The organism is Streptomyces sp. DI166 (assembly GCF_900091315.1).
In the GTDB taxonomy this organism is placed as follows: Bacteria; Actinomycetota; Actinomycetes; order Streptomycetales; family Streptomycetaceae; genus Streptomyces; species Streptomyces fuscus.
This window is the reverse complement of record NZ_FLSP01000013.1, coordinates 1-57,671: the sequence shown is the minus strand read 5'-3', so window position 1 is coordinate 57,671 and position 57,671 is coordinate 1. Positions and strand designations below refer to the sequence as shown.

Sequence of the window (57,671 nt, the reverse complement as noted above, 5' to 3'; positions counted from 1 at the left end):
CCAGCGGCCGGTCGGCGACCGGGGTCTCGGCGAGCAGCGCGGGCACGTCGAGGTGGTCCATCACGGCGTCGGTGACCCGGTTGGCCACCGCGTTCTGGATGTCCTTGTCCCGGGCGAGCGGTTCGACCGTGTCGACATAGCGACCGGTGTCGCCCACGATGCTGGCCGTCCACGCGGCGACCGCGCCCAGCGGGGCGAGAACGCAGCCGAGGACGATCAGCACGGTGGCCAGCGTGGACCGGGCCCAGTGCCGTTTGGGCTGCTCGGCCCGCCGCTCCTCCCGCTCGGCCTCCAGCGCGGCGATGCGTGCCCGCAGTTGCTCCAGCTCCGACCCGGAGCCGTCCGGAACCTCGTCCTCGCCCGCCATGCCGTACTCCCTCCTGCACCCCTGGGCTCAGGAGATCCCGGGGGGCGGGAGGGCGGCGACCGTGGCGGGCCGTCCGGGTGACCGGAGACGACGGTGCCGGCTACGCCAGTCGGTCCGTGAAGGCCGTGTAGGCGTGCTCGTCGAAGAGGACGAACGTCACCTCCTCCACCTGCGTCCGCGCGGCCCGTACGGTCTCCAGGGCGATGCGGGCCGCGTCCGCCATGGGCCAGCGGTAGACGCCGGTGGAGATGGCCGGGAAGGCGACCGTGCGGGCGCCCAGTTCGTCGGCGACGCCCAGGGACTCGCGGTAGCAGGAGGCGAGGAGGTGCGAGCGGTCCTCGCTGTCGCTGAAGACGGGGCCGACGGTGTGGATCACCCAGCGGGCGTCCAGGTTCCCCGCGGTCGTGGCGACGGCCCGGCCGGTGGGCAGGCCCTTGCCGTACCGGGAGGCGCGCAGCTTGCGGCACTCCTCCAGGATGGCGGGGCCGCCGCGGCGGTGGATCGCGCCGTCCACCCCGCCCCCGCCGAGCAGGGAGGAGTTGGCCGCGTTGACGATGGCGTCGACGCTCTGGCGGGTGATGTCGCCCTGGACGAGCGTGATGGTGGTCATGACTGCCTCAGCCTCCTCCAGACGGCCTTCGCCGCGTTGTGCCCCGACATCCCGTGCACACCGGGTCCGGGCGGGGTCGCCGAGGAGCAGAGGAACACCGCGGGATGCGGGGTGCGGTACGGGGACAGCGACAGCTTGGGGCGCAGCATCAGCTGGAGGCCGGACGCGGCGCCGGTACCGATGTCGCCGCCGACGTAGTTGGCGTTGCGCGCGGCGAGTTCGGGCGGGCCCGCGGTGGCGCGGGCGAGGACCCGGTCGCGGAACCCGGGTGCGAAGCGCTCCAGTTGGCGCTCGACGGTGTCGGTGAGGTCGCCGGTCCAGCCGTTGGGCACATGGGCGTACGCCCAGAAGACGTGCTTGCCCTCGGGAGCCCGGCTCGGGTCGACGACGCTGGGCTGGACGGTGATGAGGAAGGGCCTCTCGGGTGCCCTGCCCTCCCGGGACGCGGCGCGCAGGGCGTCGCCGATCTCCGTGCTGTCGGCGCCGATCTGCACGGTCCCGGCGCGCCGGGCCTCCGGCGCGGTCCACGGGACCGGTCCGTCCAGCGCGTAGTCGATCTTGAAGACGCCCGCGCCGTAGCGGTAGCGCTCGTAGTAGCGGCCGAAGCCGGCGATCCGGGCCAGCGCGGTGGGCGAGGTGTCGAAGATGTACGCGCGGGCGGGCGGCAGGTCGTCGAGCCGTTTGACCTCGTAGTCGGTGTGGACCGCGCCGCCGAGGTCCTTCAGGTACGCGGCGAGCGCGTCGGAGATCGACTGGGAGCCGCCCTTGGCGACCGGCCAGCCCCGGGCGTGCGCGGCGAGGGCGAAGACCAGTCCGACGGCGCCGGTGGCGAATCCGTTCAGCGGGGCCATGACATGGGCGACCAGACCGGCGAACAGGGTCTTGGCGCGCTCGCCCTGGAAGCGGCGGGTCAGCCAGGTCGACGGGGGCAGGCCGACGAGGCCGAAGCGGGCGAGGGTGACCGGATCGCGGGGCAGCGCGGTCAGCGGCAGGGACATGAAGTCGCGGGCCAGGGTGTCCCACTGACGCAGGAACGGCTCGACCAGTCTGCGGTAGGCGCCCGCGTCCCGGGCACCGAAGGAGGCGGCGGTCTCGGCGACCGAGCGGGCCAGCACGGCGGCGGTGCCGTCGGGGAAGGGGTGCGCCATCGGCAGGTCGGCGTGCAGCCACTGAAGGCCGTAGTCCGCCAGTGGCAGGGCGCGAAACGCCGGGGAGTTGACACCGAGCGGGTGGGCCGCCGAGCAGGGGTCGTGCCGGAATCCGGGGAGGGTCAGTTCCTCGGTGCGGGCTCCCCCGCCGACGGTGTCCTTGGCCTCGAACAGGGCCACGGAGAAGTCGCGGCGGGCCAGCTCCACGGCGGCCGTCAGCCCGTTCGGCCCCGCCCCCACCACGACCGCATCGAGCATCGACGGCACGTCTCGGTCCCCTTCGTCCGGTGGCCACTCACGGTCAGCATATGCCTGCCTCGCGCGCCCTTCGGCGGGTCAGACCGCCCCTCGCACCAGAAGCTCCCGGATCCTGCCCGCCGTCTCCGCGTCCCGCGCGGCCGTGAACGGCAGGGCGTTGCCGCCGGTCACCCGGAAGGGCTCACCGGTGAGCGTCAGGTGGGCGCCGCCCGCCTCCTCCACCAGCAGCAGTCCCGCCGCGTGGTCCCAGGCGGCCTCCCAGCTGAAGGCGACCGCGTCGGACTCGCCCCGGGCCACCGCCAGGTACTCCAGGCCCGCCGAGCCGCAGGCGCGCGGGGCGACACCGTCGGTCCACAGGCCGAGCAGGGCGCGCTTCTGCTCGTCGGTGGTGTAGTCGGGGTGGGAGGTGGCCACGCGCAGGTCGCGGCCGGGCTCCGGGGTGCCGGAGTTCAGCGGTTCGCCGTCGAGGCGGGCGCCCCCGCCGCGTATCGCGACGGCGAACTGGTCCAGGGCCGGGGCGTAGGTCCAGGAGGCGAGCACCACGCCCTGCCGCACCAGCGCGACCAGGGTGCAGAACCCGGTCTCGCCGCGCACGAACTGGCGGGTGCCGTCGACGGGGTCGACGATCCAGACCGGCGCGGCCTGCTGTATCGCGTCGTAGGTGGCGGGGTCGGCGTGCACTGCTTCCTCGCCGACCACCACGGAGCCGGGCAGCAGCGCGCCGAGCGCCTCGGTGAGGTACAGCTCGGCGTTGCGGTCCGCGTCCGTCACCAGGTCGTGCGGTCCGCTCTTCTGGTCGATCTCGTGCGCGGCGAGGCTGCGCCAGCGCGGCATGATCTCCTGGGCCGCGGCCCGGCGTACGGCTTCCTCCACGTCACCGGAGTGCCGGGCGAGAAACTCTTCGATGGTTTCCGTGTTCACGATCATGGGTCCATGAGAGCACGCCCCACTGACATTCCCCGCCGGGGCGGTTGAAGACGGGGTGGAATCGGCGTGAACAGGCGGATTCGCGCACATGGGGGGATTCGCACGCATGAGCGGATTCGCGTCAGGCGCGGTCCGTGACCGTCGGCTCACCGTCACCGTCACCGTCCGCCCATTCCTTCGACGTCCAGCCCATGGCCCCGGAACGCAACGGCCCGATCGGCTGCCGGCCCCAGCCTCGCTACCGCCAAACCGCACCCTCGGTGGCTGCCCTGGCCACCGAGCTCGGGCAAGAGGCATTCACACCTGTGACCTGGCGCAATGACCCGCGAGGGGAGTTACGCCCCTGCTTCGCCGCCCTGCACGGGTTCACTGCGCGCGTGGTGCCTGCGCTGTCCGATGGCAATGCGGACGAACAGCCAGCGGCGGCGGCGAGGGCCAGAGCGGCAGCTGTGCTGCGGTACCTCACCAAGTCAGGATGGCAGGGATCAACGGCCCATATTGCGTTTCACTGCCGCCCTCCCCAACGACTCGAGCTGCTCCACCGATCGGACGCTGACCCGCAGTTCCTTCGCAATTACCGTGTTCTTCTCACCCTCGCAAAGTTATCGGCGGCCAATACCCGCACCAAAATGCGCCGCAACTAGATCGGAGTTAACCTGAAATCCGAGGTGGCGCGTTCCTTAGAGGCGATCAGCGGCAGGAACGCCGGCTTGGGAACCGGAGTTGACTCTCCCTTCGGGCCCAGAAGGACCCCGATGCAATAGGCCGGTTATCCCTGGCGGGAGTGAACCACAATTTGGACGCCCGGCTAGTGAGCGACCGAAGTAGCCATACTCGGGATATCCCTAGATCAGGCATCTGCCAACAATTAGGGATGGACCGCCGATCACGCCAGGCGGCCCCCAGGAAGGTTTGACGTGACGGACACACTTCCCAACCCGGCAAGCGACAATACGACCCGATTCGAAGCGGCGCCCGAAAACGACGGCACTCTGATCCCGATACCCTCAGAAGCGCCACAGGGCAAAGCAATTCGAGACGACGCCCAGATCACCGTCAGTGCGCGTCAGGGAAACGGCTACTACGTGACAATCTACAACGGTCCGCCTGACCGGCCGAGCGAGGTCGACGACGTAATCAGTGAACTCCTCACCGAGGCAGGCATGAAGGAAATCGAAGACGCGCTCGGCTTCGGTGCAGCGCCAGCGATCCTGCGGTACGTCAGTTCTGCCGCTGGCGTTTTGGCCTCGGTGCTCACAACCTCACCCTTGCTGAACGAACAACTGTTCAGAGGCACCATGGACGATGGAACAGCAGTGACGTATATGGTGCTTACTCCGCACAGCTAGCTCCATCAGCTGTTCATGCGCTCCCCCAACGGCGAAATGGGCGGCTTCTGCACCCACCTCACCAACGTCCCCGGCGGGCTGGGCGTCAGCACACAGGTCTCCCGCGGGGATGTACTGGGCCAGGTCTGCGACAACTCCATGCCGAAGGTGCCCTGGAAGGTGGGACGGGGTCGCGGAGCTCACCCGCCGGGCGCCTGCCTCCCCCGCGGCGCCGTCGACTGCGCGGCCTCCGCCTCCGCCTTCGCGTCGCTGACCGCGGCCGCGGCCTGCTTGCCCGCCTCGTCGGCGGCCTCGGCGGCGTTGAGCGTGGCCGACCAGCCGGTGTCGAGTTCGGGGGTACGACGCTCCTCCTCCGCCGGACCCGGCTCCTCGCCCTGCGCGGCCGGCGCCGGGGCCTCTCCGGCCTGTTCCCCGAAGGCGCGGCTGACGGTGCGGATCGCCTCGGTCAGCTCACCGGGGATCACCCAGAAGGTGTTGTTGTCGCTGCCCGCGAGGTGCGGGAGGGTCTCCAGGTACTTGTACGCGAGGACCTTGGCGTCGGCGTTGTTGCGGTGCACGGCCTGGAAGACCAGCTCCACGGCCTTCGCCTCGCCGTCCGCCCGAAGGATCATGGCCTGCTGCGCGCCCTGCGCCTCCAGGATGTCCTTCTGCCGGGTGCCCTCGGCCGTGAGGATCTTGGCCTGCCGGTCGCCCTCGGCGTGCAGGATGGCCGCGCGCTTGTCCCGCTCGGCGCGCATCTGCTTCTCCATGGCCTCCTTGATGGTGGCGGGCGGGTCGATGGCCTTGATCTCTACGCGGTTGACCCGGATGCCCCACTTGCCGGTCGCGTCGTCGAGGACCGCGCGCAGCCGGGAGTTGATCTCCTCGCGGGAGGTGAGGGTCTCCTCCAGGTCCATGGAGCCGATGACGTTGCGCAGGGTGGTCACGGTGAGCTGGTCGATGGCCTGGAGGTAGTCGGCGACCTCGTAGGCCGCCGCCCGCGGGTCGGTGATCTGGTAGTAGAGGACGGTGTCGATGTTGACCACGAGGTTGTCCTCGGTGATCACCGGGCGCGGGTCCGAGGAGTAGACCTGCTCGCGCACGTCGAGCCGGGTGTTGATGCGGTCGGCCACCGGGATCACCAGGTTCAGCCCGGGTTGCAGCGTGCGGTGGTATCTGCCGAACCGCTCGATGTTGTAGCGGCGCGCCTGCGGGACGATCCGCACAGTGGCGGCCACCAGGAAGACGACCACGAGGGCCGCCACAAGGGCGAGGATGACGACGGGATCCACTGTGCCTCCGTTGCTGGACGGTCAACCGATCACGGAAGGAGCTCGCGGGGGTAGACGATGGCCGTGGCGCCGTCGATCTCCATGACGTCCACCAGCGCACCGACCGGGATGACCAGGCTCTCGTCCAGGGAACGGGCGGTCCACTCCTCGCCGGAGAGCTTGATCAGGCCGTGGGTTGCGGTGACCTCCCGCACGACCTCGGCCCGTCTGCCGATCAGCGCGTCGGTGCCCTCGTGGGAGAGGGACGGCTGCGCCATCTGCCTGAGCGCGACCGGACGGACGAGCAGCAGGCCCGCCGCCGCCGTAGCACCCAGGGCCAGCAGCTGGCCGAGCAGGCCGACGCCCACACCGGCCACCACCGCGGCGACCAGCGCTGCTCCCGCCAGCAGGCCGAGGACCAGCGTCAGGGTGAAGAACTCCGCGGCACCCAGTGCCGCGGCGGCGAGCAGCCAGACGAACCACGGCATCGAATCGCCCTCCTTCAGGGGCCTTGTCAACCAAGCTACCTCCCGGCCCTGGACGAGCGGATACGGCAGCCGTGGCGCTCGGCTCCTTGTGCGCTCAGTGTCCCCCGCCGACGGCCCGTCGTCACTGCCCGGGTCCGGCAGTTTCGCGCCGCCCGAACTGCACGAACACCGCAACTCGCCCAGGAGGGGCGGCGGCAACGGCATGCCGGTGTCGGCGGCCGGGGCGGACAGGGCATGGTGGGGGCGGACACATGAAGATCGTTCGCAGTCGGAGGTGCCGTCCAGCATGGCTTTACTCGATCGGCCCGCCCGGCCCGCCGAGGGCCCCGGGCACATGATCGTCTGCGGGAACGACACACTCGCCGAGCGGCTGGCCGCCGAACTCGCCTCGGTCTACCGGGAACGCGTGACGCTCGTCGTGCCGGGCGAGCCCAGGGCCTCGGCGACCTCGTCCGCGGCGGCGGCGCTGTTCGCCCGGCTGCAGGCCGCGATGCGCCGCGGGGGCGGCGGGGAGGCGGACGGGCCGCGGGTGCTGCAGGCGCCCGCGCTGGACGAGTCCGCGCTCGTGGAGGCGGGGGTGCGGGAGGCGGCGGCGCTGGCGCTCGTGCATGACGACGACGAGACGAACATCCACGCCGCGTTGGCCGCCCGCCGCCTCAATCCCCGGCTGCGGCTGGTGATCCGGCTGTACAACCGCAAGCTCGGCCAGCATCTGGAGCAGGTCCTCGACCAGGCGGCGGCGCTCGCCGTGCCCGGCCTCGACCCGCACGCCCTGGACACCTCGACCACCGTCCTGTCCGACGCGGACACCGCGGCGCCCGCGCTCGCGGCCACCGCCATCGCGGGCACCAGCAAGGTCGTCCAGGCCGACGGGCTGCTGCTGCGCGCCGTGGAACGCGACCCGGCGGGGTCGGACCGTGCCGATGACCCCGGGCTGTGCACGCTCGCGCTGTTGTCCTCGACCACCAACGACCCCGCGGGGTCGGAGGGTTCGGACGCCAGCGGACGGGAGGGCCCGACGCTGCTGCCGGACGACGACGCGGTGGCCGCGGCCGCCGGACGCGGCACGGTGGTGCTGGAGACGGTCACGCACTCCGCGCCCACGTCCCCGCCCCGGCTGCGGATGGGCCCGGTCGCACCGCTGGGCTCGCTCTTCTCCCGCCGGCTGCGCTGGTCGGTGGCCGGGCTCGCGCTCTGCGTCCTGGGGTTGGGCGTGGCGACCCGGATCACCACCGGCGACCATCCGCTGCACGCGGCGTACGTCGTCCTGCTCGACCTCTTCGCGATCAACGACCCGGCGCACGGCGAGTCCACGTCCCGCCAGGTGCTCCAACTGCTGTCCGCGCTCGCGGGTCTGCTGCTGCTCCCGGTGCTGTTCGCCGCCGCGCTGGAGGCCTTCGGCGCCTTCCGCACCGCCGCCGCGCTGCGCCGCCCTCCGCGGGGGCTGTCCGGGCATGTCGTGCTGCTCGGCCTCGGCAAGATCGGCACGCGCGTGCTGGCGCGGCTGAGGGAACTCGACATCCCCGTGGTGTGCGTGGAGGAGGATCCCGAGGCGCGCGGCATCGCGCTGGCCCGGCGGCTGCGCATCCCCACCGTCATCGGGGACGTCACCCAGGAGGGGGTGCTGGAGGCCGCGGGCGTCCGCCGCGCGCACGCCCTGCTGGCCCTGACCAGCAGTGACACCACGAACCTGGAGGCGGCCCTGTACGCCCGCTCGGTGCAGCCGGAGCTGCGGGTGGCGCTGCGGCTGTACGACGACGACTTCGCCGCCGCCGTCTACCGCACCCTGCGCGCGGCGCACCCCCGGGCGCTGACCCGCAGCCGCAGCGTGTCCACGCTGGCCGCACCCGCCTTCGCGGGCGCCATGATGGGCCGCCAGATCCTGGGCGCCATCCCGGTCGAACGCCGCGTCCTGGTCTTCGCCGCCCTGGAGGTCGCCGGGCACCCCCAGCTCGAAGGCCGCACGGTCGCCGAGTCCTTCCGCCCCGGTGCCTGGCGGGTCATCGCCCTGGACACCGCCGACGCGGCCGACCGGGTCCCCGACCTCGCCGCCACTCCCCACCCGGAGAACCGCCACGCGGGCCTCATCTGGGACCTGCACCCCGGATACGTCCTGCGCGGGGAGGACCGGGTGGTCCTCGCGGCGACCCGTCAGGGGCTGGCGGAGCTGCTCGGGCGGCGGCCGAGCCGGACGGTCACGGAGCCGCGGCGCGGGGGTTCCTGAGCGGGGCCCGCGCTCATGGACCGCCGGTCGCGTCGTATCAGCAGGGCCGTGGAGGCCGCCACGATCAGCAGTGCGACGGTGAGGGGGACGAGGAAGGGGGTCATGGCCGCTCCTGGGGTCGGTCGGCGTGCCGGGCGTGGGGGTTCGCCAGGAGGTTGCGGGGGTCCGCGGCCCGGGTGATGGCGGATTCCACCGCCGCCACCCGGTCGGCGAGGAGGCCGAGGGCGGCGACGGCGCGGACCACGGGGTCCTCCTCCGGGCCGCCCAGGGCCTGGGTGCGGACGTAGGCGGACTTGAGCTCCGCCCAGCGGGCGGCCTGCTCCGGGGTCCGGGTGCCGCGCAGCTCGGCCAGCTTGAGCAGGTTCGCCTCCGCGCCCTCCGTCAGGGTCTGGGCCTCGGCCGTGAAGTGGTCGGTGACCACGGCGGCGACCTCGGCGTCGTTCATGACGGGACGGATCCGCTGGGCGATCTTGTTCATCGTGCGGTAGGAGCCCTGGAGCTTGAACGGCGGCTCGGTGCGGGTCGTGTCCGACTGGGCCGCGGAGGCGATGTACGCGGCGTTGACGGCGAGCACCGTCTCGCGCACCCGCAGCAGGTGCCGCAGTACGGCCCGGATCTGCTCGACCTCGACCGGCGCGTAGGGGTGGGTGAGCTGGTCCGGCAGCGCCGTGGGGTCGTCGGCGGCGAGGCGGACGAACACCTCCAGGTCGCGGCGGTCGCGTCCGGCGAGCGGGGCGAGCACCGGGTTGGAGGTGAGCGCGTTCTCCAGGAAGCTGTACGCGAAGGCGTCGTCCTTGCCGGTCAGTACGTCGCCGAGGTTCCACACGTCGGCCCGGTTGGCGAGCATGTCGGGCACCTGGAAGCGGGCGCCGGACTCGGTGTAGGGGTTGCCGGCCATGCAGACGGCGAAGCGCTTGCCGCGCAGGTCGTAGGTGCGCGGCTCGCCGTCCCGCACACCGTCGATACGGCGGGTCGCGTCGCACAGCGGGATGAACTTCTGCAGCAGCTCGGGCGAGGTGTGCTGGATGTCGTCCAGGCACAGCAGGGTGTTGTTGCCCGCCGCCAGCGCGAAGTTGATCTTCTCGATCTCCTGGCGGGCGGTGGCGTTGGGCGCCTCGGCCGGGTCCAGCGAGGTCACGCCGTGGCCGAGGGCGGGTCCGCTGATCCTCACCAGCATCAGGCCGAGCCGGTCGGCGACGTATTCCATCAGCGTCGTCTTGCCGTAGCCGGGCGGGGACACGAGCAGCAGCAGTCCGCCCGTGTCGGTGCGCTTGGACTCCCCCGTGGTGCCGAGCTGCTTGGCGAGGCTGTCGCCGATGAGGGGCAGATACACCTCGTCGATGAGGCGTCCGCGCACGAAGGCGGCCAGCGAGCGCGGCCGGTGGTCGTCCAGGCGCAGGCGTGCGCGCTCGGCGGTGACCAGCTCGGTACGGCGGCGCTGGTAGGCGCGGAAGGCGGGCACCTCCTGCTCGGCGAACCGGCGGGTGCGGGCGAGGAAGTCGTCGACGCGCAGGCGCAGTCGGCGGCCGTCGATGCGCGGGTGGCTGCCGAGCAGTCCGTCCACGGTGGTCTCCAGCGCCGCCTCCGACACGTACCGGGGCAGGTCCGGGCACAGCTCGGCGGCCACCGCCTCGGCCAGGTCCCCGGCGCTCACCTCCTCGCCACTGGCGGCGGCGTACGCCGAGAGCCACCCCTCGACGAGCTGGTGCCGGGCGGCCGGGTCGGCCAGCGCCGCCAGGTCCTCGTCGTAGGCCGAACCGCCCGTGGCGCGCCGGAACTTGTCCAGCAGCGTGCGCGTCCCGGCCGCCAGGACGAACCCCTCGGGGCCGGTGGTCAGCTCCTCGAAGAGGTAGGCCGCCGCCTCCGGGCCGCCCGCCGCCTCGGCCAGTTCGGCCTGGAGGTCGGCGATGGCGGGCGCGAGCCCGAAGGTGTCGCGGGCGCGGGCCATGGACACCGCGCGCCGGGTCCAGGCCGCCCGCTCCTCGGGGGCGGTGCCGTGTGCCCAGTACAACTGGGCGGCGGCGCGGGCGGCGGGCTCGTGGCGCAGGGTGCCCGCCTGCTCGTACAGGGGCAGCAGGGCGGTGAGGATCGCGGTCGCGTCGTGGTCGTGGACGCCGCGCTCGTAGCCCTCGTCGTACGCCTCCTGCGCCGCGGTGAGCACCAGGGCGGGCAGGTCGGCGGCGGCCAGCGCCTCGGCGTCGTGCTCACGCAGCAGGCGGGCGGCGAGGTGTTCGGCGCGGTAGACCTCGGGCGACTCCGAGAGCAGGTGCCGGTCCCAGTAGGGGCGGGTGTCGGCGAACGCGGGGTCGGTGACGGGGGCGCGGTAGTCGGTGCCGGTGACGGCGTAGGCGAGGCCGTCACCGTGCGGGACGAGGGTGAGGTCGAAGGGGTCGGTGGTGACGGCGAAGCGGTGACCGCCGAGGCGGATGGTGCGTCCGCCGTCGCCGAACAGGTCGGCGCGGTCGCGCAGGGCGCGCAGCGCCTCCTGGTGGGCGGCCTTCAGGCGGCCGTCCAGCTCCTCCGCCCGTACCCCGTCGCCGAGTTCGCGCAGTTCCTCGGCGGTGCGGCGGACACGGGCGACCATCGGGTCGGAGGCGAAGAAGGTGCTGACCGCGTCGGCGTCGGCGAAGGTGGCCGCACGCCGGGCGACCGTCCCAAGAATGCGTCCGGCGGCCGTGGTGAGCTGTTCGGCGCGGCGGGCGCGGGCGTCCACCAGGCTCTGCTTGCGGCCCGCGAAGGCGTCGTGGATCTCGGTGCGCCGGTCGGCGAGTTCGGTGAGGAAGTCGTCGAAGTCGCCGAAGCGGGACTCCAGGTTCTCCACCCGGGCCAGCACCCGGGCGAGGTGGTCGTCGCAGGCGTCCGGGGTGTCGGCCTCGGCGAGGGCGCCGGTGACCGTCTGGCCGAGCAGGGTCAGTTCGGCGGCGAACTCGGCGCGGCCCTCGCGGTCGCGCAGTTCACGGCGGCGGGCGTCGAGCAGGGCACGGACCCGGTTGACGCCGCCGAGGACTTCGGCGATGCGCTCCAGCACGGCGGTGCGCACGATGGCGTCGGCGATGTCGAGGCCGGAGACGACCTCGGTGACCGTGCGCAGCGCCCCCCCGAGGGTGTCGAGCCGCTCCTCGACCGGCGCCGCGGCGGCCACGCCGGTCAACGCCTCCGCGTCGGCGGCCAGTTGCTCGACCTCGTCCAGGTGCGCGGCGAAGGCGTCCTCGCGGCTGAGGTGGGTCACCGCCCGCTTCCCGAACGCGGCGAGGTCGGCCTCGGCCCCGGCGGCGAGTTCGTCGATGCGGTCGGTGTCGGCGTACTTGAGGTCCTTCAGGGTGAGCAAGTGCCCCTGTGCCTGGCGCAGTTCGGTCAGTCCGGTCACCCACGCGGTGGCCTCGCGCGGGGCCTCGCCGCGCAGTCGGCGTACGACGGCGGCGAGCCGGTCGGCGGCCTCGGTGAGCGCGTCGGCGGCCTGCCGGGTCAGCGTCTGTACGGTCTCGAACTCGGCGAGTACTTGGGCGCCGGTGTTCTGGATCTGCCGCAACGGCCCGAGCAGATCGCCGAGTTCGGGCTCACCCAGCCAGTGGTGGGCGTCGGCGGTGCGGGCGCAGTCCGCGGTGAGGGCGGCGTACACCTCGGTGGTCGGGGTGGTCTCTGCGACGGCACGGGTGACGGCGAGGCAGTCCGCGATACCGCGTACGAGGTCGGCGTTGCCGATGCGGGCCAGCGGCCCCTCGCCCACGGGCCGGGCGGCGGCGTAGGTGTCGGAGACGTAGGGCGAGCTCCACAGCTGCACGGGGTGCACGCGTCCCGGCTCGTCGCCGTCCGCCCGCAGCACGGCGAGGGCGCCGTCCTCGAACAGGGTCCAGCCCCGGCACACGATCGGGGCGGCGATCTCCTTGCGGATGGTGTTGTACGACAGCAGCAGGCCGCGCCCCTGCGCCCGCGCGTGGAAGGCGTAGAGCACGTCCTCGCCGTACGGCGAACGCACTTCCGCCGCGAACTCCAGTCCGGCGCTGTCGAGGTCGAAGACCTTGTGGGCGCCGGTGGCCAGGCAGTAGCCGCCGGGGAAGACGATGCCCTGGTCGTCGGGGAGGCGGCGGCAGGCCAGTCCGACCGCGTCGAGGCGCAGGACGGTCCTGGTGAGGGTGTTGAAGACCAGGTACCGGTCGGTGTCCTCCTTGTAGGGGCGGACCCGCAGCAGGAGCAGGGCGCCGACGCGCGCGTGCGCGATGCCGGCGTCGGCGAGGGACTGCAGGGGCTCGTCCACCGGCTCGGTGAACAGGTCCTCGTCGTCGGTTCCGGCGCGGACGGTGAGCGCCCCGCCTACGGTGGAGACCAGGACCTCGCCGCCGACGCGGACGTGCGGGCGGTCGGCGCCGGGGACGTGGTCCTCGCGGGTGGCCTCGGTCCAGGTGAAGTCGTGGGAGGGCGGCAGCACGTCGTCGCGGTCGCCGCGCGCGTCCAGGAAGGACAGGCTGCCGTCGTGGGCGACCGCCCAGCGCAGTACCCGTACGTCGCCGGTCTTCTCACCGGTCTGGAAGACGGCGAGCAGGCGGCCCTCCAGGCGGCGCAGGCCGAGCAGCTGGGCCTGCCGGAAGTAGCGGAAGAGGGCCGCGAACTCCCGCCGGAACTCGGGGTCGTCGAGCAGTCCGGGCACCGCGTCCTCGGGCAGCCGGTTCAAGTCCCGGTCGTACAGGGCGAAGACATCGCCGACGGCGGGTTCCGCGCGGACGCCGGAGACGTCGTCGGCGCCGAACAGCAGGGTGTCGCCGACGGCGACGAGGTCGCGGGCGAGGCCCGCGTGCTCGGTGCGCAGCCGTTCGGTGCCGGTCAGTTCGAGGCGGGTGGCGCCGAACTCCTCGACGCGGCGGGCGTTGAGCGCCTCGGCGCGGCGGGCGAGTTCGGCGGCCTGCGCGGTGAGCCGGTCGCGCAGCACCTCGTAGGCGCCGTTGTCGACGGCGTACGCCTGGGTGTCCGGGCCGGTGGTCATGGTGTCCCCTCGCAATGTGTTCCGTGGCGGGCCGGAGCTGCCGCCCCCCGCGCGGCAGCTCCGTCGGCGTCCGGCCGGTTCAACCCCTCGCGGCGCCGTTCACAGCCGCGAGCGGGGTGTCGGCCAGGCCCAGTTCGCCCGCCCGGTCCAGGAGCTGCTGGAGCTGTCCGGCGTTCGGGCCGCCCGCCTTCATGAGCTTCATCAGCAGCGCGGAGACGGTCAGGTCCCGTACGTCACCGGTGGAGACGGAGCCGAGGACCCGGGTGAGGTCGTCGGTGAAGCTCGACGTGCCGTCCAGCCAGGGCTTGGCCAGGGCCTGCGCGGTGCTGGAGTGCTCGACGAAGGAGTCGACGCCCTTGCCGAGCGCGATGGAGTTCACCAGCCGGTCGAAGAAGACCGACTCGCCGCCGACGATGTTGATGTCGGCGCTCTCCAGACCGGTGGCGAGCACGGTGGCCTGCGCCTCGGCGACCTGCCGCTGCACGTCCAGGCCCGCGAGCCGGATGTCCTTCTCGGCCTCCAGCCGCAGCCGGTACTCCTCGTGGGCGCGGGACGCCTCGTCCAGGGCGGCCATGGCGGCGGCCTTCTCGGTGAGACCGGCGGCCTCGGCCTTGAGCTTCTCGCCGATGGCGTCCGCCTCGGCGAGCGCCTTGGCCTTGGCGCCCTCGGCCTCGGCCAGCATGCGCGCCTGGGTGGCCTCGGCCTCCGCGCGGCCCGCCTTCTCGATGACGTCGGCCTCCTTGTCGCGGACCTGCACGGCGGCGAGCCCTTCGGCGGCGGACTCGGCCTGGATGCCCTCGGCGAGCCTCAGCTTGGCCTGCGCGTCCAGGTCGGCGCTCTTCAACCGGGCCTCGGCGAGGGTGAGTTCCTCGGCGGCACGGTGCACGGCGGCCTGTTCGGCGGCCTCGGCGGCCTTGATGTCCTTGACCAGCTTCTCCTGCGCCTCCGCCTCGGCGGCGATGATGACGGCCTGCCGCTGCCGCTCGGCCTCCTCGACCGCGCGCAGCTTCTTGATGGACTCCTCCTGCTCGGCGACCGTACGGTCCACGGCGACCCGCTCGCGGACGACCTCGGCGATGTTGCGCTTCTCCGCCTCGACCTCCTTCTCCGCGGCGATCCGGGTCAGTTCCGTCTCCCGGTCGCGGGCGATGACCTCCAGCATCCGGTCCTTCTCGATGCGCTCGTTCTCCACGGCGATGACCCGCTCGCGGTTCTTCTGCGCGACGGCGACCTCGCGGGCCTGGTTCTCCCGCTGGACGCCGAGCTGCTCCTCGGTGCGCAGGAACGCCGACTGCGCCCGCAGCCGCTCCTCCTCCACCACCCGCGCCGTCTCGGCCTCCTCACGGGCCCGGACGGTCTCGATCTCGCGGCGCTGCTTGATCTCGGCGTCCGCCTGCCGGCGCTCCAGCTCCAGCACGGCCTCGCGGGCGTCGACGTTCTGCCGGGTGATCTCCTTCTCCTCGTTGCGCTGCGCCTCGTTGGTGCGGACGTGCTCCACCGCGGTCAGTTCGGTGATCTTGCGAATGCCCTGGGCGTCGAGGACGTTGGCCGGGTCGAGGTGGGTGAGCGGCGTCTGCTCCAGGTAGTCGATCGCCGCGTCCTCCAGGTGGTAGCCGTTGAGGTCGACGCCGATGACCTCGATGATCCGGTACCGCAGCTCCTCGCGCTTGGTGTAGAGGTCGGTGAAGTCCATCTGCTTGCCGACGGTCTTCAGCGCCTCGGAGAACTTCGCGTGGAACAGTTCCTGAAGGGTGTTGCGGTCGCTGGCGCGTGCGGTGCCGACGGACTGGGCGACCTTGATCACGTCCTCGACGGTCTTGTTGACCTTGACGAAGAACGAGATGCGGATGTCCGCGCGGATGTTGTCGCGGCAGATCAGGCCTTCCTTGCCGGCCCGGGTGATCTCGATGGTCTTCACCGAGATGTCCATCACCTCGGCCTTGTGCAGCACGGGCAGCACGACCTGGCCGGTGAAGGTCACGTCGACCTTGCGCATCTTGGAGACGATGAGCGCCTTGCCCTGCTCCACCTTGCGGAACAGCCTGGCGACGACGAGCAGGACGAGCAGCAGGGCGGCGACGAGCACGCCGACGCCCACGATCATGGCAATCATGGCGAAGGTCCTTGTGGCGTAAGGGAATGCAAGGGAAGTAAGAGGTGCGGACGAGGTGCGCGCGCGGCCGGTCAGACGGCGGGTGGGCGCGCGCCGGGCAGGGCGGTACTGCGTTCGTCCGGGCAGAGGCGGTGTAGAGGTCGTACGAACGGGCACGACGGGCCGGCGGCGGGGGCCGGCAGCGCGGGGGCCGGGGCGACCGGTACGAGGGCCGCGGCGGCGGCTGTCATGAGAAGGCGCACGGTCGATCCCCCCTGTTCTGCGTCGCGTCGAGCTGCGCCGGCGGGGGCACTGTCGCGGCCGGTGATCGTGCCGGGCACCTGCCGGTACCCGGCACCTGAACCATCCGACGTGCTCCCCGCGAGCCATGCTGCCTGACTGACCGTCACTGCCGCATTGCCGGATCCCGGCAATGTTGTCGGGGCCCTGTATGCCGACGGCGCGCTAGAAGTCCTGGCGGAGAATTTCCTCGCGCAGGGCGTCCCGGTCCAGTTCCAGCGCCGGGGGCAGGTGCTCGTTCCAGCCGTCGGCCAGGCTGTCGAGGGCCTGGGCCAGGCCGAGTTGGAGGCGGCGCCGGGCCAGCGGGAGCACGAGGGCGAGGAGGGGGCGCAGAAGTCCTCTGCCCCGGCCGGTCAGGGTGACCTCGACCAGCCAGTGGCCGTCCTCGGACGGCCGGGGAACGGCCCGGATCTCCGCCTGGACGGGTTTGCCGCGCAGCCTGATCCGGAGGGGTGCGGAATGCGCGTCGGGTTCGCCCCCGGCCGCCGCCCACCAGTCGTCGAACCTCAGCCGCACCGACCCCGCCCAGGCGGACAACATCCTTGGGGTGCCGGTGAATTGGGCCTCGCCCTTGGCCTCGGCGCGCCGGGGCCGGTCGGTGCCGCGCAGGGCGGCCTCCCACGTCATGCGGCCCTCGGGATGCTCGACGTCGCCCACCGCGCGCAGGGTCCGGCGGCGGTCCCACTCCTTGACGGTGACGAGGCAGGTGGCGCTCTCGTCGTCGACGGAGTACCGGGCGCCGCGCCGCAGATGACGCCCCGTCACCAGACGTACCCCTTCGGCCTCCTTGCCGTCGGGCAGCAGGATCCGCCCGTTCTCGGCCCGGGAATCCTCGGCGAGTTCTACGAGCACGGCGACGATCCCGCCGAACCAGTCGTACGGAACGGCGTGCACGAGCACGGAGTGAGAGACGGCGACCATGGGCCCACGATGGCGGACGGCACCGCCCTCACCACCATGCCCGTGCACGGCAGTCCCGCCCGCCCCGGGGTGCCGGGTCCCGGCAAGGGCGGTGGGTCAGCGCACGCCCGTCTGGTAGACGTCGGGGATGCCGTCGGCGTTGTCGTCGCGGTTCTCCTCCTCCCACAGCCGCCGGTAGACGCGGTTGCGGCGGCGCAGGAGGACGGCGGCGAGGACGGCGGCGGTGGTCGAGCCGATCAGGACGGCGGCCTTGACGTGCTCGGTCTGCTCGGGGTCGGTGAAGGACAGTTCGCCGATCAGCAGGGCCACGGTGAAGCCGATGCCCGCGAGGACGGCCAGTCCCAGGACGTCCGCCCAGGCGAGGTCGGGGTTGAGTCTGGCCTTGGTGAAGCGGGCGGCGGCGTAGGTGCCGAGGAAGACGCCGAGGATCTTTCCGGCGACCAGTCCGACGAAGACCGCGAGCGGTTCCGGGTCCGTGAAGACCTCCAGCAGCGCGGCGCCGGAGACGCCGACCCCTGCGGCGAAGAGCGCGAAGAGGGGGACGGCGACGCCCGCCGAGAAGGGGTGGACCAGGTGGGAGACGCGGGCGGCCGGTGCCTCCTCCTCGCCGCTGTCGCGCCTGGTGCGCAGGATCAGGCCCATGGCGACACCGGCGACGGTGGCGTGGATGCCGCCGTTGTACATCAGCGCCCAGATCGCCACGCCCAGCGGCACGTACCACCACCAGCCGCGTACGCGGAGCCGCTGGAGCAGGTAGAAGACGACGAGTCCGGCTCCGGCCCCGGCGAGCGCCCACGGGTTGAGGTCGCTGGTGAAGAAGACGGCGATGATGAAGATGGCGCCGAGGTCGTCGACTACGGCGAGGGTGAGCAGGAACGCCCGCAGCGCGGCCGGGAGATGGGTGCTGATGACCGCCAGGACGGCCAGTGCGAAGGCGATGTCGGTGGCCATCGGCACCGCCCAGCCGTCCGTGCTGCCGCCGCCGAGGGCGGCGGTGAGCGTGTAGAGCCCGGCGGGGACGGCCATACCGCACAGGGCGGCGATCACCGGGAGCGCGGCCGTGGCGGGGGTGCGCAGTTCACCGAGGACGAGTTCACGCTTGAGCTCGATACCGGCGACGAGGAAGAAGACGGCCAGTAGTCCGTCCGCGGTCCAGTGGCCGACCGAGAGGTCGAGGCCGAGGGCGGGGATGCCGAAGTGGAGGTCGCGTACGGACTCGTAGGCCGCGGACCACGGGCTGTTCGCCCAGACGAGGGCGACGACGGCCGCGGCGAGCAGCACCAGTCCGCCGACCGTCTCGGTGCGCAGGGCCTCGGCGACGGCCTGGCGCTCCGGCCAGGGGAGCAGTCCGAGGACGGTCCTTCGGGGGCGTGCCTGGGTCATGGGAAGAAGCCTCCGGGGCAGTTCGGCGGCTGCTCCCCCGGAACGGACGCGAGGGTCCGCCCCCACCAAGGCGCGAGGTGGGGGCGGACCCTCGTGGGGAGCCGGGCCGCCGGGGGGGCGGTCAGACGGTGGTCTTCGCCGGCTCCTCGTCCTCGTCCGTCTCAAGACCGGCGTCACGCCGCTTGACGAAGTCGAGGAAGGAGTTCAGCTCCCGCTTGACGACCGGGGCGAGCAAGTACAGGCCGATGATGTTGATGACGGCGAGCAGGAAGAGCATCGCGTCGGCCATGTCGATCAGCGTCTGCAGCGTGAGCAGGGAGCCCGCGACCGCGAAGACGGTGTAGAGCACCTTGAAGGTCATCTCGCTGGTCCGGCTGTGACCGAACAGGTGGGTCCACGCCTTCATGCAGTAGTAGCCCCAGGTCAGCACCGTGGAGATGGCGAACAGCAGGACCGCGAGGGTCAGCACGTACGGGAACCAGGGCAGGACCGTCTCGAAGGCCGCGGAGGTGATGGTGACACCGCCGATGTCGCCGCCCTCACGCGCCTTGACGTAGGCGTCCGGGTTGGCGATGACGATGGTCAGCGCGGTCATGGTGCAGATGATGACCGTGTCGATGAACGGCTCCAGCAGGGCGACCAGGCCCTCACTGGCGGGGTGCTTGGTCTTCACCGCGGAGTGCGCGATGGGCGCGGAGCCGAGACCGGCCTCGTTGGAGAACGCGGCCCGCTTGAAGCCGATGATCAGCGCGCCGAGGACACCACCGGCGACGCCCTGCGGGTTGAACGCCTGCTCGATGATGGCGCCCAGGGCGGAGGGGACGGCGTCGACGTTGACGAGGATGACGACCAGGCAGGCGACGATGTAGATGCCGGCCATCGCGGGGACCAGGCGACTGGTGACCGAGGCGATGGAGCGGATGCCGCCGAGCAGCACGACGCCGACCAGCGCGGCGATCAGGATGCCGAAGAACAGGGCGCCGGCCGAGGAGCCCAGGGCGCCGTCCTCGCCGCCGGAGACGGAGACGAGCTGCGCGTAGGACTGGTTGACCTGGAAGAGGTTGCCGCCGAAGAGGCCGAAGAACAGCACGAAGAACGAGGCGAGGAGGGCGAGCACCTTGCCGAGGGTCTTGCCGTTCTTGCCGAAGCGCTCGGCCAGGCCCTTGGGCAGGTAGTACATCGGGCCACCGGAGACGGAGCCGTCGGCGTGCACCTCGCGGTACTTCACACCGAGGGTGACCTCGACGAACTTGGTCGCCATGCCGAGCAGACCGCAAATGATCATCCAGAAGGTGGCGCCCGGTCCGCCGATGGAGACGGCGACGGCCACACCAGCGATGTTGCCGAGGCCGACGGTGCCGGAGACCGCGGCGGTCAGCGCCTGGAAGTGGTTGACCTCACCGTCCGATCCCTTCTCGTCGTACTTGCCGCGCACGACGGCGACGGCCAGCCGGAACTTGCGCAGCTGGACGAAGCCGAACCAGCCGGTGAAGACAAGACCGGCCAGGGCCAGCCAGGTCACGATGAGCGGTACCTCGGCGCCCGCGATGGACACCGTGTAGAAGACCTTTTCGCCGAGCCAGGTCGCGACAGGTTCGAAGAATCCGCTGACGGCCTTGTCGACGGACTGGGTGATGGAATCGAGAGACACGATGGGGGGACCTCGTTGCGCAGGGCCGGCACACGGGGACGTGTGCGCCGACGGATGTGCGGTCGGTGAGCGAACGCCGTTGTCCGGACCGGCTGTTCGAGCGATCGAACTCCGCGGACTCGGAGCGTGATCACCTCGGTCGTGCTGCCGGCGGATGGCCGACGGCTTCACGGGGTGGCGAGGGGTGGTGCTACCTGCGAAGCTGGGCATTCCTAACACGGACCGCACACGGCGCAAGGTGATCCAGCTCACAACACCGTGGGTAACTAGGGAAAATCCCAGGAGTCGTGACACGACCGTTATTCGGACACCAATGTCCGTTCACCGGACATCTATTTGTTACCGCTGCGTGCAGTCACGAGTCCTGACTCATAGGCGAACACCACCAACTGCGCGCGGTCCCGGGCGCCCAGTTTGGTCATGGCACGGCTGATGTGCGTTTTGGCGGTGTACGGGCTGATCACCATGTGCTCGGCGATCTCCTCGTTGCTCAGTCCGCGCGCGGCCAGCGCGGTCACCTCGCGCTCGCGGTTCGTCAGGCACTCCAGGCCGGGGGCGGTGGCCCGGTCCGGCGGCCGGGCGACGAACTCTCCGATCAGGGTGCGGGTGACCGACGGGGAGAGCAGCGCCTCGCCGCGGGCCACGACCTCGATCGCCTGGAGCAGGTCGGCCGGTTCCGTGTCCTTGAGCAGAAAGCCGCTGGCGCCCGCGCGCAGCGCCTCGAACACGTACTCGTCGTGGCCGTAGTTGGTGAGGATGACCACGCGGACGTCGGCGAGGTCCGGGTCGGCGGCGATCAGGCGGGTGGCCTCAATGCCCGTCATCACCGGCATCTGGACGTCGATCAGCGCGATGTCGGGCACCTCGGCGCGGACCAGCTCCACCCCGCGCTCCCCGTCGGCCGCCTCGCCGACCACCTCGATGCCGTCCTCGGCGTCCAGCAGTGCCCGGAATCCGGCCCGCATCAGCGCCTGGTCGTCGACCAGCGCGACCCTGATCATCCCTCGCCCCCCGTGCTCATGCCGCTACCCCGAGTGGCAGCCGCGCCCGTACCGCGAATCCGCCCTCCTCGCGCGGGCCCGTGTGCAGGGTGCCGCCCAGGGCGGTGACGCGCTCCCGCATGCCGGTGAGGCCGATGCCGGGCACGGGCGGATGCTCCGGGTCGGCGTTCCCGTCGTCCTCCACGCGTATCTCCAGCTCCTCGTCCCCGTAGTCGAGCGTGACGGACACCTTGGCCTGGCCCGCGTGCCGGGCGGCGTTGGTCAGAGCCTCCTGGACGATGCGGTACACGGCCCGGTCCACGGTGGCGGGCAGGGGCCGCTCCTGGCCGCTCACGGTCAGCTCCGCCGCGAGACCGGCCGCCCGTGCCCGCTCCACCAGCAGCGCCGGGGTGCCGGTGGGCTCGTCGGTGCGCAGTACCTCCAGGGTGGAGCGCAGTTCGCGCATCGCCTCGCCGCTGGCCTCCTGGATGGCCAGCAGCGCGGGCGGCACCTCCTCCCCGCGCTTGCGGGCGAGGTGCACGGCGACCCCGGCCTGGAGCTTGACAATGGAGATCGAGTGGGTGAGCGAGTCGTGCAGCTCACGGGCGATGCGCAGGCGTTCCTCGCCCGCGCGGCGCAGGGCGGCCTCCTCGCGGGTGCGCTCGGCCTCCAGGGCGCGCTGTTCGGTCTGGCGCAGGTATGCCTGCCAGTTGCGGTCGGCGAGGCCGGTGATCACCGCGCACAGGAACCAGCCCGCGAGCAGCGCCGCCTTCTCCAGCACCTCCCGGCTGCCGGGCCCGGTAGCCACGTACGCCGCCAGGTACACCCCGCCGCCCGCCGCCGCGACCGCCCGGTGGCCGACCCGGGCCGCGGTGTGCACGGCACCGATGACGGGCAGGGCGGCCAGGGTGCCGGGCTGGGCGTGCAGGGTGTACGCGGCGCCGGTGAGGGCCGTCACGGCCAGCACGGCCCGGGGTGCGGCCCGGTAGAAGCCGAGGGCCGCGCAGGACAGGGCGATGAGGACGTAGTCGATCGCGGAGGCGTCCCCGTCGAGGGCGGCGGAGGTCAGCACGAGGGCGCCCACCACGACCGCCAGGGCGGCGTCGGCGAGGTGCCTGCGGGTGACCGGGATACCGCTCATGAGCGCACAGTAGACGCTCGTACCGACACCGGCGTCAGCCCTGTGGACAACTCCGGGACTACTCCCCACGCAGTAGTTCCGGCCCCGGTCCGGCCCCATCGGCGCAGCCCCAACTCCCTCCGGCCGTACGACGACCGGGCCCCCTCCCCCGGCGCACGCTGCTGCCCATGACCTCACTGTTCCGATACACCGAGCCCCTGCCGCCCAAGGCGGCCACCGGACGCGTCGCGGAGGTGTACGAGCAGATCTCCCGCGACTTCGGCATCGCCGAACCGCCCACCTTCGTGGTGCTGTCCGCGGCGCCCGAACTGCTCACCGCCACCTGGGCGTTGATGCGCGAGTCCCTGATCGCCGGCCCCGGCGGCCGGACCGGCAAGGAGATCGCCGCGTTCGGGGTGTCGAAGGCCAACGAGTGCCCGTTCTGCGTCTCCGCCCACACCGTGCTGCTGCACGCCACGGGCGACCACGCCCTTGCCGAGCGCCTCGCGCGGGGCGAGCGCCCGGAGAACGAGGAGCACGCGCGCGTGCTGGAGTGGGGCAAGAGGACCCGCATCCCGAGCCCCCAGTCCAAGCCCTTCCCCTTCCCCGCCGAGCACGCCCCGGGCTATCTCGGCACCGCGCTGGCGTTCCACTTCATCAACCGGATCGTCTCGGCGCTGCTGACGGAGAAGCTGATGCCGGGCAACGTCCAGCGCTTCCGGTGCGTCCGCAGCCTCGCGGGCCGCACCCTGTCCCGTACCGTGCGCCGACCCGCCCGGCCCGGAGAGGCGCTGCCCCTGCTGGAGGCCACCGACCCCGGCGAGGCCCCCGCGTGGGCGGGCGACAGCGCGGTGGGCCCGGCCTACGCGGCGCTGCTGAAGGCGGCCACGACGGGCGCCGCCCTCCTCGACGCCGACGACCAGGACCTCGTACGGGCGACGATGTGGGAGTGGGACGGGCGGCACCCGGGGCTCGGTCTTCAGGGCATCCCGGACCGCCGGGAGCGGCCCGGGGCCCGGCTGGCACTGCTGGCCGCGCTGGCGCCGTACCGGATCACCGACGAGGACGTGGCGGCGTGGCGGCGCCCGGAGCACACCGATCACTGTCTGCTGCACTTGGTGGCCTTCGGCGCCTTCACCGCCGTCGACCGGATCGAGTCGGCGCTGAGCCGGTCGATCGCGCGGGCATAGAGACCGTGCGGACAGAGACACCCCCGCGGACATAAACGGACATTCAACTCGCCTTTGGTTGGGCTCAGTCACCGCGCGCGCACGGAGCGAGTTGACACTTCCGCCCCACACATTGACGTGCAACACTGCGGTCCCGTCCGCAGTGCGGACTCCTCCGCACCGTCCCCCACGAAAAGTGCGCCGTGCGTCAACTTTCCCTGCCGCTCGCCCTGACCGCCCGCCTCTCGCCCGTCGTGGTGCTCGCCGCGGCGGGCTGGGCGCTGACGTCCGGTCCGTTCGCCCCGGCATCGGACGCCCAGCCCCAGGCGCGCGGTCAGAACCAGGAACAGACGGAGAACAAGTCCGCCTCCGCGCCGTCCACCTCGGCCGCGTCGAAGACGTACACGGCCGCGCCCGACCCCTGTGACAGCGTTGCCGCCAAGACGGTGACCGCGCTCGTCCCGGGCGCGAAGAAGGACGGCAAGGAGATACCGTCCACGGACACCAAGCTGCGCCGCACCTGCTCCTGGAACGCCCTCAAGGGCTACGACTACCGCTGGCTCGACGTCTCCTTCGAGATTAAGGAGACGGACGAGGCCGCGCAGAAGGCGTTCAAGGACCGGGTCGCGGACAAGAGCGGCGGTGGCGATGTCCCGGGCGTCGGGGACGCGGGCTACTCGGTGGTGAACCTGACCACCGAGGACAAGCAGGAGACCCGCGAGGGCGTGGTGCTGGTCCGGGTCTCCAACGCGCTGGTCGTCGTCACCTACAACGGCAGCGACTTCGAGACGAAGAAGGCGCCGAGTACGGACGAGATCAACAAGGGCGCCATCAAGGCCGCCAAGGACGCGGTGGCGGCGCTGGGGAACGGCCAGTAGGGCCGACCGTTCCCCGGTCACCGGGTCAGACGGTGTGCTCCCTGCGGCGGCGCGGCAGCATCAGGGCGAGGTACAGCACCATCGAGGTGCCGAGACCGACCGCCCAGCCGTAGTCGGCCAGCGACGACAGCGCCGGGATGGGTGTGCCGTCGATCAGCGGGTCGAAGTCCGCCCCGCCGATGGCAAGGACGCCGCCGACGAGGAAGGCCACCACGGCCCGCCAGTTCCAGCCGCCCTCGTACCAGTACCGGCCGCCCGTGCGGTACAGGTCGGTCAGGTCCAGGCGGGAGCGGCGCAGGATCCAGTAGTCGGCGATGAGGATGCCGGCGACGGTGCCGAGCAGACCGCCCACCAGGCCGAGCCAGGTGAAGATGTAGCCCTGCGGGTCGGAGTACAGCTTCCACGGGAAGATCAGCACGCCGAGCACACAGGTGGCGAGCGCGCCGGTGCGGAAACTGATCCTCCGGGGCGCGATGTTGGAGAAGTCGAAGGCCGGGGAGACCAGGTTGGCGGCGATGTTCACCGACAGGGTCGCCACCAGCACGGTCACCAGGGCGAAGAGCAGCCCGACCACGTTGTCGGTCTTGGCGGCGAGCTGCACCGGGTCCCAGATCGGCTCGCCGTAGACGGCGGCCGAGCCGGAGGTGACCATCACCGACAGGAACGCGAACAGGGTCATGGTGGTCGGCAGGCCGAGGGCCTGGCCCCAGGTCTGTGCCTTCTGGCTCTTTCCGTACCGGGTGAAGTCGGGGATGTTCAGCGAGAGCGTGGACCAGAAGCCGATCATGCCCATGAGGGACGGCCAGAACAGCGCCCAGAAGTCGCTGCCCCAGCCGAGCTTGGACGGCTGGTCGAGCAGCGGGCCGAAGCCGCCGGCCTTGTCGCTCATCCACCACAGCATCACGAACGCGCCGACCAGCACGAACGGCGCGGCCCAGTTCTCGAACCGGCGCAGCGTCTCCATGCCCCGGTAGATGATCGCGACCTGGATCGCCCAGAAGATCGCGAAGGACAGCCACATCGTCCAGGCGTACCCGCCGATCTTCCCGGCGTCCGCCCAGCCGTCGCCGATCAGCTTCCCGGCGAGGAAGAAGATCGCCTCGCCGCCGATCCAGGTCTGGATGCCGAACCAGCCGCAGGCCACCAACGCCCGCACGACAGCAGGGAGGTTGGCGCCGCGGATGCCGAAGGAGGCACGGGCGAAGACGGGGAAGGGGATGCCGTACTTGGGCCCGGCGTGCCCGGTGAGCAGCATCGGCACCAGCACGATGACGTTGGCCAGGGCGATGGTGAACACCGCCTGTTTCCAGTCCATGCCGACCGCGATGAGCCCGGAGGCGAGGGTCCAGGAGGCGGTGTTGTGGGCCATGCCGACCCACAGCGCGGAGAAGTTGTACGTGGTCCAGGTGCGCTTCTCCACCGGGACCGGCAGGAGGTCGTCGTTGGCGTACGGGCCGCTGGGCGGCGGGGACCCCGGGGCGAGCTCCACCCGCCCGTCGGCGAGGGTGACTTGGGAGGACGACGGTATCGCTGTGGAAGCGGTGTCTGTCATGGGCAGGCCAATCAAGGGACGGTGGGACGGGAAAGGCCGTGCGGGTGTCGCCGAGGGGGGTGCGCTGCTTGAGCGTCCTGTACCCCCTTCCCGGGACGGCGGGAAGGGGGAGACACGGGGAGGGAGTTCAGCCGTTGAGCGCGGGGATGACATGCGCCCCGTACGCGTCGATGACGGCTTCCTGGGCGTCGTGCATGTCGTAGACGGCGAACTGGTCGACTCCCAGTTCGCGCAGGGCGTTCAGCTTCTCGATGTGCTTCTCGACCGGGCCGATGACACAGAACCGGTCGACGATCTCGTCGGGCACGAAGGCGGTGTCGGGGTTGTCGGCGCGGCCGTGGTGGGAGTAGTCGTAGCCCTCACGGGCCTTGATGTAATCGGTCAGTTCCTCGGGGACGGCGCCGGTGTGCTCGCCGTACTTGGCGACCAGGTCGGCCACGTGGTTGCCGACCATGCCGCCGAACCAGCGGCACTGCTGGCGGGCGTGGGCGAGCGCCTCGGGCGAGTCGTCCTCGGTGACGTAGGCCGGGGCGGCGACGCAGATCGTCACCTCGTCGGGGTCGCGTCCGGCGGCCCGCGCCGCGTCCTTGACCGCCTTGACCATGTACTCGGTGAGATACAGGTCGGAGAGCTGCAGGATGAAGCCGTCGGCCTCCTCGCCGGTCATCTTCAGCGCCTTCGGCCCGTACGCGGCCATCCAGACGGGGAGTTCGGCGCCCGGCTTGATCCACGGGAACTTGATCACCGTGCCGCCGAGGTCGGCCTCCTCGCCCCGGCCGAGGGCGCGGATGACCTTCATGGCCTCGCTGATCCGGGCGAGCGTGTTGGGCTTGCGCCCGGCCACCCGCATCGCGGAGTCGCCGCGGCCGATGCCGCAGACCGTGCGGTTGCCGAACATGTCGTTGAGGGTCGCGAAGGTCGAGGCGGTGACCTCCCAGGTACGGGTGCCCGGGTTGGTGACCATCGGGCCGACCTTCAACCTCTCGGTATGGGAGAGGATCTGACTGTAGATCACGAACGGTTCCTGCCAGAGCACGGCCGAGTCGAAGGTCCAGCCGTGCGTGAAGCCGTTGCGCTCGGCCCGCTTCATCAGGCTGACGACCTTCGAGGCGGGCGGGTCGGTCTGCAGGACGAGTCCGAAGTCCATGTGCGCCACTCCTAGTTGAGGTACTGACAGGTGGAGCGGGGCGTGTAGGTTCCGTGCCCGGCGCGGCCGGTGTACTCCCGCTCGTTGATGACGACTTCGCCGCGCGAGAGGACCGTCTCCACCCGGCCGGTGGTGCGCTTGCCCTCGTAGGCCGAGTAGTCGACGTTCATGTGGTGGGTCTCGGCCGAGATGACCTGCTCGGCGCCGGGGTCGTAGATGACGATGTCGGCGTCGGAGCCCGGCGCGATGGTGCCCTTCTTCGGGTACATGCCGAACATGCGGGCCGGGGTGGCGCAGGCGATCTCGATCCAGCGGCGGCGCGAGAGGTGCCCGTCGACCACGGCCTGGTGCAGCAGGTCCATCCGGTTCTCCACGCCCGGCATACCGTTGGGGATCTTGGAGAAGTCGCCGCGGCCCAGCTCCTTCTGCCCGACGAAGCAGAACGGGCAGTGGTCGGTGGAGACCACCTGGAGGTCGTTGGTGCGCAGGCCCTTCCACAGCTGTGCCTGGTGCTCGCGCGGGCGGAGGGGCGTGCTGCACACGTACTTGGCGCCCTCGAAGCCGGGCTCGGCGAGGTTGTCGGTGGACAGGAACAGGTACTGCGGGCAGGTCTCACCGAAGACGTTCAGCCCCTCGTCACGGGCCCTGGCGAGCTCCGCGACCGCCTCCATCGCCGAGACGTGCACGACGTACAGCGGCGCCCCGGCGACCTGGGCGAGCCGGATGGCCCGGTGGGTGGCCTCGGCCTCCAGCAGGGCCTTGCGGACCTCGCCGTGGTAGCGCGGGTCGGTCTCGCCGCGCGCCAGGGCCTGTTCCACGAGCACGTCGATGGCGATGCCGTTCTCGGCGTGCATCATGATCAGCCCGCCGTTCTCGGCGGAGCGCTGCATGGCGCGCAGGATCTGGCCGTCGTCGGAGTAGAAGACGCCCGGGTAGGCCATGAACTGCTTGAAGGAGGTGACGCCCTCCTCCACCAGCAGGTCCATCTCCTTGAGCGTGTCCTGGTTCACGTCGGAGACGATCATGTGGAAGCCGTAGTCGATGGCGCAGTTGCCCTCGGCCTTGGCGTGCCAGGCGTCGAGCCCTTCCCGAAGCGAGTGCCCGACGCTCTGCACGGCGAAGTCCACGATGGTCGTGGTGCCGCCCCAGGCGGCGGCCCTGGTGCCGGTCTCGAAGGTGTCGGAGGCGAAGGTGCCGCCGAAGGGCAGCTCCATGTGGGTGTGGGCGTCGACGCCGCCCGGGATGACGTACTTGCCCGTCGCGTCGATGACGCGGTCCGCGCCCCACTCCTGGGTGCCGGGCACGGCGAGGGCGGCGACCCGGCCGTCCTCGATCAGGACGTCGGCGTGGACCTCGTCGGACGCGGTGATGACGAGACCGCCACGGATGACGGTACGAGTGCTCATGGTCCCTCTCCTCCCTAGGTCGGCGACGGGTCAGGGCGCGGTCAGCGGCGTGTACGCCCCCGGTGCCCGGTCGCGGTAGAACTGCCAGCGGTCGCGGACCTCGCGCAGCTTGGCCAGGTCCAGGTCGCGGACGACGAGTTCGGTCTCCTTGTCGCTGGCCACCTCGCCGACGAACTGGGCCTCGGGGTCCACGAAGTAGGTGGTGCCGTAGAAGTCGTTGTCGCCGAGGTCCTCGACGCCGACGCGGTTGATCGCGCCCACGAAGTACTCGTTGGCGACGGCGGCGGCCGGCTGCTCCAGCTGCCACAGGTAGCGGGACAGGCCGCGCGAGGTGGCCGAGGGGTTGAAGACGATCTCGGCGCCGTTCAGGCCCAACGCCCGCCAGCCCTCCGGGAAGTGGCGGTCGTAGCAGATGTAGACGCCGATTTTCCCGACGGCGGTCTCGAAGACCGGCCAGCCGCTGTTCCCGGGGCGGAAGTAGAACTTCTCCCAGAATCCCTGGACTTGGGGGATGTGGGTCTTGCGGTACTTGCCGAGGTAGGAGCCGTCGGCGTCGATGACGGCGGCGGTGTTGTAGAGGACGCCGGGCTGTTCCTCCTCGTACATCGGCAGCACCAGCACGAGGCCCAGTTCCTTCGCGAGCGCCTGGAAGCGCCGCACGGTCGGGCCCTCGGGGATCTGTTCCGCGTACTCGTAGAACGCCTTGTCCTGCACCTGGCAGAAATAGGGCCCGTAGAACAGCTCCTGGAAGCACAGGACTTGAGCGCCTTGCGCGGCCGCGTCGCGGGCCGCCTGCTCATGGACCTGGATCATGGATTCCTTGTCGCCCGTCCACGCGGTCTGGAAGAGGGCGGCGCGGATCACTCGGCTCATCGGGACCTCCGGTCGCTCGGTGTGCAGTGAGCGTAGGAAGTCGCGAGGGCGGGCTTCGATTGGCACGGTGTCACGTCTGCGGCCCTGCGGCGTGCCACCGTGTCACCCTTTCCCGGACGCATGTTTCACCGCCGTTTTCCCAGGTCGTGAGGTGTTTCAGCCTTGTTGCGCGTCGTGTGCGAGCAGGGCGATGTGCACGGAGGCCGCCTGCTCGAAGTCGTCGAGGTCCACTCCGAGCCGGGCCTGTATCGCCTCCAGGCGGCGGTAGAGGGCGGGGCGGGAGACGTGGTGGAGCTGGGCGGTGCGGGACTTGTTGCGGCCGGTGGCGAGGTAGGTGCGCAGCACGGCGAGCAGGTCCTCGTCCGGGCCGCACAGCAGCCCGTCCAACTCCCGTTCCGCGAAGGACTGCACATGCGGGTCGTCCCGCAACAGCCGGACCAGGCCGCGCAGATGAACGTCCCGCAGCCGCACCACGTCGGGCAGGTCGAGGGCGTCGGCGACCGCTTCGGCCACGTGCCGGGCCTCGCGCAGTCCGGCCGGTACGTCGTCGAAGGCGGTGCGCGGGTCGGCGGCGGCCACGACGGTGCCGGGCGCCTCCGCGCGCAGCCGGGCGGCGAAGTTGGCGGTGAGGACCCCCGCGTCCTGGTCCCGGGCGAGGCTGAGCAGCACGGCGGTGGCCGAGTCGGCGAGTTCGGCGACCAGTCCGGGCAGGCCCAGCATCCGCAGCACGCGGTCGAGATGGGCGGGGTCGCCGTCGCGGACGACCAGGGGCACGAAGGTGCGCCGGTTGACGGGCAGTCCGGCCGCCCGTGCCCGCGGCAGCAGGTGGCGGGCCGGTACGACACCGCTGACCAGGTCGGTGAGCAGGCTCTGCGCGGACTGCTCCTCCCAGCTGCCGGTGGCGGTGCCGCCGAGCATGTGGTGCAGGACCAGCGCCTCGGCGGCGCGGTCGGCGAGCAGGCGGCCGGTGGCAATGTCGCCGCGGTACCCGCACAGCACGATGCGGCCCCAGCGTTCGCCCCGGCCGCCGAGTTCGGCGCGGATCCAGCCGTCGCCCTCGCTGCCGCCGGCCTGCCGGGAGATGCGTTCCCAGTCGCGCAGCACGTCGTCCACGGCGGACCGCTCCCCTGCCGTGGCCAGCACCCGGTGGGCGAGGTTGGTGACGACGACCGGGCAGGCGCTGTGCTGGGCGACCTCGTCGAGGAGGCGTTGCAGCGGGGCGCCCGCGGTGATCAGCCCGGTCAGCGCGGTGCGCACCGACTCCGAGAGACTGACGGCGGCGAACTTGCGCCGCACCAGCCGGGACTGGACCTCCTCGGTCAGCTCCGCGAACGGGAACGGCCGGTGCAGCACGACCAGGGGCAGCCCGCAGCGCTCGGCGGCGCGGCGCATGACCTCCGGGGCGGCCGGGAAGGCGCGGCCGAGCCCGAGGACCACGGCCGCGGCCTCCGCGCGGTGCAGGGAGCGGATGTACTCGGCCTGCGCGGCCTCGTCCCCGGCGAGCAGCACCCCGGTGGTGAGCACCATCTCGCCGCCGCTGAGCATGACTCCGACGTCGGCGGCCTCGGCCACGTGCACCCAGCGCACCGGACGGTCGAGCTGTCCGGCACCGGCCACCACCTCGGGCTCCCCGGCCAGCACCCTTTCCAGGCCGAGGACCTGACGGACCGACAGGGCGGGTTCCAGGGTGCTGGTCATGGTCGTGCCGTCCCTTACTGAAGGCTCCTGAGAGCGCGCTCCAGGATCGCGGCGCCCTCCTCGGCCTCCGCCACCGTCAGCGACAGCGGCGGGGCCACTCTGAGCGCGCTGGTGTCGTGCCCGCCGCCCTTGCCGATCAGCAGCCCGCCCGAGCGTGCCTCCTCCAGGACTGCGGAGGCCGCCTCCGGGGCTGCCGCGCCGGTGGTGGGGTCGGCCAGCTCGATCCCGATCATCAGCCCGCGCCCGCGCACTTCGCGTACGTACGGCACCTGCGCGGCGACCGCGCGCAGCCGCTCGATGAGCAGCCCGCCGACCCGACGGGCGTTGCCCTGGAGGTCGTGCTCCAGCAAGTAGGTGAGGTTGGCCAGGCCCGCCGCCATGGTGATCTGGGTGCCGCCGAACGTCGAAATGCTGTTGGCGTCCAGGCAGTTCATGATCTCGGAGCGGGCGATCACCCCGCCGATGGACATGCCGTTGCCGATGCCCTTGGCGAAGGTGACGATGTCCGGCGGGCCGTTGTGCCCGTGGGCCTGCCAGCCCCAGAAGTGGTCGCCGGTGCGGCCCCAGCCGGTCTGCACCTCGTCGGCGATCCACAGGATGCCGCGCTCGGCGAGGACCTCGCGGAAGGCCGCGTACAGGCCGTCCGGGCCGGAGGTGAAGCCGCCGACGCCCTGGATGGGCTCGGCGATCAGGGCGGCGGGCGGGCGGGTGTGGCCGAGGAGGTCCTTCAGGTCGTCGACGCAGGCCGCGATGAAGGCGCGGTCGTCGAGGTCGGCGTACGGGCCCCGGGTGCGGACGCCGCCGTGCACGTACAGCGTCTGGAGCGGGGACAGGGAGGTTGGGGACCAGCCGCGGTTGCCGGTGATGCCGACCGCACTGAAGGAACGGCCGTGGTAGCTGTTGCGCATCGCCAGGATCGTGTTGCTGCGGCGGTACGTCGTGGCGAGCAGCAGGGCGGTGTCGTTGGCCTCGGTGCCGGAAGTGGTGAAGAAGACCCGGGCGTCCGGGATGCCGGACAACTTCGCGATCCGCTCGGCCAGTTCGACCATCGGGCGGTTCAGGTACAGGGTCGAGGAGTGGACGATCCGCCCGGCCTGCTCGCCGACCGCCTTGGTGATCTCGGGCAGGGCGTGGGCGGTCATGGTGGTGAGGATGCCGCCGAAGAAGTCCAGGTACTGGTTGCCGTCGGAGTCCCAGACGTGGCGGCCCTCGCCGTGGGTGATCTCCAGCGGGTCCTCGTAGTAGAGGGCGAGCCAGTCGGGCAGGACCCGGCGGTGGCGTCCCAGCAGATCGTCGGTCACGGCTGCACCAGCCCTTCGTAGGCGTCGGGACGGCGGTCGCGGTAGAAGGCCCACTGCTGCCGTACCTCTTCGATGACGTCGAAGTCGAGGTCGCGGACGATCAGTTCCTCCTTGCTGTCGCTGGCGGCCTCACCCACGAACTGTCCACGCGGGTCGACGAAGTAACTCGTGCCGTAGAAGTCGTTGTCGCCGTACTCCTCGACGCCGACGCGGTTGATCGCGGCGACGAAGTACTCGTTGGCGACCGCTGCCGCCGGCTGCTCCAGGCGCCACAGGTAGGAGGAGAGCCCGCGGTGGGTGGCGGAGGGGTTGTAGACGAGCTGGGCGCCGTTCAGGCCCAGTTGCCGCCAGCCCTCGGGGAAGTGCCGGTCGTAGCAGATGTAGACGCCGACCTTGCCGACGGCGGTGTCGAAGACCGGCCAGCCGAGGTTTCCGGGCTTGAAGTAGTACTTCTCCCAGAAGCCCTTCACCTGCGGGATGTGGTGCTTTCGGTACTTGCCGAGGTAGGAGCCGTCGGCGTCGATCACGGCGGCGGTGTTGTAGTAGAAGCCGGACTGCTCGATCTCGAAGACCGGTACGACGATCACCATGCCGGTCTCGCGGGCCAGTTCCCGCATCCGGGTCACCGTCGGGCCGTCCGGGACCGGCTCCGCCCAGCGGTAGTGCTCCGGCTCCTGGACCTGGCAGAAGTAGGGGGCGTTGAAGACTTCCTGGAACCCGATCACCTTGGCGCCCCGGCGGGCCGCCTCACGGGCGTGCTCCTCGTGCTTCGCCACCATGGACTCGGTGTCGCCGGTCCAGGTGGCCTGGACCAGAGCGGCGCGGACGACGTTGGCCATGAGCTGCTCCTTCGACGGGACGTCAGAGCCTCTACGCCCGTAGACGCAGGTCGTAGAGGCACGAACGTAAGCCTCCCGGACGGGCTTGCCAAGACCATCGTCGCCAACCCGCTGAGTCGGGGCGGTTTCACACTCCTGTGGGTGAGTGCCCGCCCCGGCCGGGGCCCCGGTCAAGCGGCGAATCCGGCGACCCTCAGCGCGTGGACGAGGTCCCAGTGGCGCTCCTCCGACACACCCCGGGCGGCCTCCAGCAGCAACGGTACGAGGGTATGGGGGTCGGGTGCCACGCTGCGGGCCGCTTCCTCGGGGGTGCGAGCCCGGACGTAGACGTCGAGTAAAGCGGAGATCTCGCGCCTGCGGCCCGCCCCTACCAGGTCCAGTACGGCCTGTCCGATCTCCTCCGGGGGCCGGGCGACCCCCTGCCGCAGGATCTGCTCCGCGTCGGCGTCCCGCCCGGCGGCGGCCAGGGCGTCCGCCGCGGCCACCAGCCGGTCGGCGGGCAGCGAGGCGGCCTCCCACAGCAGGGTGGCCCAGTCGGCGCCGAGCCCGGCCCGCTGGAGTTCCACGGCGAGCAGCGGGAAGCGGGCGGCGGCGGAGTAGGTGATCTCGGCGAGCAGCGCGTGCGCCTCGCCGCTGCGGCCCTCGCGGCGCAGCCGCATCAGCCGCCCGACGGCGTCCACGACCTCCCGCCGGTCGGCGCCGTCCAGCTCCGCGGCCCGCGGCGCCGCCTCCTCCACGACCTCCGCGGCCCCGGCGAACCGCGCGCCCCGGGGCGTGACCCGCCCGACACCGTCGGCTTCGGCCACAACCGGTGCGGGGGTGGGCGGAACGACGACGGGCGGCGCCACGTCCTCCTCGATCCCGGCGAACCGTGCGCTCCCCCGGCGGCGCTTGCGTTGTTTGGGGGCGGGGGGAGGTGAGGAGTCGGCGGGAGGTGGTGTCGAGGGGGGAGGGGCCTGTGCCGGCTGCGGGGCTTGCTGCGGTTGTGGGGCGGGGGGATGGAAGGGCATCCCTTGGAGTGACGGGCCGGACGGGGTCTCCGGGGCCCAGGAGTGCCCGGGTCCGGCAGCCGCTCCAGGACCCGCCGCGCGCCCGGACTCGGACGGGGCACCCGTGGCCCACGCGTGCCCGGGTCCGGCAGCGGCTTCCTGAGCCAGTGGGCGCCCGGGTTCGGACGGGACGTCCGAAGCCCAGGACCCCCCGGGCCGAGCCGCCGCTCCAGGACCCGACGGACGCCCGGACTCGGCCGAAGCACCCGAGGCCCAGGATCCCCGGGATCGAGCCGCCCCTTCAGGACCCGACGCGCGCCCGGACTCGGCCGAAGCACCCGTGGCCCACGCGTGCCCGGACTCGGCCGCCGCTCCCGGAGCAGACCCGCGCCACGGCCCGGACGGGACGTCCGAGGCCCAGGAGTGGCCCGCTCCCGACGACGTATCCGGCGCCGACGGGCGGCCGCTCCCCGACGGTGCCCCCTGCGCCGGGACCCGGCCGCCGGTGACGTACCCGGTCCGGTCCGCGTCCCGCTCCGCCCTCGGCCCCGGCCTTGCCCCCTGCCCCTGCTCCGGCCCTGGCCCTGGCCCCGCCCCCGGGCCTGGCCCCGTCCCGGCTCCGGCTCCGGCTCCCGCTCCCGCTCCCGCTCCCGCTTCCAGCGCAGCCGCCCGCCCAGGCATCGCACGGCGGTCCCGTTCGGCCATGCGGGCGCGGAGTTCGGCGCAGCGGGCGGTGGCTCGGGCGTGGTCGTCCTGGGCCCAGGCCAGGTCGAGGCGGAGGGCGTCGGCCTCGTCCTGCGTGGTGGCGTGGGACAGGGCCCGGTTCAGCTGGGCCTGCCGTTCCACGGCGTACCGCTGCTCGCGGAGCATCACGTCGAGCCGGTCGCCGAGGGCGTCCCGCCCGCCGGGGCGGGCGTCGTAGGCGAGCAGCGCGGCGGTGTGCAGGGCGCGGGCCCGTTCCGCTTCGGCCTGGACGGCCGGGGCGCCGTACCGCGCCGCGAGGTCCTGGAGCAGCGCCTCCACCACGTCCCACGGCGGTACTTCCCGCCCGTCGAGGCAGGCCCGCATACCGTCCGGGTCGCGCTGCCAGAACACCCCGCACCAGCCGCCGCCCTGATCGAGGCGCGCCATCAGGTCGTTCAGGTAGTTCGCGAACTCCCCCACGCGTGCAGGGAGTTGTTCCACAACCATGCCCAACACTCCCGCCAGAACGGAGCACTACCGTCCGCCAGGCAACACCAGTCGTGTTACGGGGAGGCTACGGGGAGTTTTCCATAGGGACGCAGAGTGCACCGGTCCTGCCGGAACGTGACACGGAGGGCGGCTACGCCGCGGCCGGCACGCACAGCCCGGCGAGTTCGTCCATGGACAGACCGAGTACCCGGGCCAGCGCGGCCACGGTGAAGAACGCCGGGGTGGGCGCCCGGCCGGTCTCGATCTTGCGGAGCGTCTCGGCGGAGATCCCGGCCAGCGCCGCGATCTCCGTCATGCTCCGCCCGCCGCGGGCCTCGCGGAGCAGACGGCCGAGCCGTTCGCCGCGCTCGCGTTCTTCCTGGGTGAGAGGGGTGCGCACCATGACCCCATTCTAATACCGGTATAGTAATTGGCATGGTGGAGCTGAAGACCAACACATCGATCGATGCCATGCACGCCGCCGGACAGGTGCTCGCCCGCGCCCTGACGGCCGTACGACAAGCCGCTGACGTGGGCGTTTCCCTGCTGGAGCTGGACGAGGTGGCGCGCGGGGTGCTGCGCGAGGCAGGAGCGGACTCACCGTTCCTCGGCTACCGGCCCTCCTTCGCGCCGACCCCTTTCCCGGCGGTCATCTGCGCCTCCGTGAACGACGCGATCGTGCACGGCATCCCGACCGCCTACCGCCTGCGCGACGGCGACCTCGTCTCCATCGACTGCGGCGCCCGGCTCGACGGCTGGGCCAGCGACTCGGCGATCAGCTTCACCGTGGGCCGGCCGCGCCCGGCGGACGTCCGCCTGATCGAGACCGCCGAGCGGGCCCTCGCGGCCGGGATCGAGGCGGCGGTGGTCGGCAACCGCATCGGCGACATCGCGCACGCCATCGGCACGGTCTGCCGCGGCGCCGGCTACGGCATCCCGGACGGCTTCGGCGGCCACGGCATCGGCCGCCAGATGCACGAGGACCCCTCGGTCCCCAACGAGGGCCGCCCCCACCGCGGCATGCGCCTGCGCCACGGCATGGTCCTGGCCATCGAGCCCATGCTCATCGCGGGCGGCACGGACGGTTACCACGCGGCCCCCGACGGCTGGACCCTCAAGACCAACGACGGCAGCAGAGCGGCCCACGCGGAACACACGGTGGCCATCACGGAGGACGGACCGAGGGTCCTGACGGACAGGGGCTAGCAGTCCGCACCCGAGGGCCGCCTGAACGTGCCCCGCCGTACAGAACATGCCATCGTTGCATGAACGCACCATGTCCGGTTTACCCGACTCCGGTACGTCGTCAACGAAGGTACGAACCGATGAGCAACGGCTACAAGCCCCCGGAGGGCTACGGCTCGGAGGGCTACGGCGACCCCTTCGGAGAGTTCCTCGCGCGCTTCTTCGGCGGCCCCCGCCCCGGCCCCCGCCAGATCAACATCGGCCAGCTGCTCAGCCGACCGGCCAGGGACCTCGTCCGCGGCGCCGCCCAGTACGCCGCCGAGCACGGCAGCCGTGACCTGGACACCCAGCACCTGCTGCGCGCCGCGCTGTCCGCGGAGCCGACCAGGAGCCTGCTGAGCCGGGCCGGGGCCGACCCCGACTCGCTGGCCTCGGCGATCGACGAGCGCTCGGGCCCCGTCCAGCACCCGCCGGGCGAGGTCCCGCCGCCGACCTCGCTGTCGCTCACCCCGGCCGCCAAGCGCGCCCTGCTGGACGCGCATGACCTGGCGCGGTCCCGCGGGGCGGGCTACATCGGCCCGGAGCACGTGCTCAGCGCCCTCGCGGCGAACCCGGACTCGGCCGCCGGGCACATCCTGAACTCGGCGCGCTTCGAGCCGCCCGCCCCGCCCGAGGCCCCGGAGACGACGCAGCGGCCGGAGCGCCAGCACACGGGCGAGACGCCCACGCTGGACAAGTACGCCCGCGATCTGACCGACCTGGCCCGTCAGGGCCGGATCGATCCGGTGATCGGCCGGGACGAGGAGATCGAGCAGACCATCGAGGTGCTCTCCCGGCGCGGCAAGAACAACCCCGTGCTGATCGGCGACGCGGGCGTCGGCAAGACCGCCGTGGTGGAGGGCCTGGCCCAGCGGATCACCGACGGGGACGTCCCGGACGTACTGCTCGGGCGGCGGGTGGTCGCCCTGGATCTGACGGGGGTGGTGGCGGGCACCCGCTACCGGGGCGACTTCGAGGAGCGCATGAACTCCATCGTGGGCGAGATCCGCGCCCACTCCGACCGGCTGATCGTCTTCATCGACGAACTGCACACCGTGGTGGGCGCCGGGGGCGGCGGCGAGGGGGGCTCGCTGGACGCGGGCAACATCCTCAAGCCCGCGCTGGCCCGCGGCGAGCTGCACATCGTGGGCGCCACCACGCTGGAGGAGTACCGGCGGATCGAGAAGGACGCGGCGCTCTCCCGCCGCTTCCAGCCGATCCTGGTGCCCGAGCCGACTCCGGCGGACGCCATCGAGATCCTGCGCGGCCTCCGGGACCGCTACGAGGCCCACCACCAGGTCCGCTACAGCGACGAGGCCCTGGTGGCCGCCGTGGAGCTGTCCGACCGCTATCTCACCGACCGCAGACTGCCGGACAAGGCGATCGACCTGATCGACCAGGCGGGCGCCCGGGTCCGGCTGCGCTCGCGCACCAAGGGCACCGATGTACGGGCCATGGAGCGCGAGGTGGAGCGGCTGTCCCGGGACAAGGACCAGGCCGTCGCGGACGAGAGCTACGAGCAGGCCACGCAACTGCGCGACCGGATCGTGGAGTTGAAGCAGCGCATCGCGGACGCAGAGGGCGGTGACGCGGCCGACGAGGGCAACCTGGAGGTGACCGCCGAGGCGATCGCGGAGGTGGTGTCCCGGCTGACCGGCATCCCGGTGGCCAGTCTGACCGAGGAGGAGAAGGACCGGCTGCTGCACCTGGAGGAGCATCTGCACGAGCGGGTGGTCGGCCAGGACGAGGCGGTCCGGGTGGTCTCCGAGGCGGTGCTGCGTTCGCGGGCCGGGCTCGCCAGCCCGGACCGGCCGATCGGCAGCTTCCTCTTCCTCGGCCCGACCGGCGTCGGCAAGACCGAGCTGGCCCGCGCGCTGGCGGAGGCGCTGTTCGGCAGCGAGGAGCGCATGGTCCGGCTCGACATGAGCGAGTACCAGGAGCGGCACACGGTCAGCCGGCTGGTGGGCGCCCCGCCCGGCTATGTCGGCCACGAGGAGGCGGGCCAGCTCACCGAGGTGGTGCGCAGGCACCCGTACTCGCTGCTGCTGCTCGACGAGGTGGAGAAGGCGCACCCGGACGTCTTCAACGTGCTGCTCCAGGTGCTGGACGACGGGCGGCTCACCGACTCCCAGGGCCGCACGGTGGACTTCACCAACGCGGTGATCGTGATGACCAGCAACCTCGGTTCCGACGCCATCACCCGGGGCGCCGGCGGGATCGGGTTCGGCGGGGGCGACGCCGAAGCCGACGAGGAGGCGCGCCGGGAGCGGATCCTGCGGCCGCTGCGGGAGCACTTCCGGCCGGAGTTCCTGAACCGGATCGACGAGATCGTGGTGTTCAAGCAGCTCGACGCCGAGCAGTTGCGGCGGATCACCAACCTGCTGCTGGACCACACGCGCCGGATGGCAAAAGCGCAGGAGGTGTCGGTGGAGTTCACCGACCGGTCGGTGGACTGGCTGTCCGAGCGCGGCTACCAGCCCGAGTACGGCGCCCGGCCGCTGCGCCGCACCATCCAGCGCGAGGTCGACAACCGGCTCTCGCGGCTGCTGCTGGACGGCCATGTCACCAAGGGCGGCCGGGTGACGGTGGACGTCGAGGACGGGCGGCTGGCGTTCCGGACCGACGGCCCGGACACCCAGCGGGTACAGGCGCCGCCCGCCCCCGAGTCCTGACTACCGCGCCGGGCGCACCACCATCGCGGAGCCGCCGCCGCGGCGTTCCTTCTCGGCGGCGGCGAGCCACTTGCCGCCCGGCAGCCGCTGCACGCCGGTGGCCGCGCCGATCTCGGGGTTGAGCCGGAAGCCGTGCCCGATGGCCTCCAGCTTCGTGCGCAACGGACTGTCGTACAGGCCCGGTTCGAGCTCGGTGGTGGTCTGGTTGCGCTGGCTGGCACGGGGCGCGGCGATGGCGTCGACCAGCGGCAGGCCCCGGTCCAGGTGGCCGGTGAGGGTCTGCAGCACGGTGGTGATGATGGTCGCGCCGCCCGGTGAACCGAGCGCCACCACCGGCTTGTCGTGCCGGTCCAGGACGATGGTCGGCGACATCGACGAACGCGGCCGCTTGCCCGGCCCCGGCAGGTTGGGGTCGTGGACGTCCGGGCTCGCCGGGGCGAAGGAGAAGTCGGTCAGTTCGTTGTTGAGGAGGAAGCCGCGGCCCGGCACGGTGATGCCGCTGCCGCCGGTCTGCTCGATGGTGAGGGTGTAGGAGACGACGTTGCCCCACTTGTCGGCGACGGTGAGGTGGGTGGTGCTGTCGCCCTCGTAGGTGGTGGGGGCCGCTGTTCCCCTCGCGTCGCAGCCGGCCGGGTCGCGCGGGTCGCCGGGCGCGACCGGGCTGGTGAGCACCGCGTCGTCCTTGATGAGGCACTCGCGCGAGTCGGCGTACCGCTGCGAGAGCAGTTCCTTGGTCGGTACGTCCTCGAAGGCCGGGTCGCCGACCCAGCGGCCCCGGTCCGCGAAGGCGATGCGGCTGGCCTCGATGTAGCGGTGGAGGTAGCGGACCTCGCTCGCCCTGGACAGGTCGGAGTGCTCCAGGATGTTCAGCGCCTCGCCGACGGTGGTGCCGCCGGAGGAGGAGGGCGCCATGGAGTACACGCCGTAGCCGCGGTAGGAGGCCTTGCTCGGTGCCTGGAGCTTGGTGCGGTAGGCCGCCAGGTCCCGGGTGGTGAGGTCGCCGGGGCGGGCGTTCCAGCCAGAGGCGGGGTCCACGGGCGGGCGGTTGACGGTGTCGACGATGTCGTGGGCGAGCCTGCCCCGGTAGAGGGTGTCGACGCCCTTGCGGGCGATCTCCGCGTAGGTGCGGGCGAGGTCGGGGTTCTTGAAGGTGGAGCCGACGGCGGGAAGCCGCCCGCCCGGCAGGAACAGGTCGGCGGTGTCGGGGAAGTAGCGGAAGCGGGTCTCGTTGGCGGCGGTCTGGGCACGGAAGGTCTCGTCGACGGTGAAGCCCTCGCGGGCGAGCCGCTCGGCGGGCTTGAGCACCGACTTCAGGCTGCGGCTGCCCCACCGGTCCAGCGCCCGCTGCCAGGTGGCGGGCGTGCCGGGCGTGCCGACGCTCAGTCCGCTGCTGACGGCCTCGGCGAACGGGATCGGCGCGCCGTTCTCCAGGAACAGCCCCGGGTCCGCGCTGAGCGGGGCGGTCTCGCGGCCGTCGATGGTGCGTACCGTGCGGGAGTCGGCGTCGTAGTAGACGAAGTAGCCGCCACCGCCGATACCGGCGGAGTAGGGCTCGGTGACGCCGAGCGCGGCGGCGGTGGCGACGGCCGCGTCGACGGCGTTGCCGCCCTTCCTGAGCACCTCGATGCCCGCGGCGGAGGCGTCCGCGTCGACGCTGGCGACGGCACCGCCGTACCCGACGGCGACGGGGACCTTGCCGGTGGCCTTCCCGGCAGCGGCGGGCGGCGCCGCGGCCCCCACCGACACCACGGCGGCCGAGACCGCCAGGACCGACAGCTTGCGTGCGACTAACCGACGCATCCGCACCTCCAGTCAGGGACCGTTCGCGCAGCCTAGTGGATGGACATGACCTCGTCAGGAGCACCCGCTACCATGCGCGCCCATGAATGACGACGTACGCAACATCGTCCTCGGCCTGGTCGCCGCGGGCATCAGCGCCACGCTGGGCTGGCTGGCCCGGACCTATCTGTGGAAGCGAAAGCTCCGCCGCAAGCAGAGGTTCTTCGGGCTGCCGGAGAACTCGGAGTCCCTGCTCGTCGTCAACCGCGACCCGTCCACCTCCGAACCGGCCGTGCACCGCTTCGACGTGTTCACGCTGCTGGAGCTGGCCGCGCTGATCAAGGACTGCGGGGCGCACACCCAGGTGGTCACCCAGGACACGGTCCACCAGGGATTCGGCGAGCGCACCGAGTTCTGCGTGGGCGGGCCGGCGTCGAACCGGCGCATGCTGGCCCACATGTCGGCGATGCTGCCCGGCATACGCGTCAACGTCGATCCCGAACCCGGCCCGGACCGGGGCGCGTTCCAGATAGGCGGCGAGCGCTACCGGCTGGAGGCGGGCGTCGCCGAGTACGTCCTGCTGGCCCGGCTCACGGCGGGCGATCCGAAGACGAGCCGTCCGGTCTTCCTCTTCTGCGGCCAGCGCGCCATCACCAACCAGGCCGCGACCCGCTATCTGGCCCGCAACCACGAGCGGTTGGCCCGAAAGTACGGCAGCAACTCCTTCGTCCTGCTGCTGAAGGTCATCAACTCCCAGGCGTACGGGCCGGACGTGGTCGAACTCGTCGGCGATGTCACGAAGGCCGCGCAGGCACCCCTGCCGGCCCCGGAGAAGACAGCGACCTCCCACCGCGCCTCCTGAGGTCGCATACCCTTCAACAATCGTTACTGGCACGTAACTTACCCGCGGGTTACTTGCGGTAAGGGATCTTGGTTAACGTCGGGTCACTTTGCACCGAATCGAGTGAGGAGTGACTCGTGGGACACCGCAGGGCTCTGCGCACCACCGCCGTCGGCATCGTCTCGGCCGGCCTGATCGCCGGCCTCGGCCCCGTCGCGCCGGCCTCGGCCTCGACGGGCGGCGTCAGCTTCGTCGACATCACCGGCGACGGCGGTACGACGCTCCGGGCGAACGTCTTCACCCCCGCGGGCGCGGGGGACGGCCGCCGCTACCCGCTGCTGGTGCTCCCCACGGCCTGGGCGACACCGCAGGTCCAGTACTTCGCCCAGGCACAGCGGCTGGCGAACTCCGGCTACGTCGTGGTCAGTTACAACGTGCGCGGGTTCTGGCAGTCCGGCGGCGAGATAGAAGTGGCCGGTCCGCCGGACATCGCCGACGCCTCCCGGGTGATCGACTGGGCGCTCGCCCACACCCCGGCCGACGCGGAGCGGATCGGCATGGGCGGGATGTCGTACGCGGCGGGCATCAGTCTGCTCGCGGCCGCGCAGGACAAGCGGATCAGAGCGGTCGCCGCGCTCAGCGGCTGGGCCGACCTCATCGACTCCATCTACTCCGGCCGCACCCAGCACACCCAGGCCGCCGCGCTGCTGAACGCCACCAGCTCCCTCACGGGACGGCAGAGCGCCGAACTGGAGGAGATATTCGGCGCCTTCCGCACCGGCGACCTGAGCCGGGAGAAGGAGATGGTCGCCTGGGGAAAGAAACGATCCGTCACGACCTACCTGGACCGGCTCAACGCCCACTCCCCCGCGGTGTTCCTCGCCAACGGCTGGAGCGACTCGGTCTTCCCGCCCAACCAGTACGCGGACTTCTACGAGAAGCTGACCGGGCCCAAGCGGCTGCAGTTCCGCCCCGGCGACCACGCCACCCCCGAGGTCACCGGTCTGCTGGGGGTGCCCAACGACGTCTGGACCGACGCCGTGCGCTGGTTCGACTTCCACCTCAAGGGCGAGGCGAACGGCGTCGACCGCGAGCAGCCGGTCCGGCTGATGTCACGGTCCGGCGGCGGCTACGAGACCTACCCGGACTGGAAGTCGGTCGGCGCGGACACCCGGAAGATCGCCCTCGCCGGTTCCCCGACGATCCGCGCGAACGTCAACTCCGGCGCGGACGGCGGACTGGTGATCCTCTCCGGGCTGCTGGACCAGTTCGCCAAGGTGCCGCCGCTGGCGTCCATTCCGCTGCTGCCGCGCCGCTGGGCGGCCGTATGGCAGTCGGAGAAGTACCCCACCGCCCAGCGGGTGCGCGGCACCGCCCGGCTGCACACCACGGTCACGCCCACCGAGGAGAGCGGAACCTTCGTCGCCTACCTCTACGACGTGGGTCCGCTCGGCATCGGCAGGCTGATCAGCAACGCGCCGTACAGCTTCCACGGCCGCACGCCCGGCAAGCCGTTCGGCGTCGACCTGGAGCTGTTCTCCACGGCGTACGACGTCCCGGCCGGCCACCGGCTCGCCCTGGTCGTCGACACGGTCGACCCGCTCTACGCCGAGCACAACCCGACCGGCGCGCAGCTGACCTTCTCCTCGCCGGCGACCGACCCGTCGTTCGTGTCGGTCCCGTTGCGCGAGCAGTGATCTCCGGCTGCCGCCGGACGGGTATGGCTCTGTGTGACCCCAGGGGACGAACCGCCCATCGTAGTGCAGGATCGTCGCGCCGCACCCCCCGGGCGGGGGCGGGGCTTGAGCAACCGTCGTCCTGGGTCGTCGAGGGCACACGTGTGGTACACGGCGTGGAATCGCGCTCCCTGTTCGGTGCTCGGGATCTCGTCAGTGCTTGAGGATCTTGGACAGGAAGTCCCGGGCGCGCTCGCTCTCCGGGCGGGTGAAGAAGTCCTCGGGCGCGCGGTCCTCGACGATCCGGCCGTCGGCCATGAAGACGACACGGTTGGCGGCCGACCGGGCGAAGCCCATCTCATGGGTGACGACGACCATGGTCATGCCCTCGCGGGCCAGTTGCCGCATGACTTCGAGGACTTCGTTGATCATCTCGGGGTCGAGCGCCGAGGTCGGCTCGTCGAAGAGCAGCGCCTTGGGCTCCATGGCGAGGGCGCGGGCGATGGCCACCCGCTGCTGCTGGCCGCCGGAGAGCTGGGCGGGGTACTTGTCGGCCTGGTCGGCGAGGCCCACCCGGTCCAGCAGTTCCCGGGAACGCCGGTCCGCCTCCTCCTTCTTGCGGCGGCGGACCTTGACCTGCCCCAGTGAGATGTTCTGCAGCACGGTCTTGTGGGCGAAGAGGTTGAAGGACTGGAAGACCATGCCCACATCGGCGCGGAGCCGGGCGAGGGCCTTGCCCTCGGCGGGGAGCGCCTGGCCGTCGATGAGGATCGTGCCGGACTGGATCGGCTCCAGCCGGTTGATCGCCCGGCACAGGGTCGACTTGCCCGATCCGGACGGGCCGATGACGACGACCACCTCCCCCTTGCCGACGGTGAGGTTGACGTCCTGGAGGACGTGCAGCTCCCCAAAGTATTTGTTGACGTCACGCAGTTCGATCAACTGATCGACGACCATGCCCAGCCCTACCCACTCTCAGCTGTGTCGTGGCTGCCGCAAACTATCGGGACACGACAGGAGTTAAGCCGCGACACGCACTTGCCGGGCATTAGCCGTATTTAACCCGCGGCTTGGGCCAGGGGTTCATGTCTCGGCGACCTCGGCGTAGAGCTGCGAGAGTTCGGGCACACCGCTGGCGGCCCACTCGTGCCCGGACTCCACGACGTCGAACTCCCGGCCCGAGGCCAGCCGTACCACCGGCTGCCCGTTGGCCCGCAGCTCCCACTTGGCGCCGGGGACGGTGCGCACGATGACCGTACCGAGGTAGAGACCGGCGTCGTTGCCGAGCCAGGACAGCTCCTCCTCGTCGTCCCGCCAGCGCGGCACCAGCTGGTCGAGCGCCTCCAGGGAGGCCGCCGAGTCGTCCAGCGCGACCCCTTCCCGGGCGGCCCGGGAGCGCAGCAGCTCGCACTCGGAGAGCAGCTCGGCCAGGCCTTCGCCCGAGTCCTCGCCGTCCGAGAAGACGGCCACTCCGCGCGCGGGTCCGCGCCGTTTCCGCCAGGCGTCCAGGAAGGGGATGTTCATACCTTCACCCTCGCACCGACCATGCCACCGGCACCACCGGCACGCGGGAACCGACCGCCCGGATACCTCTTGCCAAAGCTTATTCATTCTCCGTAGAGTTCATCAGGTCATGAGTTCAACGAATGTTGACTTTGGCCTTCCGGGAGGCGGGGACCGGTGCGGAAGATCCCATTCCAGGTGAACGAGGGCGGACTGGTCGCCCTCCTGCCCAACGGCCATGTGGAGTTCCTCGCCGACTCGGCGCGGACGCTGATCCTCCGTCACAACGCCGGACGGCCGGTGTCCGCCGAGGAGTTGATGGAGCACGCGCTCAGCGATCCGCTGGTGACCCTGGACCGGTTCCATCTGTCCGCCCCGGCGATCGCGTTCGTGGAGACCACGAACCTGTGCAATCTGCGCTGCAAGCACTGCTACGCGGACTCCGCGCTCAAGCGGCCCGACGAGATGTCGACCCCGCGGATCAAGGCCCTGCTGGACGAGTTCGCCGAGCTGGGGGTGCTCCAGGTCTTCCTCACCGGCGGCGAGATCTTCTCCCACCGGGACGCGGTGGAGATCATCCGCCACGCCCGCAGCAAGCCCTTCAGCACCCAGATCTTCACCAACGGCCTGCTCATCACCGAGGAGAAACTCGCGGCGATCCCGCCCGGCCAGTCCTTCTTCATCAGCTTCGACACGGCCGACCCCGAGCGCACCGTGCGCGGACGCATGGACTTCCCCAAGCTCCAGCACGCCTTCGAGATGATGCGCAAGCACGGCCATGTCTTCCGCACCGCGATCTCCGTCCACCGCAACAACGTCCAGGACGCCGAGGAGATCTTCGAGTGGTGCGCGGAGCGCGGCTACCCGCGCCCCCAGTGGCTGGAGACCCACCCGGTGGGCCGTGCCCTGCTCCACCCCGACATGCTGCTGCGCCCCGAGGACGTCGACGAGGTCTTCGAGGTCTACCGCAGGTGCATGGAGCGGTACTCGACCTCCCCCGAGGCCGACTCCGGCACCGAGCCCGCGGGCGCCCCCGGCAGCCGGCCGGGCCGGCGCGCCGCGGACGAGATCCGCGGGGTGGACACCATCCAGTTCTGCCAGCGCCTGGAGCGCGCCGTAGGCCAGGAGAAGTGCGGCCGCTCGGTCGTCTACGTCAACTCCCGCGGCGACGTCTACCCGTGCAGCAACTGCATGTCGGGCCAGCTGCACCGGGCCGGGAACCTCGCCGAGCGGTCCTTCGCGGACATCTGGGAGAGCGGCTTCGACGCCTTCCGCGACATCCGGTTCAGCGACCACACCGTGTGCGGGAGCTGCCCGGTGGCCGCGGAGGACATCTGGTGCCAGTTCCGGTGCCCGCCGCTGGCCCGCAATCTCACCGGTGACCCGAAGGGGTGCGGGGCCACCGAATACCTCCAGGAGTTCATGCTGCGCGCCGGCCGCTACTGGCGCGAACGCAAGCAGCGTGACGTACGCCTGACCCTCACCCCGCGCCAGGCGCGGCCCGAGAGCCGCACGCCCGGAACACCGGGCCCACCGACCCCGCTCCCGACGACGTGAGCGGGACCCGTCCGCGGGCGGCGCGACCGCTGCCGCCCCTCATCGAAGGGAACACGGACATGCCCGAAGAGAAGAAGGTCATCCGTATCCACCTGGAGCCCGGCCAGGAGGGCGTGACGCTCAGCGCCGTCGGCGCCGCCTCGGCCACCGCGCCCAGCGAGACCCTCCTGGTGGAGGCCACCAACATCACCGAGGCCACCGTGATCGAGGTCGAGGTCTAAACCACAGCAGTGGCAGGACCGAGCGGAGCGCAACCGAACCGTGCCGTCCGGATCGCCCCTCCACCTGGGCCGGTCCGGACGGCAAGTCACAGACCCCCCGGGCTCGTAGAGGGACGGGCTCGCGGAAGAGCGCTCATGGGGCTCCCGGGACCGCCGAGGGATCGGAAACGGGGGCGAGCGCTGCACGGCCTTCCCGGCCCGTGAGGGACGGGCCGGGAAGGGCCGCGCGAACGTCAGGCGCGGCGTGACCGGAGATACGGGGGCCGACCCCGGACAGGAGACGAGGTCGCGATGAGCAAGACGGTTGCTTCAGCCGGCACGACAGCCGTGCGCCCCGGCACAGGACTCGCGCGGCTGCTCCAGGAGAACCCGGCCCTCAGGATCGGCCAGGACGACTACAACATCAACGTGACGGCCAACTACGGCGACCGGCTGGACGCCTCGGAGGTCGCCGACGCGCTGCGCGCCCACCCGGGCGCCGGCCGGCCCGCGCACCTGTACTTCCATGTGCCGCTGTGCGCGTACATCTGCCACTTCTGCAACTACGTCAAGCGCAAGGCTCCCGGTGGCGCGGAGGGCGAGCGCACCGCGCGGATGTGGACCGACCTCCTGCTGGAGGAGTCGGCCCGGCGGCTGGCGCACGCGCCCTGGCTGGCGGAGGCGCGGATCGAGTCGGTCTATCTGGGCGGCGGCACCGCCTCGCTGCTGGGCACCGAGCAACTGGCGCGGCTGGTGGCCCATATGAGGGACAACTACGCCCTCACCGACGACTGCGAGATCTCGCTGGAGGGCAACCCGGACAACTTCCAGCACGCCGAGCTCGCCGAGGCCCACGCGCTCGGCTTCAACCGGTTCAGCGTGGGCGTGCAGTCGTTGCAGAGCGAGGTCAACGCTTTCGCGGGGCGCGGACACGACGCCGCGATGTCGCTGACGGCGATCGACAAACTCCGGGCGACCGGGCGGCCGTTCAACGTGGACATGATGTTCGGGCTGCCGCACCAGACCCCGGAGAAGGTCGCCGAGGACATCCGCACCCTGACCGGTCTTGAGGTGCCGACCATCACCATCTACCGGCTGCGCAACGCGGACCGGGCGAAGATGGGGATCGGCAACCGCGCGCTGTGGAACGTGGAGAGCGTCCGCGACCGGCTGCGCGAGGAGCACCTTTTCCCGGGCCTGGACGAGACGTACGCGATGCGCGAGGCCATCGTGGAGCTGCTGCTGGACGCGGGCTACCACCCGAGCCCGTGCGGCTGGTGGAACCGGCCCGGTCTCTACCCGGAGGGCAACATCCCGCGCGTCTCGCGCAACAAGTGGCAGCGCCACGACTCGATGATCGCCTACGGTCCCGGCGCCTACGGCTGGCTGACCGGCGCCGACGACACGGTCGTGCAGACCCACAACATCGCCGACATCGGCGGCTACGCCAGGCTGCTGCAGAACGGCCCCGAACTGCCCCTGGCGTTCGGCCGGCGGCTGGCCGGACTGGAGGCGGCCGGGCTGGTCCTCGGCTTCAACTTCAAGGCCAACCAGCCCATCGACGCGGGCCGGTTCAGGCGCCGGTTCGGCGTCGAGCTGTTCCACGACGAGCCGTTCGCGGGAGTGTTCGCCGAACTCCTGGAGCGCGGCCTGGTCGAGCCGGTGCCGGGCGCGGCGGAGAGCGTCATTCCCACGCTGGACGGCGAGGCCCTGCACGAGGAGATCATCAGTGTCTACTTCCACCAGCGCATCGGCTCCTTCGCCGAAGCCGTGTGCCGGAGGTGAGACGGTGCGCGTCCACCACCGACTCCAGTGGCGCCGGGACCCGGACGGGACCCCCTACCGCGCCCGGCGGTCGTTCCCGGCCGGACCGGCGAACGCGACCGTGCTGCTGTCCGGTCCCGGCACGGTCTCCGTCCTCGACGGCACGGGCCGCGACGACGTCCTGCTGGACCGGCTGACGGCGACGCTGGTGGCCTCGGGCGCCCAGGTGCTGCGGTGCGACATGCCCGTACGCGATCCCGAAAGGCCCGCCTCGGCGGACGACGAGCGACGGCGCGCCGAGCGGCTGGGGCGGCTGCTGGCCGGCAACCGGCATGTGATGACCGGCCCGCTGTCGCTGATCGGGTTCTCGCTCGGCGGCCAGGCGCTGCTGCGGCTGCTGGAGACCGGGGAGCCGCCGCGCGCCGACCGTGTCGTGCTGATCGGCACGGTGGTGGAGGCGGACGCCTTCCTCACCTCCCGCGTCCCCCTGATCGAACTGGTCTACGGCAGCCTCGACCTGGTCGGCTATCTCGCCGACGAGAACGACGACAAGCTGCCGCCCGCGGTGTTCGAACCGGCCATGTACGCCGACTGGTCCGCCCGCCATCTCATCGGCACCCACTCACCCGCGGTCCGGGTCCATGTGCTCGACGGACTCGGTCACACCCTGCACCCCTGCGGACCCGGCCCGGCCCGGGACCCGCTCCCCGCGCTCACCTCCCTGGTGGGCGCCGGCTTGTGACGTCACGTCAGCACACAGCACGACATCGAAAGGGAACGACATGCCCGCGAGTGAGACTCTCTCCAGCCGCCGGTTCGACAAGATCGCCGAGAACTTCGCCACCAGCGAGGTGCACCGCTCCAGTCCGACCATGGCCGCCCTGCACGAGACGCTCGGTCCGCAGAAGGGCAGCGCGATCTGCGACGTCGCCTGCGGCGCCGGGCATCTGGCGCTCTCCTTCGCCGACCAGGACCCGGCCCGTGTGGTGTGCGTGGACCCGGCGCCGTCGATGCTGGAGTCGGTGCGCAAGCTGGCCGCCGAGCGGCAGGCGGCGGTGGAGACCGTGCAGTCGGTCGCCGAGGAACTGCCCTTCGAGGACGCCTCGTTCGACCTGGTGGTCTCGCGGCTGGCCCCGCACCACTTCCAGGACATCCGCAAGGCGGTCGGCGAGATGGCCCGGCTGCTGCGGCCCGGCGGACGGCTCGCGGTGATCGACCTGGAGGGCAACGCCGACCCGGAGATCGACGCGCTCAACCACGAGCTGGAGATCCTCCACGACCCGACCCATGTGCGCAGCTACACCCTCGACGAATGGGTCGGCTTCCTCCAGGGCGCCGGGCTCAACGTCCCCGTGGCGCGCGGCGGTCAGGCCGAGAGCCGCACCGGGGTGCCCGTCAGGCGCTGGTGCGAGATCGCCTCCTCCGGCGCCGAGGCGGAGGCGGCGATCCGGCGCAGGCTCGCCGAGGTTCCCGCCGCGCACCGGGAGGCGCTGGGCATCCGCCAGGAGGGCGAGGAGTTCTTCATCCCGGTGCGCACCTGCATGGTGATCGGCGTCAAGCCGCTCGCCGGGAAGGAGTGACATGCCCGTCATCCGGCTGTTCTCGCCCGACGCGAGCCCCGGCCCCGCCGCCCTGGAGCAACTCGCCGCCGACGTCACCGAGTTGCTCGGTCTGCCGGCCGGGCACTGCTGGGTGTGGTGGCAGCGCCTGGAACCGGGCACCTACCACCGGCCCGAGTGGCGCGACGCCCCCGACGCCCCCGCGGCCCCGGTCGGGTTCGTGGTGTGCAAGGCGAGCTACGACAAGGAACAGGTGGGCGCGCTGCTCAGACTGCTGCAGAGCCGTCTGTCGCGGATGCTGGACGTGCCCGCCGACCAGATCTTCCTGACCGTGCAGCGGGCCGTCTCGGGCGAGTTACTGGTCCGCGACGAGGTGTGGTTCGCGCATCTGGAGGAGCCCCGGCCGGGCGCCGTCACCGACCTGGTGCCGATCGGGCGCGTGCACACCGACCGCAGCGACCTGTCCGACGACTACTGGGGCGATGTCACCTCGGTGATCCGGCTGGACGGCACCCGGTTCGACGCGGATGCCCTGCTGGGCCTGGACACCTTCTCCCACCTGGAGGTGGTGTTCCACTTCCACCGGGTGGCCCCGGAGAAGATCCACACCGGTGCCCGGCATCCGCGGGGCAACCCCGACTGGCCGCGCACCGGGATCTTCGCCCAGCGCGCCAAGAACCGCCCCAACCGGATCGGGGTCTCGCGCTGCAAGCTGCTGAAGGTGGACGGGCTCGATGTGCACGTACGCGGGCTGGACGCCGTGGACGGCACCCCGGTGCTCGATCTCAAGCCGTATCTCACCCAGTTCGGTCCGCGTGAGGACGTCGTACAGCCCCACTGGGTCGACGACCTGATGCGGGACTACTACTGAACTCCCGCCGAACGGAGCCGACATGAAGAAGTCCGCCGACCGGGAGCGGCTGCCGCGCAGCGCGCTCGCCCTGCTGACCGCGGTGTTCGTGGACGCCCTCGGCAGCGGGCTGTACATGGCGGTCTCCGTCGTCTTCCTCACCCGCTACCTGGACCTGGGCAGCAGTGAGGTCGGACTCGGTCTGGGTGTCGCGGGCGCGGTGTCCTTCGCGCTGCTGGTGCCCACCGGGATCCTCGCGGACCGGGCCGGTCCGCGCCGGATGCTGATCGCCGCCCATGTGACCCGGGCGGCGCTGCTGGCGTGCTTCCCGTTCGCCTCCGACTTCGTGCCGTTCCTGTGCGTGGTGTCCCTGCTGGCGGTGGCCGACCGGGCCGCCTCCCCGCTGGTGCAGGGGCTGTTCGGGGCGGCCGTGGACGTCGGGCAGCGGGTACGCGCCATGGGGATGGCGCGGTCCCTGCAGAACCTGGGTCTCTCGCTCGGCGGGCTGGCCGCCGCCGGGGCGCTGCTGTGGGACAGCGACGGGGTGTACCTGGCCGTCGTGTTCGGCAATTCGCTGTCGTTCGTGCTGGCCGCGGTGCTGGTCACGCGGTTGCGGGCGGGCGACGCGGGCGGGGGCAGGCCGCTGCCGTGGCGGCGGCGCCTGGCGGTCTTCCGGGACCGCCGGTTCACCTGGCTGACCGTGCTCAACTCCGTGGTGAGCCTGCATGTGACGGTGCTGACGGTCGGCATCCCGCTGTGGGTGCTGGCCCACGACGACCTGCCCCGGTCCGTGATCGCCTGGACGCTGGTGCTGAACACGGTGGTCGTCGTGGTGTTCCAGGTGCACGCCACCCGCGACGTGGAGAGCGCCGCGGACGGCGGGCGGGCGCTGAGACTGAGCGGGCTGCTGCTGACCGCCTGCTGCTGTCTGCTGGCCGTCACCGGTGAACTGCCCGCCGCCTGGGCGGTGGCGGTGATCCTCGCCGCGGTGGGCCTCCAGGCGTTCGCGGAGATGCACCAGCAGGCGGGCGCCTGGGCGATCTCCTACGACCTGGCGCCCGAGGACCGACGCCAGGTGTATCTGGCCTTCTTCAGCCTGGGCAACGCCGCCCGCAACACCTACGGCCCGCTGGTGGTCACCTTCCTGGTGGTCCAGCGCGGCGCCGTCGGCTGGCTGCTGCTCGGGGCCCTGGCGCTCGGCTGCGGCGCCTGGGCGGCGCGGTCCGGCCGGCCGTCCGCCGTTTCCGGTGCGCCGTCCGCACCGGCCGTATCGCTGACCGATGTCCAAGGAGAGACCCATGGCACCCACCCCTGAGCAGTCCGTCATCATCGTCGGAGCGGGACCCACCGGACTGGCGCTGGCCTGTGAACTGGCCGCCGCCGGAGTCTCCTGCACCGTCCTGGAGCGCCGTACCGCACCCTCCGCGCAGTCCCGTGCCATGGCCCTGTACAGCAGGACGATGGAGGTGCTCGATCTGCGCGGGCACGCCGACGTGCTCACCGCGGTGGGCCGTCCGGTCGGCCGGATGCGGCCCGCGCGAGGCGCCTCGATCGACTTCACCGGGATCGACAGCCGCTTCCCCGCGCTGTACGTGGTCCCGCAGAGCCGCACCGAGGAGGCGCTCCAGCAGCGGGCGGTCGACCTCGGGGTGATCGTGCAGCGCGGCGCCGAGGTGTTCGGTCTGGAGCAGGACGCCACGGGCGTACGGCTGAACGTGCGCACCGAGTCCGGGGAGTGGGAGGAGACCGCGGACTACGTGGTGGGCTGCGACGGCGCGCACAGCGTGGTGCGCGAGCTGTCCGGGATTGCCTTCCGCGGGCACACCTACGACATCGCGCCGATCCTCGCGGACGTGCGCCTTGAGAGCCCGCCGCAGGACGGGGTGACGATCCTGGGCGAGGGCGGCGCGATGATGGTGTCGGTGCCGTTCGGGGACGGGTACTGGCGGATCGCGGTGGGGCACCGGGACCACCCGTGGACACGGGACGAGGTGACGGTCGAGGAGCTGTCCGAGCGGCTCACGGAGGTCCTCGGCTTCGACCCCAAGCCGTACGACGCGCGCTGGCTGGCCCGGTTCAAGATCCACCAGCGGCTCGCCGACCAGTACCGCACCGGGCGCGTGCTGCTCGCCGGGGACGCGGCGCATCTGCACTCGCCGCTCGGCGGGCAGGGCCTCAACCTCGGTATCCAGGACGCCGTCAACCTCGGCTGGAAGCTGGCCGCCACGCTCCAGGGCTGGGCGCCCGCCGGGCTGCTGGACACCTACCAGGCCGAGCGCAGGCCGCAGGCGCAGAAGATCCTCAAGGCCACCGACCACGCCACCCGGATGGCCACCCACCGTTCCCCGGTGGTGAGCGGCCTGCGCCGGGTGGTGCTGTCCGGGCTGCTCGGGCGGCGCCGGATCAACCGGTTCGCGGGCGAGGCGATCTCCGGGCTGCGCGCGGGATATGCGGGCCGTGGCCGTCCGGCCGCGCTGGGCGGGTCCGGTCTGCGCCCCGGGCAGCGGGTGCCGGACCTGGCGGTGGAACGGACCGAGGGCGCGCCGGTGCGGCTGTACGAACTGATGCGGGACGGCCGGTTCCTGCTGCTGGACCTGGCCGGGGACGGCGTGGCGAGCGAGGTCTGCGAGGGCTGGGGCTCGCGGGTCTGCCCGGTCCGGGTGGCCGGTCCGGTGCCCCGACTCGACGGTCTCGGCGTGGTGTTGGTCCGCCCCGACGGCTACGCGGCCTGGGTGGACGGCTCCTCGCCCCAGGGCCGCGAGGAGCGGGTACGGCAGGCGCTGCACCGCTGGTGCGGCACCGAGGGCCCGACCCCGCACCGCGACACGGCCCCCGCCGCCGGGGCCACCGCCCCGGCCCGTGCGGGCCGTAAGGAGCAGTCCGAGGAAGCCGCCGACTCCGAACCCGCCCGCGCCGACCGCACGTGACGGGAGGCCGTCGTGGAGGTCCCCACGGGCCCGGCCGTGCACCAGGAACCGTTTCCCGCGCGGCGCTCCGCCACCGCGCGGGAGCGTGCGCGGACCAGAGGAAGAAAGGCTCGTCGCCATGGCACAACAGCTGATGTCGGGGCGTTCCCAGCGCACCCGGGAGGCCATACTGCGGGCGGCCCGGCTGCACTTCGCCGCCGACGGCTACCAGCGGTCGACGATCCGGGCCATCGCGGCCACGGCGTCCATCGACCCGTCCATGGTCATGCGTTACTTCGGCAGCAAGGAGCAGCTGTTCGACGCGGCCCTCGACGTCGACCTGGGTTTACCCGACCTGACGGGCACGCCCTTGGAGCTGCTTCCGCAGGCGCTGATCACGCACTTCCTCGCGCCCTGGGAGGACGACCTGGACGAGGGCTCGATGCGGCTGCTGCTGCGCTGCGCGGCGACCAACGAGCGGGCGGCGGAGCATCTGCGGCAGATGCTGCACGAGCAGTTCACCAGCAGTCTGCGCGGCGCGCTGGGGGCGGAGCGGGCGGCGGCGTGCAGCGGGGTGCTGGCGGCGCAGTTGCTGGGGGTCGCGTTCACCCGGTACGTGCTGCGGCTGCGGCCGATCGCCGACCTGCCGGTCGCGGCGCTGGCCGATCTGGTGGCGCCGTCGATGCGGACGGTACTGGCGGAGGAGTGAACGCAAACGGTCAAGGTAAGGAAGAGACCAAGGACTGCGTATGTTCGTGGCCTGACCGGGTCCGACCTGATAGGGTATTTTCACTGTACAATGAATTCATTGTTCCGTTGCCCCTCACCCAAAGTGCAGTGATCTCATGAAATCCAGGCGCTCAGACGGTTCCGCATCTACGTCCGGGGGGGCCGAAACGAACGAATCGACTGGTGTTCCACCGGCCCGGACAAGACGTAAACCAGCCCGAAGCGGACGTCGGCCCGGCGAGAGCGGGACCCGCGAGCAGATCCTCGAAGCCGCGCTCCACCTCTTCGCCGACCGCGGATACGTACGGACGACCATCCGGGCCATCGCGGAGAACGCCGGCGTCGACCCCGCCCTCGTGCACCACTTCTTCACCAACAAGGAAGGCGTGTTTGACGCGGCGGTCAACTCCCGGTTCAGCGTGGCGACGGCGTTCGACGCCATGCCGTTCTCCGAGGACACCACCTCGGAGGCGGCCTGGCTGGCCCAGACCTACTTCTCGTTCTGGGAGAACGAGACAACGCGTTACGCCATGACCGCGATCTACCGCGCGGGTCTCGCCGACAGCGTCACCTCGGAGTTGCTCAGGTCCCGGATCGAGGCGAGCACCAAGTCGTGGGCGAGCGCCAGCGGTTACCGGGACGTCGTGGGCTCCGAACCCCGCGCCGCACTGGCCTCGGGGCACATCGTCGGGCTGGCGCTGCTGCGCTACGTCCTCAGAGTCGAACCGCTGGCGAGCATGAGCTACGAGGAGTTCCTCGCCTGGGTGGTGCCCGCCCTGGAACTGCGCCTGTCCATCGACGTGGGGCCCCGCCGGATGGGCGGCCGGGCCGAGGACTGACAGCCCGCGCGCTCGTTCTCGAAGCCCCGCAGAACACCGACCCGGACGGCCTCCACCGAGGCCGTCCGGGTCACTTGTGCGGTCCGCCGCGCGCCGCGGCCGGCCGGCGCGTCAGACGTCGCCGCGCCAGACCGCCCGCACCGCATACATCACGATGCCCGGTCCGAACGCGAGCAGAAGTCCGTTGGCGCCCTCGGCAGGCGGCTTGGCGAAGGTGCGCTCCATGACCTCAAGTACGGAGGCGGAGCCGACGTTGCCCACGTCGCGCAGTGAGTCCCGGGTCAGGCCGAACAGTTCGGGCGGGCCGCCGAGCCCCTCGGCGATCGTGTCGATGATCTTCGGCCCGCCGGTGTGCGAGACGACGAACTCCGGCATACCGCGGCCTCCGTGCGGCGCGGTGGCCTCCAGCCACTCAGTGAGCTTCGGCGTCATGGCACCGATGGCCTTCGCCAGTACCGGCGAGTTGTACCCGTGCAGCCCCTCGTCGGACGTGCGGGTCCCCACCACGTCCTGGGTCCCGAACTGAAGGCACTGGTAGGAGTCGGTGAGTTCCATGTGCGGGCCGTCGGCGCTGCCGCTGACGACACAGGCACCGGCCGCGTCGGCGAAGAGCCCCTTCAGGATCAGTCCGGTCATGTCGGCGTCGGCGTGGTTCAGGTAGTAGCTGAAGACATCGGCGCAGACCACGAGCACCTTGTCGTCCGGACGGGCGGCGACCAGTTCCATGGCCGTGGTGATCCCGAACATCCCGCCGGCACAGCCCATCTGCGTCACGGGTATGCGCCGGACGGAGGGCCGCAGGTCCAGTCGCTGCACCAGCCGTACGTCGAGTCCGGGCATGGTGTGGCCGGTGGCGCTGGTCACCACGACGGCGTCGATGTCACCGGGGAGCAGTCCCGCCTCCCGCAGCGCGCCCTGGGCGGCGCGCTCCGCCAGCTCCAGCGAGGCGTTCAGATGCTCGCGGGCGTGCTCGGCGAGGGGACGCTGCTTGGCCAGCCACTCCGCCGGCGGCCGGGTGTACCAGCGCGTCTGGATCGTGGTCGCGCGAACGGCCCGGCACCCCGCTGCGATCCGCGGCTGGTCCGCGTACAACTCGACCAACTGATCGATGAGTTCGTCGGTACTCACCTGATAGCGGGGCAGGGCGACAACGGGTGCGGTAAGGACGGGCACGACATCTCCAAGCGATGGGAAGCCAGGGTGGAAAGAAGGCACCGCGGTCCGGCCGTCGGGTGCTCGAACGGTCTCACGGTCGCCGCTTGATGGATCTCGCCATGGCAATCCGGGCATGCCGAACACTCCCCCCGGTGTTTGACGGTGCTGCCTTCACGGGCGCCTCAGTGGGCGCGAATGGTCGGGCGCGTGCATGACAGAACTGCGCGCACCCGCCGGCACATGACCATGCGGAAACGATGCTGCAGAGGCCTTCCCAACCGGGGGCGCCGTCCGGGGTCTGCCTCGCAACTCGAAGGTACGCACTCGGAGTTGACTACAACTAGAGCGAAATTCAACGCTTATGGAATTCAATCCGGGAGGACAGCCGAGAGCTACGGCCACCGGGATCACACCGAGAAAGGGCCGACCGCCATGCATGCTCCGCCGCACCACGCCGACCCTGACCCCTGGACCGAACGCGCGGCCTGCCGCGACACCGACCCCGAGACCTTCTTCCCGCTCCCCGGCGCCTCGGGCGGCCTCGACCGCGAGGCCATCGCCAAACGTCTGTGCGGACGCTGCCCGGTGGCCCGCGAGTGCCTGCGCGAAGCGCTCGTGCGCGACGAGAGCGCCGGGATCTGGGGCGGGTTCAACTCCCGGGAGCGGCGCGAACTGCTGCGTATCGCGGGCACGTTGGAGTCGACGGGGGCGGAACTGGCCGCGTATCTGGCCGAGGGCGGGCGCCGGCTGACCGCGACACCCCGGGAGCGGCCCGCCTACGTGTGGTACCTGCGCCGCCACGGCTGGACCCCCCGGCGCATCGCGGGCGCCCTCGGCATCAGCTTCGGCCAGGTCCAACAGGCCTGGCAGCTCGCCGAGTTGGCCTCCTCCTGCACGGACGGACCGGTGAGCGGCATGCCGAATCCGCGGGCACCGAGGAAGCGGGTGCGAAGGCCCGGCGGTACGGAACGCCCGGCGACGGAGCGCGCTGTGGAGCGGCCCCCGCTTCCCGGGTACGTCCCGGGCGGGCGGGGCGTACCGGCGCCCGTGCCCCAACTGCCGTCGGCGGCGGGGCATCCGGCGGGGCCGGTACCGGGGTACCGGGCGCGTACGGCGGGGGTCGGCGCGGAGGGCCGACGAGCGTCGGACCCGCCTGGCGTACGCGTACCGCTTTCTCCGGGGGGCCCGGCAGGTTCCTGGCCCGGCGCGGGCACCCCGGCCCTCTGCTGCTGGCCAGGTCCCCGGCCCGGCACGGGCACCGCTTGCTCCCGCTGGCCGCCGACTGCCCAATCCGGCACCGGCACCGCTTTCCCCTGCCGCCCGCCGACGGCCCGAGCCGGCGCGGG

Annotated in this window: 45 protein-coding genes (1 of these 45 running past the window's edge); 19 read left to right on the top strand and 26 right to left on the bottom strand. The window is 71.7% G+C overall.

Translation table 11 applies throughout. From position 1 onward, the window contains the following. The 4 genes from GA0115233_RS09210 to GA0115233_RS09195 all read right to left on the bottom strand — a co-directional run. A protein-coding gene (locus GA0115233_RS09210; RefSeq protein WP_093719636.1) for a hypothetical protein crosses the window boundary here: on the bottom strand, positions 1 to 367 show its 5' end (the start). 938 nt of this gene lie to the left of the window's left edge; the window shows 367 of its 1,305 coding nt (coding positions 1-367); it begins with the start codon at positions 365 to 367; its stop codon lies off the left edge, out of view. A gap of 100 nt (positions 368 to 467) precedes the next feature. Continuing rightward, positions 468 to 977 (bottom strand): O-acetyl-ADP-ribose deacetylase, encoded by a 510-nt coding sequence (locus GA0115233_RS09205; RefSeq protein ID WP_093719635.1) that lies wholly within the window; start codon positions 975 to 977, stop codon positions 468 to 470. After that, entirely contained in the window at positions 974 to 2,383 is a 1,410-nt protein-coding gene (locus GA0115233_RS09200) for a phytoene desaturase family protein (RefSeq protein WP_093719693.1), read from the bottom strand. Before GA0115233_RS09200 ends, GA0115233_RS09205 begins: the two co-directional genes overlap by 4 nt. 78 nt (positions 2,384 to 2,461) lie before the next feature. After that, positions 2,462 to 3,310: an inositol monophosphatase family protein gene (locus GA0115233_RS09195; protein WP_093719634.1), complete on the bottom strand. Its 849-nt coding sequence runs from the start codon at positions 3,308 to 3,310 to the stop codon at positions 2,462 to 2,464. A gap of 917 nt (positions 3,311 to 4,227) precedes the next feature. Between GA0115233_RS09195 and GA0115233_RS40575 the strand changes: the two genes are divergently transcribed. Next, positions 4,228 to 4,659 carry a hypothetical protein gene (locus GA0115233_RS40575; RefSeq protein ID WP_141689493.1) on the top strand — a complete coding sequence of 144 codons (432 nt, stop codon included), beginning with the start codon at positions 4,228 to 4,230 and terminating at the stop codon, positions 4,657 to 4,659. Positions 4,660 to 4,838: 179 nt separating this feature from the next. Here the strand turns inward: GA0115233_RS40575 and GA0115233_RS09185 are convergent, their stop codons facing one another. Both GA0115233_RS09185 and GA0115233_RS09180 read right to left on the bottom strand, forming a co-directional pair. After that, the gene (locus tag GA0115233_RS09185) at positions 4,839 to 5,930 is read right to left on the bottom strand and encodes an SPFH domain-containing protein (RefSeq protein WP_093719632.1); all 1,092 of its coding nucleotides are present in this window, start codon (positions 5,928 to 5,930) and stop codon (positions 4,839 to 4,841) included. A gap of 29 nt (positions 5,931 to 5,959) precedes the next feature. Then, positions 5,960 to 6,397, bottom strand: coding sequence for an NfeD family protein (locus GA0115233_RS09180; protein WP_093719631.1), 438 nt, complete (start codon positions 6,395 to 6,397; stop codon positions 5,960 to 5,962). 286 nt (positions 6,398 to 6,683) lie between these two features. On the opposite strand from GA0115233_RS09180, the gene GA0115233_RS09175 reads away from it, so the two are divergent. Then, complete coding sequence (locus GA0115233_RS09175) at positions 6,684 to 8,621, top strand: NAD(P)-binding protein (RefSeq protein ID WP_255310108.1); 1,938 nt, start codon at positions 6,684 to 6,686, stop codon at positions 8,619 to 8,621. Between the two features lie 100 nt (positions 8,622 to 8,721). On the opposite strand, the gene GA0115233_RS09170 is transcribed toward GA0115233_RS09175, so the two are convergent. From GA0115233_RS09170 to GA0115233_RS09140, 7 genes are all read right to left on the bottom strand, one after another. Beyond that, on the bottom strand, positions 8,722 to 13,599 hold the full coding sequence (locus GA0115233_RS09170; protein ID WP_107406423.1) for a DNA repair ATPase: 4,878 nt from the start codon (positions 13,597 to 13,599) through the stop codon (positions 8,722 to 8,724). A 79-nt stretch (positions 13,600 to 13,678) separates the two neighbouring features. Continuing rightward, entirely contained in the window at positions 13,679 to 15,712 is a 2,034-nt protein-coding gene (locus GA0115233_RS09165) for a hypothetical protein (protein WP_093719629.1), read from the bottom strand. A gap of 444 nt (positions 15,713 to 16,156) precedes the next feature. Further along, positions 16,157 to 16,912 carry a hypothetical protein gene (locus GA0115233_RS09160; RefSeq protein ID WP_093719628.1) on the bottom strand — a complete coding sequence of 252 codons (756 nt, stop codon included), beginning with the start codon at positions 16,910 to 16,912 and terminating at the stop codon, positions 16,157 to 16,159. Between the two features lie 96 nt (positions 16,913 to 17,008). Then, a complete protein-coding gene (gene nhaA, locus GA0115233_RS09155) occupies positions 17,009 to 18,295 on the bottom strand; it encodes a Na+/H+ antiporter NhaA (RefSeq protein WP_093719627.1) in 1,287 nt (428 codons plus the stop codon). 121 nt (positions 18,296 to 18,416) lie between these two features. Beyond that, complete coding sequence (locus tag GA0115233_RS09150) at positions 18,417 to 19,946, bottom strand: alanine/glycine:cation symporter family protein (protein WP_093719626.1); 1,530 nt, start codon at positions 19,944 to 19,946, stop codon at positions 18,417 to 18,419. A 332-nt stretch (positions 19,947 to 20,278) separates the two neighbouring features. Further along, the gene (locus GA0115233_RS09145) at positions 20,279 to 20,947 is read right to left on the bottom strand and encodes a response regulator (protein ID WP_093719625.1); all 669 of its coding nucleotides are present in this window, start codon (positions 20,945 to 20,947) and stop codon (positions 20,279 to 20,281) included. Between the two features lie 16 nt (positions 20,948 to 20,963). Next, positions 20,964 to 22,067: a sensor histidine kinase gene (locus tag GA0115233_RS09140; protein ID WP_093719624.1), complete on the bottom strand. Its 1,104-nt coding sequence runs from the start codon at positions 22,065 to 22,067 to the stop codon at positions 20,964 to 20,966. Positions 22,068 to 22,234: 167 nt separating this feature from the next. On the opposite strand from GA0115233_RS09140, the gene GA0115233_RS09135 reads away from it, so the two are divergent. Together GA0115233_RS09135 and GA0115233_RS09130 are read left to right on the top strand one after the other, a co-directional pair. After that, complete coding sequence (locus GA0115233_RS09135) at positions 22,235 to 23,236, top strand: carboxymuconolactone decarboxylase family protein (protein ID WP_093719623.1); 1,002 nt, start codon at positions 22,235 to 22,237, stop codon at positions 23,234 to 23,236. Between the two features lie 182 nt (positions 23,237 to 23,418). Beyond that, positions 23,419 to 24,093, top strand: coding sequence for a hypothetical protein (locus GA0115233_RS09130; protein WP_093719622.1), 675 nt, complete (start codon positions 23,419 to 23,421; stop codon positions 24,091 to 24,093). A gap of 25 nt (positions 24,094 to 24,118) precedes the next feature. Here the strand turns inward: GA0115233_RS09130 and GA0115233_RS09125 are convergent, their stop codons facing one another. The 9 genes from GA0115233_RS09125 to GA0115233_RS09085 all read right to left on the bottom strand — a co-directional run bounded on the left by GA0115233_RS09125 (position 24,119) and on the right by GA0115233_RS09085 (position 35,474). Beyond that, positions 24,119 to 25,645 (bottom strand): NCS1 family nucleobase:cation symporter-1, encoded by a 1,527-nt coding sequence (locus GA0115233_RS09125; RefSeq protein WP_176711694.1) that lies wholly within the window; start codon positions 25,643 to 25,645, stop codon positions 24,119 to 24,121. 127 nt (positions 25,646 to 25,772) lie between these two features. After that, entirely contained in the window at positions 25,773 to 26,792 is a 1,020-nt protein-coding gene (locus tag GA0115233_RS09120; protein ID WP_093719620.1) for a TIGR03842 family LLM class F420-dependent oxidoreductase, read from the bottom strand. Between the two features lie 11 nt (positions 26,793 to 26,803). Continuing rightward, positions 26,804 to 28,198 (bottom strand): dihydropyrimidinase, encoded by a 1,395-nt coding sequence (gene hydA / locus GA0115233_RS09115; RefSeq protein ID WP_093719619.1) that lies wholly within the window; start codon positions 28,196 to 28,198, stop codon positions 26,804 to 26,806. A gap of 30 nt (positions 28,199 to 28,228) precedes the next feature. Next, the gene (locus tag GA0115233_RS09110; protein WP_093719618.1) at positions 28,229 to 29,071 is read right to left on the bottom strand and encodes a nitrilase-related carbon-nitrogen hydrolase; all 843 of its coding nucleotides are present in this window, start codon (positions 29,069 to 29,071) and stop codon (positions 28,229 to 28,231) included. A gap of 156 nt (positions 29,072 to 29,227) precedes the next feature. After that, complete coding sequence (locus tag GA0115233_RS09105) at positions 29,228 to 30,769, bottom strand: PucR family transcriptional regulator (protein WP_093719617.1); 1,542 nt, start codon at positions 30,767 to 30,769, stop codon at positions 29,228 to 29,230. A gap of 14 nt (positions 30,770 to 30,783) precedes the next feature. Further along, positions 30,784 to 32,070 (bottom strand): aspartate aminotransferase family protein, encoded by a 1,287-nt coding sequence (locus tag GA0115233_RS09100; RefSeq protein ID WP_093719616.1) that lies wholly within the window; start codon positions 32,068 to 32,070, stop codon positions 30,784 to 30,786. Further along, positions 32,067 to 32,909: a nitrilase-related carbon-nitrogen hydrolase gene (locus tag GA0115233_RS09095; protein ID WP_093719615.1), complete on the bottom strand. Its 843-nt coding sequence runs from the start codon at positions 32,907 to 32,909 to the stop codon at positions 32,067 to 32,069. The genes GA0115233_RS09100 and GA0115233_RS09095 overlap by 4 nt, the downstream gene beginning before the upstream one ends. Before the next feature lie 170 nt (positions 32,910 to 33,079). Further along, positions 33,080 to 35,089 carry a hypothetical protein gene (locus tag GA0115233_RS09090; RefSeq protein ID WP_093719614.1) on the bottom strand — a complete coding sequence of 670 codons (2,010 nt, stop codon included), beginning with the start codon at positions 35,087 to 35,089 and terminating at the stop codon, positions 33,080 to 33,082. 133 nt (positions 35,090 to 35,222) lie between these two features. Continuing rightward, positions 35,223 to 35,474 (bottom strand): helix-turn-helix domain-containing protein, encoded by a 252-nt coding sequence (locus GA0115233_RS09085; protein WP_093719613.1) that lies wholly within the window; start codon positions 35,472 to 35,474, stop codon positions 35,223 to 35,225. A gap of 32 nt (positions 35,475 to 35,506) precedes the next feature. On the opposite strand from GA0115233_RS09085, the gene map reads away from it, so the two are divergent. Then, positions 35,507 to 36,277 carry a type I methionyl aminopeptidase gene (gene map / locus GA0115233_RS09080; RefSeq protein WP_093719612.1) on the top strand — a complete coding sequence of 257 codons (771 nt, stop codon included), beginning with the start codon at positions 35,507 to 35,509 and terminating at the stop codon, positions 36,275 to 36,277. Positions 36,278 to 36,396: 119 nt separating this feature from the next. After that, on the top strand, positions 36,397 to 38,967 hold the full coding sequence (locus GA0115233_RS09075; protein WP_093719611.1) for an ATP-dependent Clp protease ATP-binding subunit: 2,571 nt from the start codon (positions 36,397 to 36,399) through the stop codon (positions 38,965 to 38,967). On the opposite strand, the gene ggt is transcribed toward GA0115233_RS09075, so the two are convergent. Further along, positions 38,968 to 40,767, bottom strand: a complete 1,800-nt coding sequence (gene ggt, locus GA0115233_RS09070; RefSeq protein WP_176711693.1) for a gamma-glutamyltransferase — start codon at positions 40,765 to 40,767, stop codon at positions 38,968 to 38,970. 82 nt (positions 40,768 to 40,849) lie between these two features. Between ggt and GA0115233_RS09065 the strand changes: the two genes are divergently transcribed. After that, the gene (locus tag GA0115233_RS09065; protein ID WP_093719609.1) at positions 40,850 to 41,608 is read left to right on the top strand and encodes a hypothetical protein; all 759 of its coding nucleotides are present in this window, start codon (positions 40,850 to 40,852) and stop codon (positions 41,606 to 41,608) included. Positions 41,609 to 41,724: 116 nt separating this feature from the next. Further along, a complete protein-coding gene (locus GA0115233_RS09060; protein ID WP_093719608.1) occupies positions 41,725 to 43,284 on the top strand; it encodes a CocE/NonD family hydrolase in 1,560 nt (519 codons plus the stop codon). A 192-nt stretch (positions 43,285 to 43,476) separates the two neighbouring features. Here GA0115233_RS09060 and GA0115233_RS09055 read toward each other — a convergent pair whose 3' ends face one another. Together GA0115233_RS09055 and GA0115233_RS09050 are read right to left on the bottom strand one after the other, a co-directional pair. Next, positions 43,477 to 44,220, bottom strand: a complete 744-nt coding sequence (locus GA0115233_RS09055) for an amino acid ABC transporter ATP-binding protein (RefSeq protein ID WP_093719607.1) — start codon at positions 44,218 to 44,220, stop codon at positions 43,477 to 43,479. Between the two features lie 126 nt (positions 44,221 to 44,346). Further along, positions 44,347 to 44,787, bottom strand: a complete 441-nt coding sequence (locus GA0115233_RS09050; RefSeq protein ID WP_093719606.1) for a DUF6278 family protein — start codon at positions 44,785 to 44,787, stop codon at positions 44,347 to 44,349. A 156-nt stretch (positions 44,788 to 44,943) separates the two neighbouring features. Between GA0115233_RS09050 and GA0115233_RS09045 the strand changes: the two genes are divergently transcribed. The 10 genes from GA0115233_RS09045 (at position 44,944) to GA0115233_RS09005 (ending at position 55,170) form a co-directional block, all read left to right on the top strand. Continuing rightward, a complete protein-coding gene (locus GA0115233_RS09045) occupies positions 44,944 to 46,323 on the top strand; it encodes a radical SAM/SPASM domain-containing protein (protein ID WP_255310107.1) in 1,380 nt (459 codons plus the stop codon). A gap of 59 nt (positions 46,324 to 46,382) precedes the next feature. Then, a complete protein-coding gene (locus GA0115233_RS40940) occupies positions 46,383 to 46,544 on the top strand; it encodes a hypothetical protein (protein WP_176711692.1) in 162 nt (53 codons plus the stop codon). Positions 46,545 to 46,835: 291 nt separating this feature from the next. After that, positions 46,836 to 48,308, top strand: a complete 1,473-nt coding sequence (locus GA0115233_RS09040) for a coproporphyrinogen-III oxidase family protein (RefSeq protein WP_093719605.1) — start codon at positions 46,836 to 46,838, stop codon at positions 48,306 to 48,308. 4 nt (positions 48,309 to 48,312) lie between these two features. Continuing rightward, positions 48,313 to 49,029 (top strand): alpha/beta hydrolase, encoded by a 717-nt coding sequence (locus GA0115233_RS09035; protein WP_093719604.1) that lies wholly within the window; start codon positions 48,313 to 48,315, stop codon positions 49,027 to 49,029. Positions 49,030 to 49,069: 40 nt separating this feature from the next. Next, positions 49,070 to 49,867 carry a class I SAM-dependent methyltransferase gene (locus tag GA0115233_RS09030; protein ID WP_176711691.1) on the top strand — a complete coding sequence of 266 codons (798 nt, stop codon included), beginning with the start codon at positions 49,070 to 49,072 and terminating at the stop codon, positions 49,865 to 49,867. Between the two features lies 1 nt (position 49,868). Further along, on the top strand, positions 49,869 to 50,717 hold the full coding sequence (locus GA0115233_RS42325) for an SAM-dependent methyltransferase (RefSeq protein WP_369691363.1): 849 nt from the start codon (positions 49,869 to 49,871) through the stop codon (positions 50,715 to 50,717). Between the two features lie 22 nt (positions 50,718 to 50,739). Then, positions 50,740 to 52,011 carry an MFS transporter gene (locus tag GA0115233_RS09020; RefSeq protein ID WP_093719602.1) on the top strand — a complete coding sequence of 424 codons (1,272 nt, stop codon included), beginning with the start codon at positions 50,740 to 50,742 and terminating at the stop codon, positions 52,009 to 52,011. Next, complete coding sequence (locus GA0115233_RS09015) at positions 51,995 to 53,623, top strand: FAD-dependent oxidoreductase (protein WP_176711690.1); 1,629 nt, start codon at positions 51,995 to 51,997, stop codon at positions 53,621 to 53,623. Before GA0115233_RS09020 ends, GA0115233_RS09015 begins: the two co-directional genes overlap by 17 nt. Positions 53,624 to 53,741: 118 nt before the next feature. Next, positions 53,742 to 54,311, top strand: coding sequence for a TetR/AcrR family transcriptional regulator (locus GA0115233_RS09010; protein WP_093719600.1), 570 nt, complete (start codon positions 53,742 to 53,744; stop codon positions 54,309 to 54,311). Between the two features lie 136 nt (positions 54,312 to 54,447). Then, positions 54,448 to 55,170 carry a TetR/AcrR family transcriptional regulator gene (locus tag GA0115233_RS09005; protein WP_093719599.1) on the top strand — a complete coding sequence of 241 codons (723 nt, stop codon included), beginning with the start codon at positions 54,448 to 54,450 and terminating at the stop codon, positions 55,168 to 55,170. 111 nt (positions 55,171 to 55,281) lie between these two features. On the opposite strand, the gene GA0115233_RS09000 is transcribed toward GA0115233_RS09005, so the two are convergent. Next, positions 55,282 to 56,343 (bottom strand): type III polyketide synthase, encoded by a 1,062-nt coding sequence (locus GA0115233_RS09000; RefSeq protein ID WP_176711688.1) that lies wholly within the window; start codon positions 56,341 to 56,343, stop codon positions 55,282 to 55,284. Between the two features lie 414 nt (positions 56,344 to 56,757). Between GA0115233_RS09000 and GA0115233_RS41670 the strand changes: the two genes are divergently transcribed. Then, positions 56,758 to 57,671: WhiB family transcriptional regulator (locus GA0115233_RS41670; protein WP_255310106.1), on the top strand; the 914-nt coding region annotated here is incomplete at its 3' end.

Bases quoted from the DNA above. Each gene is read 5' to 3' on its own strand.
- GA0115233_RS09205 (WP_093719635.1), bottom strand. From the start codon at position 977: ATGACCACCATCACGCTCGTCCAGGGCGACATCACCCGCCAGAGCGTC.
- GA0115233_RS09200 (WP_093719693.1), bottom strand. From the start codon at position 2,383: ATGCTCGATGCGGTCGTGGTGGGGGCGGGGCCGAACGGGCTGACGGCC.
- GA0115233_RS09195 (WP_093719634.1), bottom strand. From the start codon at position 3,310: ATGATCGTGAACACGGAAACCATCGAAGAGTTTCTCGCCCGGCACTCC.
- GA0115233_RS09180 (WP_093719631.1), bottom strand. From the start codon at position 6,397: ATGCCGTGGTTCGTCTGGCTGCTCGCCGCCGCGGCACTGGGTGCCGCG.
- GA0115233_RS09175 (WP_255310108.1), top strand. From the start codon at position 6,684: ATGGCTTTACTCGATCGGCCCGCCCGGCCCGCCGAGGGCCCCGGGCAC.
- GA0115233_RS09170 (WP_107406423.1), bottom strand. From the start codon at position 13,599: ATGACCACCGGCCCGGACACCCAGGCGTACGCCGTCGACAACGGCGCC.
- GA0115233_RS09165 (WP_093719629.1), bottom strand. From the start codon at position 15,712: ATGATTGCCATGATCGTGGGCGTCGGCGTGCTCGTCGCCGCCCTGCTG.
- GA0115233_RS09160 (WP_093719628.1), bottom strand. From the start codon at position 16,912: ATGGTCGCCGTCTCTCACTCCGTGCTCGTGCACGCCGTTCCGTACGAC.
- nhaA (WP_093719627.1), bottom strand. From the start codon at position 18,295: ATGACCCAGGCACGCCCCCGAAGGACCGTCCTCGGACTGCTCCCCTGG.
- GA0115233_RS09145 (WP_093719625.1), bottom strand. From the start codon at position 20,947: ATGATCAGGGTCGCGCTGGTCGACGACCAGGCGCTGATGCGGGCCGGA.
- GA0115233_RS09140 (WP_093719624.1), bottom strand. From the start codon at position 22,067: ATGAGCGGTATCCCGGTCACCCGCAGGCACCTCGCCGACGCCGCCCTG.
- GA0115233_RS09135 (WP_093719623.1), top strand. From the start codon at position 22,235: ATGACCTCACTGTTCCGATACACCGAGCCCCTGCCGCCCAAGGCGGCC.
- GA0115233_RS09125 (WP_176711694.1), bottom strand. From the start codon at position 25,645: ATGACAGACACCGCTTCCACAGCGATACCGTCGTCCTCCCAAGTCACC.
- GA0115233_RS09120 (WP_093719620.1), bottom strand. From the start codon at position 26,792: ATGGACTTCGGACTCGTCCTGCAGACCGACCCGCCCGCCTCGAAGGTC.
- hydA (WP_093719619.1), bottom strand. From the start codon at position 28,198: ATGAGCACTCGTACCGTCATCCGTGGCGGTCTCGTCATCACCGCGTCC.
- GA0115233_RS09110 (WP_093719618.1), bottom strand. From the start codon at position 29,071: ATGAGCCGAGTGATCCGCGCCGCCCTCTTCCAGACCGCGTGGACGGGC.
- GA0115233_RS09105 (WP_093719617.1), bottom strand. From the start codon at position 30,769: ATGACCAGCACCCTGGAACCCGCCCTGTCGGTCCGTCAGGTCCTCGGC.
- GA0115233_RS09095 (WP_093719615.1), bottom strand. From the start codon at position 32,909: ATGGCCAACGTCGTCCGCGCCGCTCTGGTCCAGGCCACCTGGACCGGC.
- GA0115233_RS09090 (WP_093719614.1), bottom strand. From the start codon at position 35,089: ATGGTTGTGGAACAACTCCCTGCACGCGTGGGGGAGTTCGCGAACTAC.
- GA0115233_RS09085 (WP_093719613.1), bottom strand. From the start codon at position 35,474: ATGGTGCGCACCCCTCTCACCCAGGAAGAACGCGAGCGCGGCGAACGG.
- map (WP_093719612.1), top strand. From the start codon at position 35,507: ATGGTGGAGCTGAAGACCAACACATCGATCGATGCCATGCACGCCGCC.
- GA0115233_RS09075 (WP_093719611.1), top strand. From the start codon at position 36,397: ATGAGCAACGGCTACAAGCCCCCGGAGGGCTACGGCTCGGAGGGCTAC.
- ggt (WP_176711693.1), bottom strand. From the start codon at position 40,767: ATGCGTCGGTTAGTCGCACGCAAGCTGTCGGTCCTGGCGGTCTCGGCC.
- GA0115233_RS09065 (WP_093719609.1), top strand. From the start codon at position 40,850: ATGAATGACGACGTACGCAACATCGTCCTCGGCCTGGTCGCCGCGGGC.
- GA0115233_RS09055 (WP_093719607.1), bottom strand. From the start codon at position 44,220: ATGGTCGTCGATCAGTTGATCGAACTGCGTGACGTCAACAAATACTTT.
- GA0115233_RS09050 (WP_093719606.1), bottom strand. From the start codon at position 44,787: ATGAACATCCCCTTCCTGGACGCCTGGCGGAAACGGCGCGGACCCGCG.
- GA0115233_RS40940 (WP_176711692.1), top strand. From the start codon at position 46,383: ATGCCCGAAGAGAAGAAGGTCATCCGTATCCACCTGGAGCCCGGCCAG.
- GA0115233_RS09040 (WP_093719605.1), top strand. From the start codon at position 46,836: ATGAGCAAGACGGTTGCTTCAGCCGGCACGACAGCCGTGCGCCCCGGC.
- GA0115233_RS09030 (WP_176711691.1), top strand. From the start codon at position 49,070: ATGCCCGCGAGTGAGACTCTCTCCAGCCGCCGGTTCGACAAGATCGCC.
- GA0115233_RS42325 (WP_369691363.1), top strand. From the start codon at position 49,869: ATGCCCGTCATCCGGCTGTTCTCGCCCGACGCGAGCCCCGGCCCCGCC.
- GA0115233_RS09020 (WP_093719602.1), top strand. From the start codon at position 50,740: ATGAAGAAGTCCGCCGACCGGGAGCGGCTGCCGCGCAGCGCGCTCGCC.
- GA0115233_RS09015 (WP_176711690.1), top strand. From the start codon at position 51,995: ATGGCACCCACCCCTGAGCAGTCCGTCATCATCGTCGGAGCGGGACCC.
- GA0115233_RS09010 (WP_093719600.1), top strand. From the start codon at position 53,742: ATGGCACAACAGCTGATGTCGGGGCGTTCCCAGCGCACCCGGGAGGCC.
- GA0115233_RS09005 (WP_093719599.1), top strand. From the start codon at position 54,448: ATGAAATCCAGGCGCTCAGACGGTTCCGCATCTACGTCCGGGGGGGCC.